The 57,004-nt window shown below is 73.2% G+C and carries 54 protein-coding genes and 1 tRNA gene (1 of these 55 cut by a window edge); 21 read left to right on the top strand and 34 right to left on the bottom strand.

What is annotated here, in order from left to right:
• Positions 1-149 precede the first annotated feature (149 nt).
• The gene (locus QSK22_RS11440) at positions 150-854 is read right to left on the bottom strand and encodes a GNAT family N-acetyltransferase (protein WP_285494065.1); all 705 of its coding nucleotides are present in this window, start codon (positions 852-854) and stop codon (positions 150-152) included.
• Positions 855-1,044: 190 nt separating this feature from the next.
• On the opposite strand from QSK22_RS11440, the gene QSK22_RS11445 reads away from it, so the two are divergent.
• Complete coding sequence (locus tag QSK22_RS11445) at positions 1,045-1,674, top strand: PadR family transcriptional regulator (RefSeq protein WP_285494066.1); 630 nt, start codon at positions 1,045-1,047, stop codon at positions 1,672-1,674.
• A 31-nt stretch (positions 1,675-1,705) separates the two neighbouring features.
• Here the strand turns inward: QSK22_RS11445 and otsB are convergent, their stop codons facing one another.
• Together otsB and QSK22_RS11455 are read right to left on the bottom strand one after the other, a co-directional pair.
• The gene (otsB, locus tag QSK22_RS11450) at positions 1,706-2,554 is read right to left on the bottom strand and encodes a trehalose-phosphatase (RefSeq protein ID WP_285494067.1); all 849 of its coding nucleotides are present in this window, start codon (positions 2,552-2,554) and stop codon (positions 1,706-1,708) included.
• Between the two features lie 18 nt (positions 2,555-2,572).
• The gene (locus QSK22_RS11455) at positions 2,573-2,887 is read right to left on the bottom strand and encodes a DUF3263 domain-containing protein (RefSeq protein ID WP_285494068.1); all 315 of its coding nucleotides are present in this window, start codon (positions 2,885-2,887) and stop codon (positions 2,573-2,575) included.
• A gap of 477 nt (positions 2,888-3,364) precedes the next feature.
• On the opposite strand from QSK22_RS11455, the gene QSK22_RS11460 reads away from it, so the two are divergent.
• Positions 3,365-3,961: a MarR family winged helix-turn-helix transcriptional regulator gene (locus QSK22_RS11460; RefSeq protein ID WP_285494069.1), complete on the top strand. Its 597-nt coding sequence runs from the start codon at positions 3,365-3,367 to the stop codon at positions 3,959-3,961.
• 160 nt (positions 3,962-4,121) lie between these two features.
• Here the strand turns inward: QSK22_RS11460 and QSK22_RS11465 are convergent, their stop codons facing one another.
• Together QSK22_RS11465 and QSK22_RS11470 are read right to left on the bottom strand one after the other, a co-directional pair.
• Positions 4,122-4,415, bottom strand: coding sequence for an SHOCT domain-containing protein (locus QSK22_RS11465; RefSeq protein WP_285494070.1), 294 nt, complete (start codon positions 4,413-4,415; stop codon positions 4,122-4,124).
• A 106-nt stretch (positions 4,416-4,521) separates the two neighbouring features.
• Positions 4,522-6,531 carry a S8 family peptidase gene (locus tag QSK22_RS11470; RefSeq protein ID WP_285494071.1) on the bottom strand — a complete coding sequence of 670 codons (2,010 nt, stop codon included), beginning with the start codon at positions 6,529-6,531 and terminating at the stop codon, positions 4,522-4,524.
• Positions 6,532-6,880: 349 nt separating this feature from the next.
• On the opposite strand from QSK22_RS11470, the gene QSK22_RS11475 reads away from it, so the two are divergent.
• The 8 genes from QSK22_RS11475 (at position 6,881) to QSK22_RS11510 (ending at position 12,635) form a co-directional block, all read left to right on the top strand.
• The gene (locus QSK22_RS11475) at positions 6,881-7,246 is read left to right on the top strand and encodes a hypothetical protein (RefSeq protein WP_285494072.1); all 366 of its coding nucleotides are present in this window, start codon (positions 6,881-6,883) and stop codon (positions 7,244-7,246) included.
• Entirely contained in the window at positions 7,243-7,548 is a 306-nt protein-coding gene (locus QSK22_RS11480) for a hypothetical protein (RefSeq protein ID WP_285494073.1), read from the top strand. The genes QSK22_RS11475 and QSK22_RS11480 overlap by 4 nt, the downstream gene beginning before the upstream one ends.
• A 205-nt stretch (positions 7,549-7,753) precedes the next feature.
• Positions 7,754-8,260 (top strand): hypothetical protein, encoded by a 507-nt coding sequence (locus tag QSK22_RS11485; RefSeq protein ID WP_285494074.1) that lies wholly within the window; start codon positions 7,754-7,756, stop codon positions 8,258-8,260.
• A gap of 236 nt (positions 8,261-8,496) precedes the next feature.
• Positions 8,497-9,078, top strand: coding sequence for a phosphotransferase (locus QSK22_RS11490; protein WP_285494075.1), 582 nt, complete (start codon positions 8,497-8,499; stop codon positions 9,076-9,078).
• 505 nt (positions 9,079-9,583) lie between these two features.
• On the top strand, positions 9,584-9,739 hold the full coding sequence (locus QSK22_RS11495; protein ID WP_285494076.1) for a hypothetical protein: 156 nt from the start codon (positions 9,584-9,586) through the stop codon (positions 9,737-9,739).
• Positions 9,736-10,875 (top strand): methyltransferase domain-containing protein, encoded by a 1,140-nt coding sequence (locus QSK22_RS11500; protein ID WP_285494077.1) that lies wholly within the window; start codon positions 9,736-9,738, stop codon positions 10,873-10,875. Before QSK22_RS11495 ends, QSK22_RS11500 begins: the two co-directional genes overlap by 4 nt.
• A 357-nt stretch (positions 10,876-11,232) precedes the next feature.
• Complete coding sequence (locus tag QSK22_RS11505) at positions 11,233-12,132, top strand: site-specific integrase (protein WP_285494078.1); 900 nt, start codon at positions 11,233-11,235, stop codon at positions 12,130-12,132.
• Positions 12,069-12,635, top strand: a complete 567-nt coding sequence (locus tag QSK22_RS11510) for a site-specific integrase (RefSeq protein ID WP_285494347.1) — start codon at positions 12,069-12,071, stop codon at positions 12,633-12,635. The genes QSK22_RS11505 and QSK22_RS11510 overlap by 64 nt, the downstream gene beginning before the upstream one ends.
• 89 nt (positions 12,636-12,724) lie before the next feature.
• Here QSK22_RS11510 and QSK22_RS11515 read toward each other — a convergent pair.
• From QSK22_RS11515 to QSK22_RS11530, 4 genes are all read right to left on the bottom strand, one after another.
• Positions 12,725-12,797 (bottom strand) — tRNA-Thr (locus tag QSK22_RS11515).
• A 66-nt stretch (positions 12,798-12,863) separates the two neighbouring features.
• Positions 12,864-13,796: a 23S rRNA (guanosine(2251)-2'-O)-methyltransferase RlmB gene (gene rlmB / locus QSK22_RS11520; RefSeq protein ID WP_285494079.1), complete on the bottom strand. Its 933-nt coding sequence runs from the start codon at positions 13,794-13,796 to the stop codon at positions 12,864-12,866.
• A 128-nt stretch (positions 13,797-13,924) separates the two neighbouring features.
• Entirely contained in the window at positions 13,925-15,322 is a 1,398-nt protein-coding gene (cysS, locus tag QSK22_RS11525; protein WP_285494080.1) for a cysteine--tRNA ligase, read from the bottom strand.
• Positions 15,323-15,455: 133 nt separating this feature from the next.
• Positions 15,456-16,625: an acyl-CoA dehydrogenase gene (locus tag QSK22_RS11530; RefSeq protein WP_285494081.1), complete on the bottom strand. Its 1,170-nt coding sequence runs from the start codon at positions 16,623-16,625 to the stop codon at positions 15,456-15,458.
• Between the two features lie 198 nt (positions 16,626-16,823).
• Between QSK22_RS11530 and QSK22_RS11535 the strand changes: the two genes are divergently transcribed.
• Positions 16,824-18,098: a UDP-glucose dehydrogenase family protein gene (locus QSK22_RS11535; protein WP_502872304.1), complete on the top strand. Its 1,275-nt coding sequence runs from the start codon at positions 16,824-16,826 to the stop codon at positions 18,096-18,098.
• 83 nt (positions 18,099-18,181) lie between these two features.
• On the top strand, positions 18,182-18,598 hold the full coding sequence (locus QSK22_RS11540) for a CoA-binding protein (protein WP_285494083.1): 417 nt from the start codon (positions 18,182-18,184) through the stop codon (positions 18,596-18,598).
• On the opposite strand, the gene purE is transcribed toward QSK22_RS11540, so the two are convergent.
• Both purE and QSK22_RS11550 read right to left on the bottom strand, forming a co-directional pair.
• On the bottom strand, positions 18,595-19,092 hold the full coding sequence (purE, locus tag QSK22_RS11545; protein WP_285494084.1) for a 5-(carboxyamino)imidazole ribonucleotide mutase: 498 nt from the start codon (positions 19,090-19,092) through the stop codon (positions 18,595-18,597). The two genes, QSK22_RS11540 and purE, sit on opposite strands and share 4 nt — an antisense overlap.
• On the bottom strand, positions 19,089-20,270 hold the full coding sequence (locus QSK22_RS11550) for a 5-(carboxyamino)imidazole ribonucleotide synthase (RefSeq protein WP_285494085.1): 1,182 nt from the start codon (positions 20,268-20,270) through the stop codon (positions 19,089-19,091). Before QSK22_RS11550 ends, purE begins: the two co-directional genes overlap by 4 nt.
• A gap of 241 nt (positions 20,271-20,511) precedes the next feature.
• Between QSK22_RS11550 and QSK22_RS11555 the strand changes: the two genes are divergently transcribed.
• Positions 20,512-21,183 carry a GtrA family protein gene (locus QSK22_RS11555; RefSeq protein WP_285494086.1) on the top strand — a complete coding sequence of 224 codons (672 nt, stop codon included), beginning with the start codon at positions 20,512-20,514 and terminating at the stop codon, positions 21,181-21,183.
• On the opposite strand, the gene QSK22_RS11560 is transcribed toward QSK22_RS11555, so the two are convergent.
• The 3 genes from QSK22_RS11560 to glgX all read right to left on the bottom strand — a co-directional run bounded on the left by QSK22_RS11560 (position 21,167) and on the right by glgX (position 26,164).
• Entirely contained in the window at positions 21,167-22,444 is a 1,278-nt protein-coding gene (locus tag QSK22_RS11560; RefSeq protein WP_285494087.1) for a sensor histidine kinase, read from the bottom strand. The two genes, QSK22_RS11555 and QSK22_RS11560, sit on opposite strands and share 17 nt — an antisense overlap.
• A 287-nt stretch (positions 22,445-22,731) precedes the next feature.
• On the bottom strand, positions 22,732-23,403 hold the full coding sequence (locus tag QSK22_RS11565; protein WP_019629095.1) for a response regulator transcription factor: 672 nt from the start codon (positions 23,401-23,403) through the stop codon (positions 22,732-22,734).
• A 607-nt stretch (positions 23,404-24,010) separates the two neighbouring features.
• Entirely contained in the window at positions 24,011-26,164 is a 2,154-nt protein-coding gene (gene glgX, locus QSK22_RS11570; protein ID WP_285494088.1) for a glycogen debranching protein GlgX, read from the bottom strand.
• A gap of 195 nt (positions 26,165-26,359) precedes the next feature.
• Here glgX and QSK22_RS11575 point away from each other — a divergent pair, with 195 nt between their 5' ends.
• Positions 26,360-26,566, top strand: coding sequence for a (2Fe-2S)-binding protein (locus QSK22_RS11575; protein ID WP_285494089.1), 207 nt, complete (start codon positions 26,360-26,362; stop codon positions 26,564-26,566).
• 93 nt (positions 26,567-26,659) lie between these two features.
• Positions 26,660-27,157 (top strand): bacterioferritin, encoded by a 498-nt coding sequence (gene bfr / locus QSK22_RS11580; RefSeq protein ID WP_285494090.1) that lies wholly within the window; start codon positions 26,660-26,662, stop codon positions 27,155-27,157.
• Positions 27,158-27,247: 90 nt separating this feature from the next.
• Here the strand turns inward: bfr and QSK22_RS11585 are convergent, their stop codons facing one another.
• Positions 27,248-28,321 (bottom strand): adenylate/guanylate cyclase domain-containing protein, encoded by a 1,074-nt coding sequence (locus tag QSK22_RS11585; RefSeq protein ID WP_285494091.1) that lies wholly within the window; start codon positions 28,319-28,321, stop codon positions 27,248-27,250.
• A 178-nt stretch (positions 28,322-28,499) separates the two neighbouring features.
• Positions 28,500-29,399 (bottom strand): biotin--[acetyl-CoA-carboxylase] ligase, encoded by a 900-nt coding sequence (locus tag QSK22_RS11590; protein WP_285494092.1) that lies wholly within the window; start codon positions 29,397-29,399, stop codon positions 28,500-28,502.
• 61 nt (positions 29,400-29,460) lie between these two features.
• On the opposite strand from QSK22_RS11590, the gene QSK22_RS11595 reads away from it, so the two are divergent.
• On the top strand, positions 29,461-30,243 hold the full coding sequence (locus tag QSK22_RS11595) for an enoyl-CoA hydratase/isomerase family protein (protein WP_285494093.1): 783 nt from the start codon (positions 29,461-29,463) through the stop codon (positions 30,241-30,243).
• A 71-nt stretch (positions 30,244-30,314) separates the two neighbouring features.
• On the opposite strand, the gene QSK22_RS11600 is transcribed toward QSK22_RS11595, so the two are convergent.
• Positions 30,315-32,903 (bottom strand): phosphoenolpyruvate carboxylase, encoded by a 2,589-nt coding sequence (locus QSK22_RS11600; protein ID WP_285494348.1) that lies wholly within the window; start codon positions 32,901-32,903, stop codon positions 30,315-30,317.
• Between the two features lie 164 nt (positions 32,904-33,067).
• Between QSK22_RS11600 and QSK22_RS11605 the strand changes: the two genes are divergently transcribed.
• The 4 genes from QSK22_RS11605 (at position 33,068) to QSK22_RS11620 (ending at position 37,497) form a co-directional block, all read left to right on the top strand.
• Entirely contained in the window at positions 33,068-34,660 is a 1,593-nt protein-coding gene (locus QSK22_RS11605) for an acyl-CoA carboxylase subunit beta (protein WP_285494094.1), read from the top strand.
• 44 nt (positions 34,661-34,704) lie between these two features.
• Positions 34,705-34,929, top strand: coding sequence for an acyl-CoA carboxylase subunit epsilon (locus QSK22_RS11610; protein WP_285494095.1), 225 nt, complete (start codon positions 34,705-34,707; stop codon positions 34,927-34,929).
• Positions 34,930-35,161: 232 nt separating this feature from the next.
• Positions 35,162-36,220 carry an NYN domain-containing protein gene (locus tag QSK22_RS11615; protein ID WP_285494096.1) on the top strand — a complete coding sequence of 353 codons (1,059 nt, stop codon included), beginning with the start codon at positions 35,162-35,164 and terminating at the stop codon, positions 36,218-36,220.
• A 92-nt stretch (positions 36,221-36,312) separates the two neighbouring features.
• Positions 36,313-37,497: a YncE family protein gene (locus tag QSK22_RS11620; protein WP_285494097.1), complete on the top strand. Its 1,185-nt coding sequence runs from the start codon at positions 36,313-36,315 to the stop codon at positions 37,495-37,497.
• Positions 37,498-37,519: 22 nt separating this feature from the next.
• On the opposite strand, the gene QSK22_RS11625 is transcribed toward QSK22_RS11620, so the two are convergent.
• From QSK22_RS11625 to QSK22_RS11670, 10 genes are all read right to left on the bottom strand, one after another.
• Positions 37,520-40,612: a BTAD domain-containing putative transcriptional regulator gene (locus tag QSK22_RS11625; RefSeq protein WP_285494098.1), complete on the bottom strand. Its 3,093-nt coding sequence runs from the start codon at positions 40,610-40,612 to the stop codon at positions 37,520-37,522.
• 115 nt (positions 40,613-40,727) lie between these two features.
• A complete protein-coding gene (locus QSK22_RS11630) occupies positions 40,728-41,162 on the bottom strand; it encodes a TadE/TadG family type IV pilus assembly protein (RefSeq protein ID WP_285494099.1) in 435 nt (144 codons plus the stop codon).
• Entirely contained in the window at positions 41,159-41,629 is a 471-nt protein-coding gene (locus QSK22_RS11635) for a TadE/TadG family type IV pilus assembly protein (RefSeq protein WP_285494100.1), read from the bottom strand. The genes QSK22_RS11630 and QSK22_RS11635 overlap by 4 nt, the downstream gene beginning before the upstream one ends.
• Complete coding sequence (locus tag QSK22_RS11640) at positions 41,626-42,063, bottom strand: TadE family protein (protein WP_285494101.1); 438 nt, start codon at positions 42,061-42,063, stop codon at positions 41,626-41,628. Before QSK22_RS11640 ends, QSK22_RS11635 begins: the two co-directional genes overlap by 4 nt.
• Before the next feature lie 65 nt (positions 42,064-42,128).
• Positions 42,129-42,350, bottom strand: a complete 222-nt coding sequence (locus tag QSK22_RS11645) for a Flp family type IVb pilin (RefSeq protein WP_285494102.1) — start codon at positions 42,348-42,350, stop codon at positions 42,129-42,131.
• 95 nt (positions 42,351-42,445) lie between these two features.
• Complete coding sequence (locus tag QSK22_RS11650) at positions 42,446-43,375, bottom strand: type II secretion system F family protein (protein WP_285494103.1); 930 nt, start codon at positions 43,373-43,375, stop codon at positions 42,446-42,448.
• Positions 43,372-44,352: a type II secretion system F family protein gene (locus tag QSK22_RS11655; protein ID WP_285494104.1), complete on the bottom strand. Its 981-nt coding sequence runs from the start codon at positions 44,350-44,352 to the stop codon at positions 43,372-43,374. The genes QSK22_RS11650 and QSK22_RS11655 overlap by 4 nt, the downstream gene beginning before the upstream one ends.
• 27 nt (positions 44,353-44,379) lie before the next feature.
• Positions 44,380-45,681 carry a TadA family conjugal transfer-associated ATPase gene (locus QSK22_RS11660; RefSeq protein WP_285494105.1) on the bottom strand — a complete coding sequence of 434 codons (1,302 nt, stop codon included), beginning with the start codon at positions 45,679-45,681 and terminating at the stop codon, positions 44,380-44,382.
• Positions 45,682-46,617 carry a hypothetical protein gene (locus QSK22_RS11665; protein WP_285494106.1) on the bottom strand — a complete coding sequence of 312 codons (936 nt, stop codon included), beginning with the start codon at positions 46,615-46,617 and terminating at the stop codon, positions 45,682-45,684.
• 2 nt (positions 46,618-46,619) lie between these two features.
• Complete coding sequence (locus QSK22_RS11670) at positions 46,620-47,540, bottom strand: hypothetical protein (protein WP_285494107.1); 921 nt, start codon at positions 47,538-47,540, stop codon at positions 46,620-46,622.
• A gap of 400 nt (positions 47,541-47,940) precedes the next feature.
• On the opposite strand from QSK22_RS11670, the gene QSK22_RS11675 reads away from it, so the two are divergent.
• Positions 47,941-52,515: an FtsK/SpoIIIE domain-containing protein gene (locus tag QSK22_RS11675; protein WP_285494108.1), complete on the top strand. Its 4,575-nt coding sequence runs from the start codon at positions 47,941-47,943 to the stop codon at positions 52,513-52,515.
• 29 nt (positions 52,516-52,544) lie between these two features.
• Here the strand turns inward: QSK22_RS11675 and QSK22_RS11680 are convergent, their stop codons facing one another.
• The 7 genes from QSK22_RS11680 to QSK22_RS11710 all read right to left on the bottom strand — a co-directional run.
• Positions 52,545-53,069, bottom strand: a complete 525-nt coding sequence (locus QSK22_RS11680; protein ID WP_285494109.1) for a hypothetical protein — start codon at positions 53,067-53,069, stop codon at positions 52,545-52,547.
• Complete coding sequence (locus QSK22_RS11685) at positions 53,066-53,596, bottom strand: hypothetical protein (protein ID WP_285494110.1); 531 nt, start codon at positions 53,594-53,596, stop codon at positions 53,066-53,068. The genes QSK22_RS11680 and QSK22_RS11685 overlap by 4 nt, the downstream gene beginning before the upstream one ends.
• Before the next feature lie 38 nt (positions 53,597-53,634).
• Positions 53,635-55,779, bottom strand: coding sequence for a hypothetical protein (locus tag QSK22_RS11690; RefSeq protein ID WP_285494111.1), 2,145 nt, complete (start codon positions 55,777-55,779; stop codon positions 53,635-53,637).
• Between the two features lie 24 nt (positions 55,780-55,803).
• Positions 55,804-56,043 (bottom strand): hypothetical protein, encoded by a 240-nt coding sequence (locus QSK22_RS11695; protein ID WP_285494112.1) that lies wholly within the window; start codon positions 56,041-56,043, stop codon positions 55,804-55,806.
• 75 nt (positions 56,044-56,118) lie between these two features.
• Entirely contained in the window at positions 56,119-56,388 is a 270-nt protein-coding gene (locus QSK22_RS11700) for a WXG100 family type VII secretion target (protein ID WP_285494113.1), read from the bottom strand.
• 224 nt (positions 56,389-56,612) lie between these two features.
• The gene (locus QSK22_RS11705) at positions 56,613-56,894 is read right to left on the bottom strand and encodes a hypothetical protein (RefSeq protein WP_285494114.1); all 282 of its coding nucleotides are present in this window, start codon (positions 56,892-56,894) and stop codon (positions 56,613-56,615) included.
• A 9-nt stretch (positions 56,895-56,903) separates the two neighbouring features.
• On the bottom strand, positions 56,904-57,004 hold the end of the coding sequence (locus QSK22_RS11710) for a hypothetical protein (RefSeq protein ID WP_285494115.1). Its footprint extends 244 nt past the window's final position; only the last 101 of its 345 coding nucleotides appear in the window; its start codon lies off the right edge, out of view; its stop codon occupies positions 56,904-56,906.

Genomic DNA, 57,004 nt, shown 5'->3' on the forward strand with positions numbered 1-57,004 from the left:
CAGCGTCACGGCGTCACAGCGTCACGGCGTCACAGCGTCACGGCGTCACAGCGTCACGGCGTCACAGCGTCACGGCGTCACAGCGTCACGGCGTCACAGCGTCACGGCGTCACAGCGTCACGGCGTCACAGCGTCACGGCGTCACGGCGTCACGGCGTTCGGAACCCGCGGAACGTCACAGGCTTGCGGATCACGAAGCCGAGCCGCTCGTAGAGCGCGAGCGCGCCGGTGTTGGCCGCGGCCACGTGGAGGAACGGGCGCTCGCTGCGGGCGGTGATGCGCGCCGCCAGCGCCCGCACCAGGCGGCCGGCGTGGCCCCGTCCGCGCGCCTCGGGGGCGGTGCAGACGGCGCTGATCTCGGTCCATCCCGGCGGCCGGAGCCGTTCGCCCGCCATGGCGACCAGCACGCCATTCTCCCGGATGCCCAGATAGGTGCCGAGTTCGCGGGTGCGGGGCCAGAACGGCCCCGGCCGGGTCCGCGCCGCAAGGTCGAGCATCTCGGGCACATCGCCGGCGCCCAGCTCGACCACTTCCGCGTCGGGTCCGGCCTCGGGGCGGCCGGGCAGACCGCCGGCGGGGGCGATCATCTGGAAGCCGTCGAGGCTGAAGACGGGCTTCCAGTCCGCTGGCGGGGTCGCCGGGTGGCTGAACAGATCGGCCGGCTCACCGCGGCCGAGCAGTCGGGCGAGGTCGGCCCACTCCGCCGGGTCCGGGTCGGCGGACACCGCGGAGAAGGTGGCGACCTGTGGAAGGTATCCGGCCGCGCGGCCGAGCCGGCGGGCCAGATGTCCGTGACGGCCGCGGAGCGACTCACCAACCGGGTCGTCGAGTACGGCGACGTCGCTGTCGAGCATGTGCTGTGCCTTTCCTGTCCTGCGCGAAGGCCGGTCATCCGGACGGCCTGTCGTGGGCCGGGAGAGGCTACCGCCGGTCCGCCCCGGTCCTCTCGCGGGGGGCCGTCCGGCCCCCGGGTGTTGTATCGCGACCGATTTCGATATATCGTTAATGCATCGCGATCAGTCAACAGTGGAAGGATGGGCAGCGATGCATCACAACGATCACTTCATCCGGCACGGCCGGTTCCCCGAGGACGGGTCACGAGGCCGGCGCGGCGCCCCGTTCGGCTGGGGCCCGGGGCCGGGCGGCCCGGGGTTCGGCCCCGGTTTCGGTCCCGGGTTCGGCCCGGGACACCCGGGCAGGCGGGGCCCCGGCGGCGGACGCGGACGCCGCATCAAGCGCGGCAACGTGCGGGCCGCCCTCCTGGCCCTCCTGGCCGAGCGGCCCATGCACGGCTACGAGATGATCCAGGAGCTCGACGAGCGCACCGGCGGCGTCTGGCGGCCGAGCCCCGGCTCGGTCTACCCGACGCTGCAGATGCTGGAGGACGAGGGCAAGCTCGTCAGCGAGCAGGACGGCGGCAAGCGCCTGTTCAGGCTGACCGAGGCGGGCCGCGAGGAGGCCGCCGCGCAGCCCGCCCCGCCGTGGGAGGAGGTGACGGGCGCCGTCGGCGAGCAGGAGCTGCGCGGCCGGCAGGCGATCGCCCAGCTGATGGGCGCGCTGCACCAGGTCGCGGCCGTCGGGAGCCCGTCCCAGAAGGAACGCGCGCTGGAGGTCGTCAACGACGCCCGCCGCCGCCTGTACAGCATCCTCGCCGACGACCCCGAGGCCGAGTAGTGACCCGGCACCCGGCACCGCGACCGCGCGCTCAGCTCCCGTCCAGGGAACCGGCGAGAGCGTCCAGGAAGCCGACCACCCCGTCGGGGCCGTCCACCACCAGGTCGGCGCGGTCGGCGAGAGCGGTCACCTCGGCCGAGCCGCTGCACACCTTCACCCCCGGAACGCCCTCGGCGCGCAGCGCGTCGATCGCATCGTAGGCGGCCAGGTCGCCGAGGTCGTCCCCGGCGAACAGCACCGCCGAGGGGAAGGGGCGGCCGCCGGGGCGGGCGGAGCGCGTCTCGTCCAGGAAACGGCGCAGGGCCATGCCCTTGTCCATGCCGGGCGGGCGCAGCTCCAGGACGAACCGTCCCGGCTCCACGGCCAGACCGGTGCGTTCGGCGAGCGCCTCCAGGACGCCGCGCAGCCGGTCGAGCGCGACCTGCGGCTCGGCGCAGCGGCGGGTGTGCACCGCCACCGCCTGCCCCTTGTCCTCGACGTAGGTCGCGTCCGGCGCGCCCGCGGCCCTGAGAATCTCGGGCAGCTTGGCGCGCGCCTCGGCGACACCGGGCGGCGGCTCGGGCGTGGTCAGCTCGCCGGCCTCCCAGCGCTCCAGGCCGTACTGCCCGAGCACCACCAGGCCGTCCACGCCGTCGAGCCCGCCGTACTCCACGGCCACGGCCGCGGGACGGCCGGTGATGATCGCCAGCGCGCCCACGCGCGGGGCGAGGCGGGCCAGCGCAGCGGCCGCCCCGGGATGGGCCCGTGCCGCCGCCGGGTCGTCGACGATGGGCGCGAGCGTGCCGTCGAAGTCGAACCCGAGCACGGCGCCGCCCGGGTCGGTGCGGATCGCGTCCAGGCCGTCCGCGCCGGCGGCCGTTGTCGGGGAGAAGACGTCCACCCGTCCAGTGTCGGGCACTCAGGGCCGGATTCCGAACCGGCGCGCGGCGCGCTGCCGCTGCCGTTGCGCGCGCATCCGGCGCAGGCGCTTGACGAGCATCGGGTCGTACTCCAGGGCTTCGGGGCGGTCGAGCAGGATGTTGAGGAGCTGGTAGTAGCGCGTCGCCGACATGTCGAACTGCTCGCGGATCGCCTGCTCCTTGGCGCCGGCGTACTTCCACCACTGCCGTTCGAAGGCGAGGATCCGGCGGTCGCGCTCGGACAGTTTGCCGGCCGGGAAGGCGGGGTCGTCCTGGCCGTCGGGCACCGGTTGCAGGGCTGGGCCGTCGTTCATGCTGCCGTCCTGTCGGGGGCCGTCGTCGGGGCCGCACGCGGGGGTCGCCGGCGGGGGCCGACGTCTCGCACATGACGTCCCCTCTGTGGTTAGTGATCCCGGGTCGTCCGGGTTCGGCCGGTGCCATGGTACGCGTCCGCGCGGCCATCGGCCGGGCGTTCCGCCGGAACGGCACGGCGGTGACCGGTGATGGCATGGGGCTGAGGGGGCCTCGTCGTCACGAACGGCTACCAGTGCACCACAAAGCGGCCTTCGGACGGGCCGTCTCGGCGCGCCTGTCGGGGCGGTTTCCTCGCGACCTTTCCCCGATATCGTCCGGTGCCGGACGTCGCGCTCCGGGCATGCCACTATCGGACGACGGCCCGCGTTGTGCCAAAAGTAGGACACGTGGGAACGCATGTAGATTGCATGCGAATTCATGTGTACGCTGCAATCGTATTTGTGGACAGACCGACACGGTGAACGGAGGCCGTGGCAATGGCGACGGAGCACGCGTCCGGGGGACCCTCCTCCTCCCAGGACTCCGCCGAGCCTCCCGACACCGTCCTGTCGGAGATCGGCCGGGCGCTGTTCCACCTGCGCCGGATCTGGATCAAGCCCGATCTGATGAAGAAGATCCGGGCGCAGACCTCCGGCGGGCCGGGCGGGCGCCCGCTGCAGTACTCCAACCTGATGGTGGTGCACGCGGTCGCCGCACTGTCCGCCGCCGCGGAGGACCCGGGCTGCCCCACGACCGAGGTCACGGTCGGCGCGGTCGCCGAACGCCTGGAGATCGACCCGTCCACCGCCAGCCGACTGGTCGGCCACGCCATCGATGCGGGCCTGGTGTCGCGCCGCCCGTCCCCGGTGGACGCCCGCCGCGCCAACCTCGGCCTCACCGAGGCGGGCCACCGCGTCCGGCAGGTCGCCGAACGCTCCCGCCGCGCCTATCTGGCCGGCCTGATGGCCGACTGGACCCCCGAGGAGCGGGCCGAGTTCGCCCGCCTGCTCACCCGCTTCGCCGAGGCCGCCGTCCAGACGCCCGCCCAACTGGAGGGCATCGAAAAGATCTTCCGCGAAGCCGGCGCCGACTGACCACCCGCCCCTCACACGCTCACCGGCGCCGCCCCCCAACCCGAACAACCACCAGGCACCGGAGCCCGGGCCCGGTTCCGGGCGGACGCGCCCGTGCGCCGGAAAGGCACGGCCCAAGAGCGGCCGGAGGCGGCCGGGGGCCAGACGGCACCCGCCGGGGTCAGCCGTTGCGGAGGGCGGACAGGCGGCTGAAGTACTCGTCCTCGTCGATCTCGCCCCGGGCGAAGCGTTCGGCCAGCGTGGCGTGCGCGCGGGCCAGCGGGTCGGCCTGGACCGCGGTCGCGGCCATGCGGCGGCGGATCAGGTAGAAGGCCGCCGCCAGCACGGCCGCCCAGAACAACCCGAAAGTGATCGGGAACACCGGCCACCAGGCGGGCGCGTCGTTCCAGCCGTTGTCGTGCCAGCCCGGGCCCGGGTGCGCGGCCAGCGCCGTGAGCGTCGCCATCATCGTCATCGACCTCCTGTCGTCGTCGGATGTTCCGATGCTCGGCGACAGGTCCGGGCCATGTCGTCGTACGTCTGGAGGCTCCACCGCTACGCCACGCGGAGTAGCCCGGGGCTCACCACCACGGCGGCCGGTAGTCGTCCTCGTCGGGCGGCCGCTGCCTGCGGGAGGGGCGCCCCAGGGAGTCGTCGTCCAGGCCGGGGGGTGAGATGAACTTGCCGGGGGGCTCGCCGGTGTCGTCCAGGCCGGGCGGGGGCGCGGACGGGAACGCCACCGCGGGCAGTTCGTCGGTCGTGCTGTCCGCAGGCGCCTCGGGCATGTCCCCCTGGCGCGGCGGAGGCACGGTGTAGTCGGGCTCACCCGTGGAGTCGGGCTCACCCGTGAAGTCGAGGGCGTCGCCCAGCACGCTGCGGCGGAACCTCTCCCACTCCTCGTCGTCGAACACCGGTTCGTCGGCCTGGCGGGCGGGCTCGTCATACGGGTCGAGGTCGTCGGCCTTGGCGTGGAAACCGTTCAGGCCGTCCAGCCTGTGCCCCTCGGGGGGTTCCGTTCCGTAGCCGTTGACACGGGTGACGCCGCCGCTGAACTCCTCCGGGACGAAGGGACGCAGCCGCCACTGCTGCTCGGGCCCCGGCCAGGATCCGGGGTCGGGCGTGGGCTCCGGCTCTTGCCGCGGCTCGGGGGCGGGCTCTGACGCCGTCTGGAAATCCGCTTCCGGCGGCGGGGGCGGCGGCGCCATGGACACCATGGGCGGGTCGCCTCCCGGGAAGACCTCGTTGCTCTGCCACAAGGGGGCGTGCACGGGGCCCACCGAGACACCGGACGGGTCGCCCGCCTGCGCTCCGACGCGCTCGGGCGGCTGCCTCGGCCGCCACACGTCGTACGGGGAGTCGTCGTCGGCGTCGTCCTCGAAGTCGTCCTCGGGCCGCCTCCGCTGCAGCCAGCCCAGCAGCACGCCCGCCGCCACCAGGACGCCGCCGCCCACCAGGATGGCGGGCAGCATGACGCCCGTCCCCTCGTCCTCCGCGGCGACGTCGGGTTCCACCGGCTCGGCCGAGGTGGCGGGGGTCGCCTCCGGACTGCGCGACGCCCGGCTGATGGAGGCGGCCACGCTCATGGCGCGCACGCCGTCCAGCGTCGTGGAGCACGTGGTGCCGCCGCCGGGCTGCTCGCGGGGCACCGACCCCTGGACGAGCGCCTGCCGCACCTGCTGCGGCGTCAGCTTCGGGTAGCGGGCGCGGATCAGCGCGGCGACCCCGGCGACGATGGCCGAGGACGGGCTCGTCCCCGTGCCGACCACGTAGCCGCTGCTGGCGTCCGCGCTGACGATGTCGACGCCGGGCGCGCACACCTCCACGTACGAGTGCCGGTTGCTGTCCTTCCAGATGCGCATCCGCCGGTCGACGGCCCCCACGGCGATGACCCCCGGATACGCCGCGGGGAAGTTCTTGCGGTTGGCGCCCGACCCGTCGTTGCCCGCCGACGCGATCAGCACCACGCCCCTGTCGAGCGCGTACCGGATCGCGTTCTCCTCGCTGGAGCTGCCGTCGTAGAACAGCTTGCCGCCGCCCAGCGACATGTTGATGATGTCGGCGCCGTGGTCGACCGCGTACCGGATGCCCTGCGCGACCGCGTCCCGGTTGCGGCCGCCGAGCTGCCCCCCGGCCTGCCGCAGCGGATCGTCGTTCTCCCACGTCACCCGGACCGACAGGATGCGGGCCTGAGGCGCCACGCCCATCACGCCCTGCGCGCCGCCGGGGCCGTGGCCGTGCCCGGCGATGATGCTCGCCATGGACGTGCCGTGCAGGCCCCAGTAGCGGCCGCCGGGGCGGCGCAGCCCGCCGGTGAGGTCGGGCCCGGTGGTCACCCGGCCGACCAGGTCGGGATGCTTCCCGTCGACCCCGGTGTCCAGCACCGCGACGGTCACGCCGCCGCCCTTGGACGTGCGCCACACGCGGGGGATGCGCAGCGCGGTCAGATGCCACTCCCGGGCCCGGATCTGGTCGGTGCGCGCGCCGACTGCGGCGTCGGCGGGGCGCACGGGGACGGCGAAGAGGGCGGTGAGGGTCAGGGCCGAGAGCGTCGCACCGAGGCGGGCGGGCAGGCGCCGACCGGCCTGGGACACGCCGCCGCACCTCCTCCCGGCAGTCGGCCCGGGGTGTGCCCCCGGCCCCCGGTGCTCCCTGGAAAGCCCCGCTTCCGCCCCGTCGCGGAAGGCGACCGTGGTCCGTGCATCCTCGACGGGGAGGCGCGCGCTCCCCCGCCATCACGAGCCCTGGCGCCTCTCCGAACGCGTGTCATTCTGCCATGGGCACACAACAAGGCCCGGGCACTCGGCACATGCAGGCACGCTTCGGGACAGCGCGCCCCGACCTGCGCACTGCGTTGCACGACTCACCCGCGCACTGGGTTGTACGACTCACCCGGCGGACCCGTCCGAACCCCCAAGGTCCGGCGACATCCCCTGGACGAGCGTGCCGCTGTGGTGGGGGCGTGCCGCCGCCAGGTGGTTCGCCGTCCTGTACGACGGCGATCGTGACTACCTGGTCGCGGCGCCCACGGCCACGGAGCTGGGGCAGCTTCTGCACGCCGCCGGGCCGTGCGCTGGCCGCCTGCAGCAGGCACCGGCCGGGCTGCCGGGCGCCGGCGGGATGACGGCGGGCCTTTGGTCGCCGCCCGCGCCCGTACGGCGTCCGACGCCGTCCTGGCCCTTCTCGTCCGTCCCCAAGACCGAGCACGCCCCCGCGCGGCGGCCGGTGCGCGGCCGTCACGAAGCCGACCGGCGTCCCGGGCCGCTGCGGCGGCTGCTCGACGCGGTGACCTGGACGGAGCCCTGGTGAGCGGGGCGGGCCCGCAGCTGGCCGGGGACGGCTACGTCGGTATCCCCCGCGCCCTGTGGGCGGCGGTCCTGGTTGCCCTGGACGGCGAGGACGCCGAACTGCGGACCGCGGTGTACGCCGAGGTCCTCGGGCTCGGCCTCCCCGCGTGGCAGGACGATCTCGACGACCCCACGGCGTTGGCGCGTCACATTCGCGAGGTGACCGGCCTCCAGGCCGACGCCGACCCGCTGCCGCCGGGATGGACGACGCCCCGCCCCACCCTGACGCCGACCCCCGCGCCCGGCCCCGAGCCGGACGCCTAGACCGGGGGTGGCCGTGCGATGGACAACCGCCCCCGATCCTCGCGCCGCCGCCCCCCACCAGACGTGGGCGCGCCGAAGCCGGTGCACCCACCTTCGCCCCCGGGACCACTGCGACCCGGTCCCGGGGGCGGCCCCACGGATCAGGGAACGACCGGCGCGCCCTGGCCGCGGGAAACCTGTCAGCGCCGGAGGCTCGGAGGAGCTGATGAGCGTCACGATCGAAAGGACGGCCCAGGCCGTCGCCGCCCGCGACCCGCACGCCCTGATCTCGGTCGAGCTGTTCGACCAGATCGTCGCGCGCGTCCAGGAGCACATGCCGGTCGCCCGCTACTACGGTGAGCTGATGGTCGAGCAGATGCTCGCGTACGTCGCGACCGTCGCCGCCTACGACCCCGAGGACCCGCCGACCTTCGTGATCGAGGGCGGGTACGAGTTCCGGTACCTCACCCCGTCGGAGGCCGTCGACCCGGCGATCCACTACTTCCTGGACTTCACCGCCGAATGGCGCGAGTTCTGCGCGATGCTGACCGGCGGGAAGTTCATCGACCACGTGCCCATCGTGAACGAGTCGATCACCTCCGGCCGGTCGCTGGACCTCACGGTCCGCGTCATGCGTCACTTCGGCTGGGAGGTCGACGACCGCATGTGGCAGCGCGGCACGAGCTGCTGCCAGACCGACAACTGCTACCTGAAGGTCACCCGGCTGAGCTGAGGACGCCATGCCACGTAGCGACTGGACCGACCTTCCCGCAGAGGTGCGGGAGGCCATAGAGACCCGGACCGGCCCGATCCTGCGCGTCACCCCGGCCCCCGCGGGCAACCACGCCGACATCGCGTCCGCGGTGGAGACGCCCGGTGGGACGACGTTCGTCAAGGCCGCGCGGAAGCTGGAGGACCGGGACGGCCCGGAGGTCCGGTCGCTGCGGCGCGAGGCACTGGTGTGCCCGCGTGTGCCCCGGTTCGCCCCCCCGGCTTCTGTGGCACGCGGAGGCCGGGGGGTGGCTGGCGCTCGGCTTCGAGTACGTCGCAGGCCGCACCGCGGACTACTCGCCAGGGTCACCCGACCTGAGCGTCCTGGCCAAGACGGTGCACGAACTGCAGGCAACGCCCCGTCCGGACGTGGTGACGATGCCCGTCGAACGACGCTGGGAGAACCTGGGCGGCGACGTCTCACCGATGGTCGGTGACGCGCTGCTGCACACCGACCTGAACCCCCACAACCTGATCATCACACCCGGCCGCCGCGCCTACGTGGTCGACTGGGCATTCGCCTCGCGCGGCGCGCCCTGGGTGGAGATCGGCCAGATCATCCCCTGGATGCTGATATCCGGGCAGTCCCCGGCACAGGCGGAGGACTGGGCGGCCCAGTTCCCCTCCTGGCTCGACGCCGACCCGGCCGACATCGACCTGTACGTGACGTTGCATGAGGAGCTGTGGCGACGCCGCTACCGACTGCGCCCGGCCCCGTGGATGCCGCCCTACCTGGCCGCGATCCGGCAGTGGGCGGCCTACCGCAGAGGACCCCGATGACCGACCGCCCCCCGCAGATTCACCCCACACGAAACCTGCGCACGCCCACCGGCGAGACCATCCAGGTCGACGTCGGCATGGCCGACTTGGTCCAGGCGCTCTGGGCCGAGGGCTACGAAACGCTGATGTGCTGCCAGGACGCCGGCGAGGCCATCCGCGGCGGCGGCACCCGGATACCGCCCGAGCGGCGGGAGCGGTACGCCGCGTTCTACGACGGCTTCGCCTGGCTGACCATGCCGGTCGGCGACATGCAGCGGCTGCTCGCGCTCACCGCGGACCTGGCCAAGGGCAACGGCTGGGCCCCCAACATCCGCCTCCGCTCTTCGGGCCCGACCGAGTTCGCCAGCCTGCACTTCCCCGCCCGGCAGATCCGCGAGGTCATACGGCGGCTCGGCACAGTCCGAGCACCGGCAGCGAGGCGAGCAACCGACCCGCTACAGGACTGGACCCTGAAGGGAGGTAGCCACCACTCAACCCCCGCGACTTCAATCAGCAGCGACACCACATGGAGGCAGAGATGGGCATGCACGGCACGGGCGGCAACACCCGGGACGGCTCCAAGCCCAAAGACCAGCACGGCACGTTCGTCGACCCCACCAAGCAGCCGAGCAAGGGCAAAAGGGCCAAGGACGACGAGGGCAAGGGCGGCAAGGGCAAGTGAGCGAGGCCGAAGCCCTGAACCAGCAGCTCATCGACAAGCTCACGGACGCCGGCATGCTTACCGACCGGTGGCGCCCGGCGTTCCTGGCCATGCCGCGGCACCGGTTCGTCCCGGACCTCATCTGGGCCGACACCGACGACGGCGGACTCACCACACGGCGCCGCGAGGACGACCCGGCGGCGTGGCTGGAGACCGCCTACGCCGACGAGCCGATCGTCACGCAGGTCGACGACGGCGCCACCCCGGACACCGGCCGAGGCCGACTCGTCACCAGCTCGATCTCCAAACCGTCCATCGTGGCCAGAATGCTCGCCTACCTGCAGGTGGAGCCGGGCATGCGGGTCCTGGAGATCGGCACCGGTACCGGGTGGAACGCGGCCCTGCTGGCGCACACGGCCGGCGAGCAGAACGTCACCACAATCGAAGTCGACCCCGTCATCGCCGACCGCGCCCGCAAGACGCTCGCAGAAGCGGGCATCACGCCCACCGTGGTGACCGGCGACGGCGCCGACGGCCATGCGCCGGGCGCGCCGTACGACCGGATCATCGCCACCGCAGCCGTCCAACACATCCCGTATGCGTGGGTGGAGCAGACCCGGCCCGGCGGGCTCATCCTCACCCCCTGGGGAACCGCCTACGACAACGGGGCACTCGTCCGACTGACGGTCGACGAGTACGGCACCGCGCACGGCCTGTTCATCGACAACACGGTGGCGTTCATGTGGCTGCGCGCCCAGCGCACCCCCCGCCCCCAACCACCGACCGACCTGACCGGCGCGGCCGAATCGTCCACGACCCTGCACCCGGACGCGGTCGCCTGGGACGACCTCGACGCCTCGTTCGCGGTCGGGCTGCGGCTGCCCGAGGTGGCCCGAAGGTTCATCGACGCCGACGACGGCACCGACGACTTCACCTTCTGGGCGTTCGCCGGCCAGTCCTGGGCATGCGTGCAGGTCGCCGAGGGCACCACCGCGCACCGGGTGCTCCAGTACGGACCGCGCCGCCTGTGGGAGGAGATCGAGGCCGCCTACCGGTGGTGGAAGAAGGTCGGGCAGCCGTCGACCCTCCAGTTCGGGCTCGCCGTCCACCCCGACCGCCAGTACGTCTACCTCGATTCGCCCGACAACCCGGTCTGAGGCCGAACCCGCGGCCGCAGGTTCCGGCCGGCAGCGGCCAGCATGACAAAGCCGCCCCCGCCCTCCGAGGAGGTGCGGGGGCGGCGCCCCGTGGATAACTTCGGACCTCCCCGCGGACGCCCCGACCCGCCGCGCGGCCGCCCGCACCCACCCGGACGCCCCGCCAGGCCGGGCCAGCCCGGCCGGTGGAAGCCCCGCGGGCTGTGCGTCGCCGGCATCGAACAGCCAGTGAAACTGCGCCTGCGCATCCTCTGCCCATAACCCCGCACGACCAGTAACCCCCGAGGGCGTGTCCCGCCGTTCCCACAACGCCGGGACACGCCCTCTCCACTCCCCCACATCCATGGAGAACCGACCATGAAGGGAACCGTCTACAAACGGTGCGGCTGCAAGGACCCGTCGACCGGCAAGCAGATTGACCTCACGTGTCCGAAGCTGTCCAACAGCCGGTACGGCACCTGGACCCTCGACGTTCGCATCAACACCACCGAACGCAAGGGACGCCGCCTCAAGCGCGGCGGCTACACCACCAAGAAGCAGGCCGAGACCGCACTCGACCACATCCACGACCTGATCAAACTCGCCGGCGCCGACGACCGGCTACGGCAGCGCATCGGCGACATGATCTTCGCCAAGTCCGCGCGCCGCGGCCCGCTGCCCACCATCGAGGAGGTGCGACGCAAACTCGGCGCCTCCGCCGACCTCACCGCCCCCGAAGTCACCGTCCGTGAAGAACTCGAAAGCTGGATTGAAACCAAGCGGCACAAGAAGCTGAACACCTGGACGTCGTACCGCAGGATCATGGATCAATACCTGATCCCGCTGCTGGGAGAGATCCCCCGCGACCAGCTGATGCCGGAACACATCCTCGGCATGATCGACACGATCGAAGAATGGAACGCCGAGATCCAGGCCGCCGAGCAGGAGGGACGCAAGCCCTACCTGCCCGACGACAAACGCACAATGCCCCGCAAAGTCGGAATCGCCTCACAGCACCGCATCCTCGCCGTCCTGCGGAACTGCTACAACCAGGCGATCAAAAGGCCCGGCACGCGCCACTGGAACCCGTGCCTGGCGGTGGAGCTGCCGCCGGAGGTGCGTGACCCCGCGCGGGTCTGGTCCCCCGAACAGGTCGCCCGTTCCTGGAGCACTCGAAGGACGACCGCCTGTCGCTGCTGTACCGCATCATCCTGCTGCGCGGCCCCCGACGCGGCGAGGCGTGCGGCATCCGCCGCGAGGACCTGGACCTGGACGTGAAGGCCGGGAAGGGATACGCCAGGATCGCCCAGACGATCCTGGAAGTCGACGGGAAGATCGTCGTGGACACCCCCAAGTCGCTGGCGAGCCGCCGCACCGTGGCGTTCGACCGCGGCACCGTCGAAATGTTCCCCGCCCACCTGAACCGGCTCCGCCGCGAACGGCTCGCCGCCGGCGAGGCGTACCAGGACCACGGCCTCGTCTTCTGCCGGGAGGACGGCCGCCCGCTCGTACCGTCATGGGTGAGCAAGCACTTCAAGGAGCTGGCCCGCGAAGCCGGACTCCCGCCGATCACGCTGCACGAGGGACGCCACACCGCCGCCAGCATCGCCCTGGAGGCCGGCGTCCCCATCAAGGTCGTGTCGGACGGGCACGGCCACTCCACGACCCGCATCACCCAGGACCTCTACACGCACGTCCGCCCCGCACTGCACGACGAAGCAGCCGCGGCGATCGCCACACTGGTGGGCAATGCCCGCGACAAGGAGCGGGCAAGCTCGTGACACCACGGTCCCATTCTGGTCCCATCAGCCCCGAATCCGGGGCCGCCCAGGGCCCCGCCCCAAGATCGGGACAGGGCCCTGACCTGCGGAGCCGGTGAGGGGACTTGAACCCCTAACCCCCTGTTTACAAGACAGGTGCTCTGCCAATTGAGCTACACCGGCAGGTTCGTCCCGCATGGTAGTCGACGCCGCGGGTGATGCGCTTGCCGGTATTCGGGAAGGCGGGGGTCAGGACGCGCGGCGGCGGGCGACCTCGTACAGGGCGATGCCGGCGGCCACGCCGGCGTTGAGGGACTCGGCGCGGCCCGGCATGGGGATGGTCGCCAGCAGGTCGCAGGTTTCGGCGACCAGGCGGCCCAAACCCTTGCCCTCGGAGCCGACGACCAGCACGAACGGCCCGTCGGCGACCTCCAGGTCGGCGACGGTGACGCCGCCGCGCGCGTCCAGGCCCGCGACGAAGCAGCCCGCCTGCTGGTACACCTTGAGCTGCCGGGCCAGGTTGGTGGCGCGGGCCACCGGCACCGTGGCCAGCGTCCCCGCCGACGCCTTCCAGGTGCCCGCGGTGACCCCGGCGGCGCGGCGTTCGGGCACCACGACCCCGGACGCGCCGAACGCGGCGGCCGACCGCACGATCGCGCCGAGGTTGCGCGGGTCGGTGATGCCGTCCACGGCCACGATCAGCGGCGCGGCGCCCTTCAGCAGGTCGTCGGGGTGGGCGTAGCGGTACGGCCGCACCTGCAGGGCGATGCCCTGGTGGACGGCGCCGTCGGTGAGGCGGTCGAGCTCGGGCTTGGCCGTCTCCAGCAGCGGAATGCCCCGATCGGCGGCCAGCTGGATCGACTCGCGGACGCGCTCGTCGGTGCTGGACGTGACGTACAGCGCGCTGCCCGGAACGCCGGCGCGCAGGGCCTCCACCACGGGATTGCGGCCGGTGACCAGCTCGAGGGCCTCGCCGTCGGCGCGGCGCGCGCCCGCGGGGCGGCCCCGGCCCGCCGCCTCGGCGGCGCGCCGGGCCTCGGCGAGCTTCTCCCGGCCGCCCGGCCCCAGGGTGGGGGTGCCGGTACGGCGGGCGTTCTTGGCGGCCCGGGCACGCTGCCGCTTGGCGTGCCAGTGGCGGTCTTCGGCCTTGGGGGTGGGCCCTCGGCCCTTGCGCTTGGCCATGGTCGTTCTGTACGCCCTTCTGCAGTTCCGCTCGCGTGAGGGCGGCACAGCGGCGAACGCCCCGAGCACGCGATTTTATGTGGCGCACCGGACGGCCGCGGCGCGACGGTCCGCCGCGTCCCGCCCGGTCAGGCCCGCTTGAGCTCCCAGCGGGGGCCGTGGGGTGTGTCCTCGACGACGATCCCGGCCCTGGCGAGCTGGTCGCGGATGGCGTCGGCGGAGGCGTAGTCCTTGCGGGCGCGGGCCGCCTGCCGCTGGTCGAGCGCGACCGCGACGAGGGCCTCCACCACGGGCAGCAGGTCCTCCTCGCCGGCGCGGGACCACTGCGGCGACAGCGGGTCCAGCCCCAGGACGTCCATCATGGCCCGCACCGAGGCCAGGTGGCGGCGGGCGGCCTCCTGGTCGCCGGACGCCAGCGCGCTGTTGCCCTCCCGCACGGTCTCGTGCACGACGGCCAGCGCCTGCGGCACGCCCAGGTCGTCGTCCAGCGCGGCGGTGAACGCCTCGGGCAGCTCGCCGTCGGCGGAGCCCGCCCCCACCTGCTCGGCGGCGCGGGTCACGAATCCCTCGACGCGCTGGTAGGCGGACACGGCCTCGGCCAGGGCCACGTCGGTGTAGTCCATGAGGGAGCGGTAGTGCGCCGACGCCAGGTAGTAGCGGATCTCGGCCGGGCGGGCCTTGCCGAGCAGGTCGTCGAGCAGCACGACGTTGCCGACCGACTTGGCCATCTTCTCGCCGTCGACGGTGAGCAGCCCGTTGTGCAGCCAGTAGCGGGCGAACCCGTCCCCGGCCGCCTGCGACTGGGCGATCTCGTTCTCGTGGTGCGGGAAGATCAGGTCGACGCCGCCGCCGTGGATGTCGAACGTGGGCCCGAGGTACTTGGTGGCCATGGCCGAGCACTCCAGGTGCCAGCCGGGGCGTCCCTCGCCCCACGGGGTCTCCCAGGACGGCTCGCCCGGCTTGACGCTCTTCCACAGCGCGAAGTCGCGCGGGTCGCGCTTGTACTCCTCGTTGGGGGTGTCCCCGGCCGAGCGCATGTTCTCCAGGCGCTGGTTGGACAGCGCCCCGTACCGGTCGGCCCACGACTTGACGTCGAAGTAGACGTCCCCGCCGACGGCGTAGGCGTGCCCGGCCTCGATCAGCCGCCGGATCAGCACGATCATCTCCGGGACGTGCCCGGTGGCGCGCGGCTCGATCGTCGGCGGCAGGCAGCCGAGCACGTCGTAGCCCCGGGTGAACACGCGCTGGTTCGCCTCGGCCACCGCGAACCACGGGCGGCCCTGGGCCTGCGACACCGCGATGATCTTGTCGTCGACGTCGGTGACGTTGCGGACGAAGGTCACCTCGTAGCCGGACCGGCGCAGCCAGCGCAGCAGCACGTCGTAGATGACGCCCGAGCGCAGATGGCCGATGTGCGGGGCGGCCTGCGGCGTGGCACCACACACGTACATCCCCACGCGCCCCTCTTCCAGGGGCTCGAACGTGCGGACGGTACGGGTTCCGGTGTCGTACAGGCGCAGACTCACGTGCCCAGGTTATTGGATCCCTCGTGCGGTCGTGCGGCCCTTCGCCCGGCGGAGCGCTCCACGCCCCCGTCCAGGGGCCCGCAGCGCGCGGTGCTCCGGGCCGCAGACGACCGCGTCACTTGAGGAACCGGCGTCACTTGAGGAGCTGGCGGGCCATGACCATGCGCTGGATCTGGTTGGTGCCCTCGTAGATCTGTGTGATCTTGGCGTCGCGCATCATCCGCTCGACCGGGTACTCGCGGGTGTAGCCGTACCCGCCCAGCAGCTGCACGGCGTCGGTGGTGATGTCCATCGCCACGTCCGAGGCCAGGCACTTGCACGCCGACGACACGAACGTCAGGTCCGGCACCTGCTCGCCGTTCATGGCCCGCTCGGACTTCACCGCCGCGTGGTAGGTGAGCTGCCGCGCCCCCTCCAGCCGCATCGCCATGTCGGCCAGCATGAACTGCACGCCCTGGAAGTCGGCGATCGCCTTGCCGAACTGCTTGCGCTCCTTGACGTAGCCCAGCGCGTAGTCCAGGGCGCCCTGCGCGATGCCGATGGCCTGGGCGGCGATGGTGATGCGGGTGTGGTCGAGGGTGGCCAGGGCGGTCTTGAACCCGGTGCCCTCGGCGCCGATGATGCGGTCGGCGGGGATCCGCACGTCCTCCAGGATCACCTGCCGCGTCGGCGACCCCTTGATGCCCAGCTTGCGCTCCTTGGCGCCGAACGACACGCCCTCGTCGTCCTTGTCCACGACGAACGCCGAGATGCCCCGCGCCCCCGCCGACGGGTCGGTGACGGCCATCACCGTGTAGTACTGCGACACCCCCGCGTTGGTGATCCACATCTTGGTGCCGTTGAGCACCCAGTGGTCGCCGTCGCGCACCGCCCGCGTCTTCATCGAGGCCGCGTCCGACCCGGCCTCGGGCTCCGACAGCGCGTAGGAGAACATGGCCTCGCCGCGCGCGACGGGGGTCAGGTACTTTTTCTTGAGCTCCTCGGAGCCGGCCAGCAGCACCGGCACCGTGCCCAGCTTGTTGACCGCCGGGATCAGCGAGGAGGACGCGCACACCCGGGCGACCTCCTCGATCACGATCACGGTGGCCAGCGCGTCCGCCCCGGCGCCCCCGTAGGCCTCGGGGATGTGCACCGCGTGCAGGTCGTTCTGCACCAGCGCGTCCAGCGCCTCCTGCGGGAACCTGGACTCCTCGTCCACCTGCGCGGCGAACGGCGCGATCTTGGCTTCGGCCAGCTCGCGGACCGTGCTGCGCAGCATCTCGTGCTCGTCCGACGGGGCATACGTGGGAAAGTCGGGACTCATACGGCTGATGCTATCCGCAGGTAAAGTCCGTCGGATGCGCGCGGGGTACCCGTCGGATGCGGTCGCGACAGGGGGCACTACAACAGGAGCCGGGGCGAGGTCCCGGTCGGGACCGGCGACGGATCGAGAGGAGTTGTCTTGGCGCACCGCCTGACGGTGATCGGAACCGGCTATCTCGGCGCCACCCACGCCGCCTGCATGGCGGACCTGGGGTACGAGGTGGTCGGCCTGGACACCGACGCCGCGAAGGTCGACCGGCTCTCCGCGGGCGACCTGCCCGTCTACGAGCCCGGCCTGGAGCCGATCCTGCGCCGCAACCTGGCCGCCGGACGGCTGCGCTTCACCACCTCCTACGACGAGGCGGCCGACTTCGGCGACGTGCACTTCCTGTGCGTGGGGACCCCGCAGAAGCACGGCGAGTACGCCGCCGACCTGAGCCATGTGGACGCGGCGATCGAGGAGCTGGGGCCGCGGCTGCACCGCCCCTGCCTGGTCGTCGGCAAGTCCACCGTCCCGGTGGGCACCGCCGCCCGGCTGGGGGCGCGGCTGGCCGAGCTGGCGCCCGCCGGCGGCGACGCCGTGCTGGCCTGGAACCCCGAGTTCCTGCGCGAGGGCTACGCCGTCGAGGACACCCTGCACCCGGACCGGATCGTCGCCGGGCTGCCGGACGACCAGGGCGCCGCCGAACGGGCCGAGAAGGTGCTGCGCGAGATCTACTCCTCCATGATCGGCGCGGGCACCCCGTTCATCACCGCCGACTACGCCACCGCCGAACTGGTCAAGGTGGCCGCCAACGCCTTCCTCGCCACCAAGATCTCCTTCATCAACGCGATGGCCGAGGTGTGCGAGGCCGCGCACGCCGACGTCACCAAGCTGTCGCTGGCGCTGTCCTACGACGACCGCATCGGCGGCAAGTTCCTCGGCCCCGGCCTCGGCTTCGGCGGCGGCTGCCTGCCCAAGGACATCCGCGCCTTCATGGCCCGCGCCGGCGAACTGGGCGTCGACCAGGCCCTGACGTTCCTGCGCGAGGTCGACCAGATCAACATCCGGCGCCGCATCCGCATGGTGGACCTGGCCCGCCAGCTGCTCGGCGGCGCGTTCGCCGGACGCACCGTGGGCGTGCTGGGCGCGGCCTTCAAACCCGACTCCGACGATGTCCGCGACTCCCCCGCCCTCGACGTGGCCGCCACCATCCACGCCCAGGGAGCCGCGGTCACCGTCTACGACCCGCAGGCCATGGACAACGCCCGCCGCGCCCACCCGGACCTGAGGTACGGCGCCTCGGCCCAGGACGCCGCCCGCGACGCCCATGTCGTCCTGCTCCTGACCGAGTGGAAGGAGTTCCGCGAGATGGACCCCGCCGCCCTGGCCGGCGTCGTCGCCGAACGCAACATCGTCGACGGCCGCAACGCCCTCGACCCCGAACGCTGGCGCACCGCCGGCTGGACCTACCGCGCCCTCGGCCGCCCCTGACCCGGACCACCGGCGGGACAGGCCGCCCTCGGGGCCGTCCCCCCGTGGGGAACGAACTTCGCGGAGGCGGTGTTGTGGGGCATATGGGATTCGCTGATGTGGACGTGATCCGGCGGCTGCTGAACGAGTCGCGGACGTGGGCGTTCGTGGGGCTGGGCGACAACCCGGCGCGTGAGGTGTACACGCAGGCGCGGCTGCTGCAGGAGCGCGGCAAGAGGATCATCCCGGTGCATCCGTCCGGGGCGACGGTGCTGGGCGAGCGCGGGTACACCTCGCTCGCGGAGATCCCCGCGGAGGAGGGGCCGCTGGACGTGGTGGGCGTCTACCGGCGGGCCGAGCACGCGGGCGCGGCGGTGGACGAGGCCATCGCGGTGGGCGCCCGCGCGGTGTGGCTGCCGCTGGACGTGGTGGACGAGGCCGCGGCGCGGCGCGCCCAGGAGGCCGGGCTCGACGTGGTGATGGACCGCTGCCCGGCCGTGGAGTGGGCGCTGCGCCGCTAGCCGAGGCTTTCGCGCAGGCGGGCCCCCTTGGCCTTGGCCTGGTCGTACAGGGTCTGCTGGAAGTCGGCCATCTCGGCGCGCAGCGCCTCGTCGGAGGCGGCGAGGATGCGGACGGCCAGCAGGCCCGCGTTGCGGGCGGCGCCGACGGCGACGGTGGCGACCGGCACGCCCGCGGGCATCTGCACGATCGACAGCAGCGAGTCCATGCCGTCCAGGTGCTTGAGCGGCACGGGCACGCCGATCACCGGCAGCGGCGTGACCGAGGCGAGCATGCCCGGCAGGTGCGCCGCGCCGCCCGCCCCCGCGATGATCACGCGCAGGCCGCGGGACGCCGCGCCGGAACCGTAGGCGATCATGTCGTGCGGCATGCGGTGGGCGGAGACCACGTCGGCCTCGTAGGGCACGCCGAACTCGTCCAGGGCCTCGGCGGCGGCCTTCATCGTGGGCCAGTCCGAGTCGCTGCCCATCACCACGCCGACCACGGGGTCTGTCATGCGCGCTCCTTGAGGGAGGGGCCCCAGCGCAGGTAGTCGGCCGCGTGCCGGGCGCGTTCGCGGACCTCGTCCAGGTCGTCGCCGAGCGCGGTCACGTGGCCGATCTTGCGTCCGGGACGGACCTGCTTGCCGTACATGTGCACCCGGACGCCCGGATCGTGCGCCATGACGTGCACGTACCGGAAGTAGACGTCCGGGTCGTCGCCGCCGAGCACGTTGACCATGACCGCGTACGGGGCGGTGGCCTCGGTGGAGCCGAGCGGCAGGTCGAGGACGGCCCGCACGTGCTGCTCGAACTGCGAGGTGCGGGCGCCCTCGATCGTCCAGTGCCCGGAGTTGTGCGGCCGCATCGCCAGCTCGTTGACGACCAGGCCGGAGTCGGTCTGGAACAGCTCGACGGCCAGCAGGCCGGTGACGCCGAGGTGCTCGGCGATGTCCAGGGCCAGGCGCTGGGCCTCGGCGGCGGTGTCCTCGTCCAGGCCGGGCGCGGGCGAGACCACCTCGTGGCAGATGCCGTCGCGCTGGACGGTCTCCACGACCGGGTAGGCGGCGCCCTGGCCGTAGGGGGACCGGGCGACCAGCGCCGCCAGCTCCCGCCGGAAGGCCACGTGCTCCTCCACGAGGAGGTCGACGCCCTCGCCCAGCAGCCGGTCCACCAGCTCGGCCGCGTCGCGGTCGAGGGCGTCCAGCACCCAGACGCCCTTGCCGTCGTAGCCGCCCCGGGTCGCCTTGAGCACCAGCGGCAGGCCGTGCTCGCGGGCGAACGCCTCCAGGAACGCCGACGGCGCGCCCGAGGGGACGCGGGCGAACGCCGGGCACGGCGCCCCGAAGGACGTCAGGCGCTCGCGCATGACCAGCTTGTCCTGGGCGTGCAGCAGGGCGGCCGAGCCGGGTCGACAGGCCGTGCCCGCCTCCTCCAGGGCCTGGACGAGCTCCTGGGGGACGTGCTCGTGGTCCCACGTCAGCACGTCGCAGTCCTTGGCGAAGGCGCGCAGGTCGTCCAGGGAGCGCTCGTCGCCGATCCGGACGTCCGCGCTGACCTGCGCCGCCGAATCGCCGGGGTCGCGGGCGAGCACCCGCAGCGGCACGCCGAGCGAGATCGCCGCCTGGTGGGTCATGCGGGCCAGCTGGCCGCCGCCCACCATGCCGACAACCGGCGTCTGAGCTGGATTCTTCACGTGGAGAAGGCTATAGGGACGCGGCGGGCGAACGAACGCGGCCGGTCCGGCGTCCAACGGTGCGTGATGTCTCTCGCCGGGGGCAGGTATCGAGCCGGGTGCCGTGATCGTCCGAGTGCAGCCGTCTCACCGGCACCATGCGTCTATTCTCGTTCTGGCCCCGGTATGAGCGCGGGGCTCCGGGCCCCCCGCCGGTGAGCCCGATCCCAGTGTCCGAGGTCCGGAAGGACGGTTTCCCTTCGTGAGCCTGGTCGCCAACCTCTACCGACGTTTCAAGCACGTCGTGCACGAGCTCGCGAAGTTCGGCAGCGTGGGCGCCGCGGCGTTCGTCATCACGTTCGCCGTGGGCAACGCGCTGCACACCGGCCTCGGCATGGGCCCGCTGTCGTCCAACGGCATCGCGACGGTGGTGGCGACCACGTTCGCGTACCTGGCCAACCGCTACTGGACGTTCCGGCACCGCGACCGCACCGGGCTGGGCCGCGAGTACGTGCTGTTCTTCGCGTTGAACGGGGTCGGCCTGGTGATCACGCAGTTGGTCATCGGGTTCACCTACTACGTGCTGAGGCTGGACGGGGCGCTGGCCTACAACGGGGCGCTGGTCATCGGCACCGCGCTGGCGACGCTGTTCCGCTTCTGGTCGTACAAGAAGTGGGTGTTCCTGCCCGCGAGCGCGCCGCAGGTGGACCCGGCCTCGGGCCTGCCGGAGGCGGGTGCGACACCCGGCCCCGGTCAGGCGGCCGCCGGTGCGGCTCCGGTCGGCGGGGCGCCCGTCAACGGCTCCGGCCACCAGGTCCAGCACCCGGTGAACGGGCACGCGGCCAATGGGCCCGTCAACGGGCACACGGCCAACGGGCTGGCCAACGGGAAGGCGGCCAACGGGCGGAAGACGACCGTCAGACAGGGCCGCTGACCACCCGTTCCTCGGCCAGCCTGGCTTCCGACGCCTGCCGCAGGAACACCCCGAACACCGCCGGACGGGCCTGGATCAGCTCCAGCCGCCCGCCGTCCACCACCGCCAGCGACCGGGCCAGGTACAGGCCCAGGCCGGTGCCCTTGCCGCTGGTGACGCTGCGTTCGAAGATGCGGGCCTCCAGTTCGGGCGGGATGCCCGGGCCCTCGTCGCCGACCTCGACCACCACCGAGTTCGCCCCCGGCTTGGTGGTGATGGTGACGGTGCCGCAGCCGTGCACCAGGGAGTTGTCCAGCAGCGTGGCGACGATCTGGGACAGCCCCTCCGGGCTGGTCATGCCGACCAGGCCGGTGTGCCCGGTGATGCGGATGTCGCGTCCGGCCCGGCGGAAGATGGGGCGCCACTCCTCCACCTGCTGGGCGATGATGTCGTCGATCCGGGTGGGCACGGCCGCTCCGGTGCGGTCGTGCCGGGAGCGCGCCAGCAGCTGCTCGACCACCGCGACCAGCCGTTCGGCCTGCGCGACGGCGGCCGCGCCCTCCTCGCGCACCACGTCGGGGTAGTCGGCGGCCTCGATCATCTCCTCCAGCCGCATGGACAGCGCGGTCAGCGGGGTGCGCAGCTGGTGGCTGGCGTCGGAGGCGAACTCCCGGCTGGCCGCCAGCAGGTCGGCGATCCGCACCGCGCTGCGGTCCAGGACCTCGGCGACGCGGTCGACCTCGGGGATGCCGTACCTGCGGCGGCGCGGCCGGGCGTTGCCGCTGCCCAGCCGGTCGGCGGTCTCGGCCAGGTCGATCAGCGGCAGGGTGAGCTTGCGGGCCTGGACCATGGCCAGCCCCACGGTGACGGCGACGCCGAGCGCGGCCAGGCCGCCGATCAGCGCCAGCTGGCGCAGCGCGGCGTCGCGCACCTCGCGGGCCTCCTGGGAGACCTGCACGTGCGTGCCGCCGGCGTCGGCCGAGGCGGTCAGCAACCCGGCGTCGCTCGGCGGCCGCGCCCCCGCCGTCACCACCTGGTTGCCCGGCAGGGTTATGGTGATGTACCGCCCCGGATACTCCTGGGCGATCTTCTGCGTGGTGATCGGCTGCTTGGACTCCAAGCTGAAGCCGACGCCGCCGAGGATGGACGCGGCCTCGCGCTCCAGCGACTGCCGGGCCTCCTCATAGATCAGTTTGTGCGTGGCGTAGGCGAGGGGTATGCCGAGCAGCAGGATCGCGACGATCGCCACCGCGAGCGTCGACAGGAGCAGCCGGCGCCTCATCAGGGCTCCTTAGGGGACGAAGCCAAGATCACGCGGTCCCTCCTCCGCACGGACTGTCGCGGGGCCGCCTCGCCCCGGGCGAGGGCGGCGCGCATCGCGGGCGTGCCGGACCGGCGGCGCACGGGAGCGCCGGGCGGCTCGGGGCCGGCCGACCGCAGAGCACGGCCGTAGGCGGCCGCTCCCTCCGGCGAGGCCGCGCACCCGGACACCGGCTGCGGGCCCGCCGGGCATGGTCCGACCGGCGGGCCCGGCGCGGACGACAGAACCGCATGCCCATGGCGGCCGGTCTAGTCGCCGCGTTCGAACCGGAAACCGACCCCCCGCACCGTGGTGATGTAGCGGGGGCTGCCGGCGTCGTCCCCCAGCTTGCGGCGCAGCCAGGAGATGTGCATGTCGAGCGTCTTGGTGGACCCCCACCAGTTCGTGTCCCATACCTCCCGCATGATCTGTTCGCGGGTCACCACCTTGCCCGCGTCGCGCACCAGCACGCGCAGCAGGTCGAACTCCTTGGTGGTGAGCTGGAGCTCCTGGTCGCCCATCCATGCGCGACGCGACTCGGCGTCGATCCGCACTCCCTGCACTATCGGCGTCTCGGTGCTGCCGCGGCGCAGCAGTGCGCGCACCCGCGCCAGCAGTTCGGCCAGCCGGAACGGCTTGGTGACGTAGTCGTCGGCGCCCGCGTCGAGGCCGACGACGGTGTCCACCTCGTCGGCGCGGGCGGTGAGGATCAGGATGGGCACGCCGTGGCCCTCGGCGCGGACGCGGCGCGCCACCTCCAGGCCGTCGAGCTCGGGCAGGCCGAGATCGAGCACGATGAGGTCCACGCCTCCCCCGAGCGCCCGCTCCAGCGCCTGCGGACCGTCCGGGCTGACTTCCACGGTGTACCCCTCGCGCCGCAGCGCGCGGGCCAGGGGCTCGGAGATGGACGTGTCGTCCTCGGCGAGCAGTACTGAGGTCATGAGTCGATCGTATGACCATTCATGAACGTTTCCCGGCACCCGCCACGCTCTTGACCTGCGGTTTGCCACACGTAGTACATCCTCGAACACGGATGAAGCACAACCAACCCGGAGGTATTCCGACGTAACGACTCGTGACGAGAGTGTCACCGGGCGCTTCCGTCACTCCGGGTCGCGCGCGCGGACGCGTGGGGCGGCCGCCGTGGGGCAGGCGGGGTCGGGGTGACTCGCGGGACGGGATGAGGCGTCATGTCGGTGGCCCGCCCGGGACACCGGCCCGCCGGGACGCCGCAACGCCGGATGGCGGTGACCGTTTCACCCCATCTGCCATAAATTGCCAGGTCAACGGACGGTCGAGGCGCCGGCGTGAGGCGCCTCACGCCGCCGGGAGGCCCGCCGGAAGCCACTGAAAGCGCCGGAGCCGCACGGAAAGGCCTCGGCGCATGCTGCGGTCGCACCGATGCCGCGAGCGGGCCTGTACGAGGCGCTGAGACGCTCGAGGTGGTCGCGACACTCGAAATGATCAGCGGTTTCGCGTCGTCCGGATCGCGCGGCGCGCCGCCCGGCCGGGGTCCGCCGCTCGCCGAGAAGGCTCCGCCCCTCTCCGTCAGACGCGGCGGAGCACCTGGACCGACCGGGCCTCCACCGCCACGTTCTCGCCGGCCTTCACCACGGGGGCGTCCTCCTCCGCCAGCATGGGGTCGGCCGTGTCCAGCACCTTGGACCACTCTTCTCCGTAGCGGACGGGCGGGATCCTGAACGCCAGGTCGCCGCCGCGGGCGTTGAACAGCAGCAGGAACGAGTCGTCCGCGATCCGCCGACCGCTCCGGTCGGGCCCGCCGGCGGTCGCGCCGTTCAGGAAGGCCTGCAGCGCCGCGGCGTCGTCGGTGTGCCAGTCCTCGCCGGTCATCTCACGTCCGCCCGGGGTGAACCACAGCAGGTCGGGCAGGGCCGCACCGCCCGGCGCGCCGTGCTCCCGCGCCGCCGAGGCGTCGCGGCCCTCGGGGAGGCGAAGCCGCCGGAACACCGGGTGGCGCGCCCGCAGCGCCGACAGCCGCCGGGCGAAGTCCAGCAGCGGGAACTGGTCGAGCAGCGCGTCCCAGTCGATCCAGGTCAGCTCGTTGTCCTGGCAGCAGGCGTGGTTGTTGCCGTACTGGGTGCGGCCCAGCTCATCGCCGTGCGACAGCATCGGCACTCCCTGCGACAAGAACAGCGTGGCGAGCAGGTTGCGCTTCTGGCGTTCGCGCAGGGCGAGGACCTCCAGGTCGCCGGTGGGTCCCTCCTCGCCGCAGTTCCACGAGCGGTTGTCGCCGGTGCCGTCCCGGTTGTCCTCGCCGTTGGCCTCGTTGTGCTTGCGGTCGTAGGAGACCAGGTCGTGCAGGGTGAAGCCGTCGTGGCAGGTGATGAAGTTGATGGAGGCGAAGGGCCTGCGGCCGTCGTCGGCGTACAGGTCGCCGGAGCCGGCCAGGCGGGAGGCGAATGCGGGCAGGCTGCCGGGCCGTCCGCGCCAGAAGTCGCGCATCGTGTCGCGGTACTCGCCGTTCCGCTCGGTCCACAGCGGGGGGAAGCCGCCGATCTGGTAGCCGCCCTCGCCCACGTCCCACGGCTCGGTGATCAGTTTGACCTGGGAGACCACCGGGTCCTGCCGCACCAAGTCGAGGAACGCCGCCAGCCGTTCCGCGTCGTGCAGCTCGCGGGCCAGCGCCGGGGCTCGGGCGAAGCGGAACCCGTCGACATGCATCTCCGCCACCCAGTACCTCAGCGAATCCATGATCAGCTGGAGTACGTGGGGGCTGCGCATCAGCAGGGCGTTTCCGGCCTCGGTGGCGTTCGCGTAGTACCGGGGGTCGCCGTCCGCCAGGCGGTAGTAGGAGGCGTTGTCGATGCCGCGGAACGACAGGGTCGGCCCCAGGTGGTCGCCCTCGCCGGTGTGGTCGTAGGCCACGTCGAGGATGACCTCGATGCCCGCCTCGTGCAGCGCCCGCACCATCGCCTTGAACTCCAGCACCTGCTCGCCGCGCGAGCCCTCGGAGGAGTACTCGTTGTGCGGGGCGAAGAACCCGATGGCGTTGTAGCCCCAGTAGTCGCGCAGCCCCCGCCTGAGCAGGCGCCCGTCGTGCACGAACTGGTGGACGGGCAGCAGCTCCACCGCGTTCACCCCAAGGTCGGTGAGGTGCTCGATCATCGCGGGGTGGCCCAGCCCGGCGTAGGTGCCGCGCAACTCGGCCGGGATGCCGGGGTGGCGCGCGGTCAGGCCCTTGACATGCGCCTCGTAGACGACCGTCTCGTCGTACGGGATGCGCGGCGGACGGTCGTCACCCCAGTCGAAGCGCGGGCAGACGACCACCGAACGCATCATGTACGGGGCGGAGTCCAGGTCGTTGCGCGACCACGGGTCGCCGAAGCGGTAGCCGAACAGCGCCTCCGGGCCCTGACCCTCGCCCCAGGCGACGGAGCCCTCCACCGCCAACGCGTAGGGGTCGAGCAGCAGCTTGCGGGGGTTGCAGCGGTGGCCGCGCTCGGGTTCGTACGGCCCGTGCACCCGGAACCCGTACCGCTGCCCGGGCATGACGCCCGACAGGTATTCCTGCCAGACGAACGCGTCGCCCCGCGGCAGCTCCCAGCGGATCTCTTCGTCGTCCTCGTCGAACAGGCACAGCTCCACCCGTTCGGCCGCGCCGGAGAACACCGCGAAGTTGGTTCCTACACCGTCGAAGTGGGCGCCGAGCGGGTACCCGTCGCCTGGCCGCAGGCTGTCCACTGCCCCTGCCCTCCCGTGGTCGCCGTCGGGATGCTTCCCGCTGGGGGATGGGTCACACCGGCCGGGACGGCCCTGGTCAGACCGGACATCTTTCCGCTACCTTAGGCATGCCTTACCTTATTGAGGGCAGCCTTACCGCGGGCACCGCCCGGTGCCGCGCGGATCGGAGAGGTCAGCGAGGAAGGTCCCCGCCCCATGTACGTCTGCATCTGCCACGCCGTCACCGAAGACGACGTGCGCGGCTGCCTGGCGCAGGGGGCCTGCACGGCACGCGAGGTCCGCGCCGCCTGCGGCATGAAGCCCGGCTGCGGCGCCTGCACCAAGCGGCTCTACGGCCTCATCCGGCAGCACGGCACCGAGACCGACGACGAAAGGAGGACGGCCCGGCCGACAGCAGCCTGAGCGAGCCTTCCACGTCACCCCGTACGGCCCGGATGTCCCGTATGGGGGTTCAGTGCTGTCCAAGATGAGGCAGATCGTGCGACCATGGTCCCCATGGAAGGCGACAAGGACATCATCGGCCTGCTCAACGAGCAGCTCACCGCGGAGCTCACCGCCATCAATCAGTACTTCCTGCATGCCAAGATGCAGGAGAACTGGGGCTATACCCGGCTCGCCCGGCACACCCGGGAGGAGTCGATCGACGAGATGCGGCACGCCGAGCGGCTGACCGACCGCATCCTGTTCCTGGAGGGCCTGCCCAACTACCAGAAGCTCAACACGCTGCGCATCGGCCAGACGGTCGTCGAGCAGCTGCGCGCCGACCTGCAGATCGAGCTGGAGGCCGTGGCGCGGCTGCGGCCCGGCATCGAGCTGATGCGCTCGCGCGGCGATGTGACCTCCGCCCGTATCTTCGAGGAGATCCTCGCCGACGAGGAGGAGCACATCGACTACCTGGAGACCGAATTGGCCCTCGTCGAGTCGCTCGGCGAGCAGAACTACCTGCTGCGGCTGACCGACGCGCCCGGCGAGAACACGACCAGCCCGAATTGATGCCCGCTTCCACGCCGCCCAGGGGACCGCTTCGGCACCGTCCCCGGGCGCCCCGCAGCGGACCCCTCCGGCGATCGTGCCGTGTCGCGATCAGGTGTGCGGGCGAGACGGGCGGGAGCCGTTGGCGGACATGCGGCGCAGCACGTAGGGCTGGATGATGCCCAGGCCGCGGACGGGGCGGCGGACGATCCGGGTGGTCTGGAAGGCCGGCACGTCCCGCAGCTCGGCCGCCAACTCGGCGTCGATCACCACGGTGCCGGGGCGCGCCAGCGAGGTCAGTCGGGCGGCGCGGTTGACGGTGGTGCCGAACACGTCGCCCATCAGCGGCAGCACCGGTCCGAAGGCCACGCCCACCCGCACGTCCGGAACCTCGGTCTCGTCCTTGACGGCGGCGGCGATGCTGAGCGCGATCTCCGCCCCGACGGCCGGGTCCTCGGCGCAGAACAGCACCTCGTCGCCCAGCGTCTTGACCAGCCGCCCGCCGCAGGAGGCGACGATGTCGGAGGCGGTCTCCTCGAACCGCTCGACCACCCGCGCCAGCTCCAGCTCCTCCAGCTCCCGGCTGACCTGGGTGAAGGACACCATGTCGGCGAAGCCGACCGTGATGGGGCTGCGGGCGGCGGGCGCGTCCGGGTCGGACTCGCGGCCGTCGCGGGTGGCGGCCGACGCCAGCGCCCGGGTGCCGGCGGCGGCCAGCTGCCGCCGCCAGGCGTGCACGACCAGAGGTTCGAAGTCGTCGAGGTACTTGTCGGCGATGTCGACGATCGACCGGATCGCCTCGGCCGACGGCGCCTCGCCGGGGTCGGCCCCCCGCATCATGCTGGTCAGCAGGTTGATCTGCCATTCGGCCAGGCGCGCCATGGTCTGCCCGAAGGCGCGCACCATGCGCACGACCGAATCCTCGTCCAGCACCCCCTCGTCCATCAGCCGCCGCAGCCTGGTCAGCGCGGCGACGTCGCCCTCGGTGTAGGCCACGGCCTCGTCCGGCATCGAGGGGTAGCCGAAGGCCTTCCACACCCGTCCGGAGAACTCGCGGGTGACGCCGGACAGCCGCACGGCGTCGACGCGGGTGTAGCGCAGCTGCCCGCCGAGCAGGAGTTCCTCGACCTCCTTGGGGTCGGGCAGCCCGGGGTCGGGCAGCTCATCCGGCAACCCAGCAGACATCTCCCTAGCCCTCCGCCTGCCGGCGACGTCGCGGGACGTCAGCGGCGGTTCGTGGTGCGCTTACGGTACGCCTCCTCCGCGCAATATCGTGGCAGACGGGTTCCGGGAAGGGGCCATCGGTCCGGCAAAGACCTGGCTTGTCCGCTTCATTGCCATTCCTGGGAAGTCGGGGGAATTGTCACCGAACGTGGACCACGTCCCCGGCGCTGACCACCCGGTCCCCGCCGTCGGCGGCGACCACCAGGCACCCGGCGGCGTCCACGTCCCGGACGGTTCCGGTCAGCACCTCATCGCCCGGCAGCATGACCCGGACCGGCCGGCCGAGCGTGGCGCACAGCCGCTTGTAGGCGGTGCGCAGGCCGCTGCGCTCGGGGTCGCCGTCCAGCGCGTGCCAGTCGCGGTACCAGCCCTCGAACTCGCGCAGGATCGCGCGCAGCAGCGGCGCCCGGTCGCTGAACGAAGCCCCCTCGATCAGCAGCGACGTCGCGGTGGGCACCGGCAGCTCGTCCTCGCGCAGGCCGACGTTCAGCCCGACGCCGACGATCAGCGCGTCGTCCACCTTCTCCACCAGGATCCCGGCCAGCTTGCGCTCCCCGACCAGCAGGTCGTTGGGCCACTTCAACCGCACGTCCACCGGCTGCTCGGCGTCCGCGCCCGACCCGCCGCCCGACCCGCCGCCCGACTCGCCGTCGCCGATCCGCTGCGCGGCGGGGGGCGTCCAGGCGGTCATGTGCCGCACCGCCGTCGCCACCGCCACTCCCGTCAGCAGCGGCACCCAGCCCAGCCGCGCCGCCCCGACCTGCGGGCGCAGCAGCAGCGAGAACATCAGCCCCGAACGCGGCGGCGCCGACCACGGCCGGCCCAGCCTGCCGCGCCCGGCCGTCTGCATCTCGGTGACCAGCACGGTCCCCTCCGGCGCGCCCTCCCGCGCCAGCGCGGCCAGATCGGCGTTGGTGGACCCCGTCTCGGGGACGACACGCACGCCCGTCCACAGCGCGCCCGGCCGCACCAGCAGCCGGCGCAACGCCCCCTCGTGCAGCGGCGGCCTGCCGAGGTCGCTGTACGGTGACTCGCTCACCACTCCATCCAACCGCAACCCTGCGATCGCCAGGAGGAGCCGGGGGTTTTAGAGTGCTCGCGTGGACGGAGTGACGTTGCGGCAGGATGAGGCGAACCCGCACGTGGCCGAGATCGTGCTCGACCGGCCGGAGGCCCTGAACGCCATCTCCACGGCGCTGGCGCGGCGCCTGGCCCAGGTGTGCGCCGAGGTGGCGGCCGACTCGTCGGTGCGCGCGGTGGTGCTGAGCGCGGCGGGCGACAAGGCGTTCTGCGTGGGCGCCGACCTCAAGGAGCGCAACGGCATGACCGACGACCAGCTGCTGGCGCAGCGGCCGGTGCTGCGCGCCGCCTTCCGCGGCGTGCTCGACATGCCGCAACCGGTGGTGGCGGCCGTGCACGGGTACGCGCTCGGCGGCGGCTGCGAGTTCGTCCTGTCGTGCGACCTGATCGTGGCCGACGAGACCGCGGTGTTCGGGCTGCCCGAGGTGACCGTCGGGCTGGTCCCCGGGGGCGGCGGCACCCAGCTGGCGGTGCGCCGGCTGGGGGCGGGACGCGCCGCCGACCTGGTGCTGACCGGGCGCCGCCTGGGCATCGACGAGGCCGAGGCCTACGGCCTGGTGGACCGGCGCGTCCCCGCGGGCTCGGCCCGGCAGGAGGCGCTGGCGATCGCGGCGACGATCGCGGCGAACTCCCCGACGGCGGTGCGGGCGGCCAAGCGCGCCATGCGGCTCGGCAGCGGCGTCGGCCTGGACGCCGGGCTGGACATCGAGGAGAACGCCTGGCGGTCGGTGGCCTTCTCCCCCGACCGCCGCGAGGGCATCGCCGCGTTCAACGAGAAGCGCAAGCCGAACTGGCCCAGCTGACCCCCCGGGGGCGACGCCTCTGAAGGCCCTGGCCTCAGCCGGTGTTCTGACGCCCCCGAAGGCCCCTGGCCTCAGCCGGTGTTCTGCAGGCCCGCGGCCACGCCGTTGACCGACAGCAGCAGCAGCTCCTCCAGGCGGGTGCGCTCGGCGTCGTCCTCAACGCCGTCGCGCAACGCCTTGAGGGCGCGCAACTGCAGGTGGGACAGCGCGTCCACGTACGGGTTGCGCAGCTCGACCGCGCGCGACAGCACACGCCGGTTCGCCAGCAGCCGCTCGTGCTCGGTGACCGCCAGCACCAGCGACCGGGTCCGGTCGTACTCGGCCAGCACCGTCTCGGTCAGGTCGGGCCGTCCGCCCAGCGCCAGGTAGCGCTCGGCGATGGCGCGATCGGTCTTGGCCAGGCTCATCTCGGCGTTGTCGATGAGCGAGGCGAACAGCGGCCAGGACCGGTACGCCTCCCGCAGCTCGTCCAGGTGCCGCCCGTTGTCGGACACGGCCGCCAGCCCGCTGCCCAGGCCGTACCAGCCGGGCAGGTTGACGCGGGTCTGCGTCCAGGCGAACACCCACGGGATGGCCCGCAGGTCCTCCAGGCCCCGGGCCGCCTTGCGGCGCGCCGGACGCGACCCGATGCGCAGCTCGGCGATCTCCTCCAGCGGGCTGACCCGGCCGAACCACGCGGCGAACCCGTCGGTCTCGATCAGCCCCCGGAACGCCGCGCGCGCCGCGTCGCTGATCTTGTCGGCCAGCGGGCGGAACCGGGCGGCGGCGGCGCGGGCCCGCTCCTGCACCGCGTCGGTGGACGCCAGCAGCACCGCGTTGGTGACCTGCTCGATGTGCCGGCGGGCGATCTGCGGATGCCCGTACCGGGCGAAGATCACCTCGCCCTGCTCGGTGACCTTGAAGCCGCCGGCGACCGACCCGGGGGCCTGCGCCAGGATCGCGCGTCCGGCCGGGCCGCCGCCGCGGCCCAGCGACCCGCCGCGGCCGTGGAACAGCGTCAGCCGCACGTCGTTGCGGGCCGCCCACGCCACCAGGGCCTCCTGCGCGTCGTACAGCCGCAGCGTGGCGGTGGTGGGGCCGAGCTGCTTGGCCGAGTCGGAGTAGCCGAGCATCACCTCCAGGCGGCGGCCGGTCTGCTCCAGCCGGGCCCGGACGGCGGGGATCTCCAGCATCCCGTCCAGCACGGCCGGGGCGCGCTCCAGGTCCTCGCCGGTCTCGAACAGCGGAATGACGTCCAGCACCGGCGGGGCGTCCAGGGACGCGGCCAGCTCGTGCACGGCGGCGATGTCGGCCGCCGAACGGGTGAACGACACGATGTAGCGGTGGCAGGCCCGCACCCCGAAGCGGCTCTGGATCCACGCCACGACCCGCAGCGTGTCGAGCACCTCCTCGGTCATCTCGCTCAGCGGGCCGCCCGCGCGGACCTCGGCCAGCGCCCGCTCGTGCACCTCCGAGTGCTGGCGGATCTCCAGCTCGGCCAGGTGGAAGCCGAACGTCTCGACCTGCCACACCAGATCCTGGACGCGGCCGTAGGCCTGGCGCACCGCGCCCGCCGCGGCCAGGGAGTCCTGCACGACGCGCAGGTCGTCCAGCAGCTCCTCGGGCGACCCGTAGGCCAGGTCGGCGTCGCGTTCGCGGGTGGCGGCCAGGCGTTCGGCCGCGTACAGCAAAAGCTGCCGGTGCGGCTCGTCCGGCGACCGCTTGGCGATCTCGGCGAACCTGCCGGGGTGGGCGGTGCGCGCGGCGGCCAGCCGGTCGCGCAGCGCCGCCGACGGCGGGGTGGTGGACGTGTGGACGGTCAGTTCGCGGCCGATCCGGGCGCAGGTGTTCTCCAGCGCCCGCAGCACGTGCTCGGACTGGATCGCGATCGCGTCCCGGGTGACCCGCGCCGTCACGTACGGGTTTCCGTCGCGGTCGCCGCCGATCCAGCTGCCGAAGCGCAGGTAGGGGCGGGCCAGCGGGGGGCGGGCGCCGGTCGCGGGGTCGAGCGCGGCGTCCAGCGTGCGGTAGACGCGCGGCAGCACCCGGTAGATCGTCTCGTCGAACGCGGCCATCGCGGTGCGGACCTCGTCCAGCGGGTCCATCTGGGTGCGGCGGCGCAGCGCGGTGCGCCACAGCAGGTCCACCTCCTCGCGCAGCCGCCGCTCCAGGTCGGCGCGGTCGCTTGCGCCCGGGTCGGCGTTCAGCGCGGTCAGCAGGTCGCTGATCCGCTGGATCGCGGTGACCACGGCGCGGCGGCGCGCCTCGGTCGGGTGGGCGGTGAAGACCGGCCGGAACTCCAGGTCGTCCAGCACGGACGGCCGTCGGCCGTCCGGGCCGCCGGCGATTTCCTCGACCGCCGCGGCGATCGAGCCGGGCACCGGGGCGTCCCCGCCGGTGTCGCGCTCGCGCAGCGTGCGGATGCGATGGTGCTCCTCGGCCAGATTGGTCAGGTGGAAGTAGACGGTGAACGCGCGGGCGACCTGCTCGGCCCGTTCCAGGGACCAGCCGTCGACCAGCGCGGCCACCTCGTCGATGCCGACCTCGCCGCGGCGCGCGCCGATCACCGCGTGCCGCAGCCGCTCGACGTCGTCCAGCAGCTCCCGGCCGCCGTACTCGACCAGGCTGTCGCCCAGCATGGAGCCGAGCAGCCGCACGTCCCGGCGCAGCGGCTCGGGCATGTCCTGACGGAGGGTGTCCCGCGTGTTCGTAGCCACGTCGCCCAGCGTAATGAGCGGCCCGCGGCCCGCTCGCCACCAGGGCGTTCGTTACCCGCCGGGGCGGCGTGCGGCGGGCGGGCGCCCCGCCCGAATCCGGGATCCGGCGGCCGGTTAGTCTGACCCGCATGGCGATGGAAGCTCCGGAACCAGCGGTCGACATCGACGTCCACACGACCGCCGGGAAGATCGCGGACCTGGAACGCCGCCGTTACGAGGCGGTGCACGCGGGGTCGCAGCGTGCGGTCGAGAAGCAGCACGCCAAGGGCAAGATGACCGCGCGCGAGCGGATCGACGCGCTGCTGGACCCGGGCTCGTTCGTGGAGTTCGACGAGCTGGCCCGGCACCGCTCCACCAACTTCGGGATGGAGAAGAACCGCCCCTACGGCGACGGCGTGGTCACCGGCTACGGCACCATCGACGGCCGGCATGTGGCGGTCTTCAGCCAGGACTTCACCGTCGCGGGCGGCTCCCTGGGCGAGGTGTTCGGCGAGAAGATCACCAAGGTGATGGACCACGCGCTGAAGACCGGCTGCCCGGTGATCGGCATCAACGACTCCGGCGGGGCGCGCATCCAGGAGGGCGTGGTCGCGCTCGGCCTGTACGCCGAAATCTTCAAGCGCAACGTGCACGCCTCCGGGGTGATCCCGCAGATTTCGCTGGTCATGGGGCCGTGCGCGGGCGGCGCGGTGTACTCCCCGGCGATCACCGACTTCATCGTCATGGTCGACAAGACCTCGCACATGTTCATCACCGGGCCGGACGTCATCAAGACGGTCACCGGCGAGGAGGTGACGTTCGAGGAGCTCGGCGGCGCGCACACGCACAACACCCGCTCGGGCGTGGCGCACTACCAGGCGTCCGACGAGGAGGACGCCTTCGAGTACGTCAAGGCGCTGCTGTCGTACCTGCCGTCCAACAACCTGTCGGACCCGCCGGTGTTCGAGGCGCCGGACGACGCCGACGAGACCGACCCCGAGCTGGACGCGCTGATCCCCGACTCGCCCAACCAGCCCTACGACATGCACACCGTCATCGAGCACGTGCTCGACGACGGCGCCTTCCTGGAGGTGCACGCCCAGTTCGCGCCCAACATCATCGTCGGGTTCGGGCGCGTGGAGGGCCGCGCGGTGGGCGTGGTGGCCAACCAGCCGATGCAGTTCGCCGGGACGCTGGACATCCACGCCTCGGAGAAGGCGGCCCGGTTCGTGCGCACCTGCGACGCGTTCAACGTGCCGGTGCTGACGTTCGTGGACGTGCCCGGCTTCCTGCCCGGCACCGACCAGGAGTGGAACGGCATCATCCGGCGCGGCGCCAAGCTGCTGTACGCCTACGCCGAGGCCACCGTCCCGCTGGTCACCGTGATCACGCGCAAGGCGTACGGCGGCGCCTACGACGTCATGGGCTCCAAGCACCTGGGCGCCGACATCAACCTGGCCTGGCCGACCGCGCAGATCGCGGTGATGGGCGCGCAGGGCGCGGTGAACATCCTGTACCGGCGCGAGCTGGCCGCCGCAGAGGACCCGGAGGCGCGCCGCGCCGAGCTGATCACCGAGTACGAGGACACGCTGGCCAACCCCTACATCGCCGCCGAGCGCGGCTATGTGGACGCGGTGATCAAGCCGTCGGAGACCCGGCCGTACGTGATCAAGGCGCTGCGGGCGCTGCGCGACAAGCGCCGGACGCTGCCGCCGAAGAAGCACGGCAACATCCCGCTGTGATCTCATTGGGCTGAACGGGGGTCCTTCGGAGAAAGGTGCGGCCGATGGCCGAGAACAAGCCGTTCCTTCAGGTGGTGCGGGGGGACGCGACGCCCGAGGAGGTCGCGGCCCTGGTCGCCGTGCTCACCGCGCGGGCCCGCGCCGCGGCCGCGGCGGCCCCGGCGGGGCGGCAACGCGCGTCGCGCTGGGCCGACCGGTCGCGGATGATGCGCGCACCGCTGCCGCCCAGCGGGCCGGGGGCGTGGCGGGCCAGCGGACTGCCGAGGTGACGGTTACCGGGACGACACGACCCTTCACGGACTGAAACGGCGCTTCACGGGCCGAGGTGGTGGCGCCGCGGACGCTCCGCCGGTAGCGTCGCGCGGGCTTGCCAGGGCGGGCCGGGCACGGCGCAAGCGTGTGCGGCACCCGTCCGGGGAAAAGTTGTGCCTAGAAGGAGCAGGCAGATGTAACCGTGGTTCACGCACGGGAACGGGGCCTGCACGAATAAGGTGAAAGGCCATGGCCACCTCGGAGTTCGTCCCACAGCCCGCGCGATACGCCGTGTTCGTCGACGCGGGGTACCTCTACGCGGCCTCCGGTGCCCTGCTCCTCGGCTGCAGCTCCCGCCGCGAGTACCGGGTGGCGGCCGAGAAGCTCATCAAAGCGCTGACCGACCACGCCGACGACAAGCTGCTCGGCGAGCTGCTGCGCGTCTACTGGTACGACGCGGCGCCCAAGAAGCAGCCCACCGTCGACCAGCGCGTCATCGCCAACCTGCCGCTGGTGAAGCTGCGCCTGGGCAACCTGAACGCGCAGGGCCAGCAGAAGGGCGTGGACGCCCAGCTCCGCAACGACCTGGAGGCGCTGGCCCGGCACCGCGCGATCACCGACGCGGTGCTGCTGGCGGGCGACGAGGACATGCTGCCCGCCGTGGAGGCCGCGCAGCGCTACGGGGTGCGCGTCCACCTGTGGGGCGTGGAGCCCACGCACGGCTCCAACCAGGCCGAGTGGCTGGTGTGGGAGTCCGACACCGTCGAGGTGCTGCCGGCCGACTTCCTGCGCCCGTACTTCACCAAGGCCAAGGCGCTTCCGGTGCCCGCCACCCCGCCGGACGCGGCGGCGGTGCGCGACGGGGGCGGGGCGCGCGCGCCCGTGCCGTCGCCGTCCCAGGTGTTCGCCGGGCGCACCCCGGCGGTCAAGCAGCCGGCCGCGCCGCTCGGCGCCAACCCGGCCGTGCGGCAGGGCGCGCCCGCGGCCGGCGGCGCGCACGTCAACAACCACACCGCGCCCGCGTCCGCCCCGGGCGAGAACAAGCTCGGCCCGGACCGCGACCACATGCTGGAGATCGGCGAGCACGTCGCCCAGAAGTGGATCTTCGAGCGGGGCCGGGACAACATCCGCGACCTGCTGCCCGGCCCGATCCTGCCGCCGGTTATCGACAAGGAGCTGCTGATCGAGGCCGAGAAGGAGCTGGGCGGGTCGCTGCGCCCCTACCAGGAGGCGCGCACCTGGCTGCGCGACGGATTCTGGGAGCGGGTCTACCGCGAGTTCGGAATCGGCATCGGTAAGTCCACCTAGCCGTCCCGCCGTCCCTCGTCTGCCCCGCGGTTTGAAAAACCTTGCGTGATGGCTCGGGCACGCGCAGTGCGTTCGCCGCTACAGTTCCGGCCGTGTTGGGGGGATACGCGCGAGATCACCGGCGACGTGCGGCCGCCACGGCGGTGGTGTGCGGCCTGCTGTCGGCGTGCGAGTCGCCCGTGCCGTTCTACCCGCCCGGGAAGGGCGCGCCGGACGACCCGGTGATCGGGCTGGGCGGTCCCGCCCCGGTCGTGGTCGCGTCGCGTCCCCGAGCCACCGCGAGCCCGGCGGCGGCCGACGTCTACGCGGCCACCCGCACCGGCATGCTGAGCCCCGCGACGCGTGCGCTGCCGCCCCGCCTGTACGTGCCGAACGCGGTGACGGGGGCCGTGGACGTCCTGGCGTTGCCCGGTGGACGGCTCGTCGGCCGCATCCCCGTGCCCGGGGGCGGTCGTAATGCGCGTGTCGTCCCGTCCTGGAATTTGAAGTGGCTGTGGGTCGTGGGGCGCGACGGTCTGCTCCCGGTCCATGCGCGCAGCGGACGCCGCGGGCGGGTGCGTCCCGTCCCCGGGGTGAGGGGTTTGTACTTCACCTCCCGTGGACGCGAGGCGGTGACCGTCTCCGCGCGCAGGATCGTCTTCCGCGACCCGGTCACCATGCGGGCGCGTGCGGCGCTGCGCCTGCCCTGCACCGGCACCCCGCACGCCGACCTCACCGCCGACGAGGGCACGCTCGTGCTCGCCTGCGTCCGCCCGGGCATGCTCGTCAGCGTCGACCTGGCCCGCCGCGTCACCGCCGGCACGCTGACGTTGCCGATCGGCGCCTCCCCGCAGCAAGTGCGGCTGTCCCCCGACGGCTCGCTGTTCTACGTGGCCGACGCCGTGCGAGGCGGCGTCTGGCTGGTGGACGCGGCGCGCCTGCAGGCGACCGGCTTCATCGTCACCGCACCAGGCGCGTCCGGCCTGCTGCCCAGCCGGGACGCCCGCACCCTGTACGTCCTGGGCCGCGGCGACGGCTCGTTGACCGCTGTCGATTTCGCCGCCCGCCGCGTGACCGGCCGCCGGCGCCTGCCCCGCACCGGGGCGGCGCTGGGCGGTGTCACCGCCGACGGCGCCGCGCTGTGGCTCACCGCCCCGGCCGCCGGCGCGGTGTACGCCGTCTCCCCGGACGACGGCGGCGTCACCGGCATGGTGCGGCTGGGCGGCCGTCCGGTGAACGCGCTGCTCTACCCCCAGCCGGCCCGCTACAGCCTGGGCGGCACCGCCCACTTCCGCTGACGGCCGCGCCGGAGGGGGAGGGTCAGCTGGCCTGGAGGCGCTGGGCGTAGGGCAGCAGCTCCTCGATCAGGGCCTCGGTCTCGGGCTGCAGTTCGTCGTAGGCGCTGCGGTCGAGCAGGCGGGAGCGCATCTCGTCGACGACCACGTGCACCTGGTGCTCGTCGCCGGTGGCGTGGGTGGCGCGCAGCAGGTCGCGCCACAGCCCCTCGTCGTCGTAGGCCAGACGCAGGCCGGCGCGGGCCGCGCTGACGGCGCCGCGGGCGTCGCCCTCGTCCAGGCGCAGCACGACCAGGCGGTGCGCGACGTCGATGACGCGGGCGGTCACCTCGTACTCCAGGTCGTCGGCGGCCAGCCAGGCGTACCGGCCGCGCGGCCGGTCGGCCAGCACGGGGCCGCGCACCAGGTCCAGCGCGTACGACATGTAGGCGGTCTCGGACTCCGGCTCGGCCGCCGACCGCCACACCAGCCAGCGGAACACCGCCCAGTCCACCCGCACCTCCGAGCCGAGCCGGATGCGGCCCCGCTCGTCGTAGTACAGGTTGGGGCGGCCGCGGGCGTCGCGGCCCAGCCAGTCCGACACCCGGGCGATGGACGCGTCGCGCACCCCGGCGCTGACGCCGCGCGGCCAGACCGCCCCGCCCAGCACCGTGGGGTGCACGCCGCCGGGGTGCGTGGCCAGGTAGATGAGGATCTCGGTGCACAGCTCGCGGCGGCTCTCGTCGATCGGGCCGGGCGCGTCGATCTCGATCGGGCCGAGCAGCCGGATGTCCACCGAGAACTGGCCCGTGCCGGGCGGCTCGGCCAGGCCAGGCTGGTCGGCGGAGGTCAGCAGCCGGATGTCGTCGGCCACGTCCGGCAGCGGCACCGACTCCAGCCGCGACGCGGTGTGGAACAGGTCGATCACGGCGCGGTATTGATCCTCGGGGACGAGCTGGGCGTCCACCTCGAAGCCGAGCACCCCGGCGTGCAGCCGCCCGGACGCGTCCAGCTCCCAGGTCCAGGTGGCGCCCTGCACCTCGCCCGCCACCAGGTAGCCCGCGGCCATCCGGGTGCCGGTGCGGGCCAGCGCGACCAGCCGGTCGGCCTCCCGCTCGGTCGGCTGCTCGGCCATGATCAGGTAGTGCGGCATCCACGCCTCGCCGAACACGCCGCGGCAGCGTCCGGTCAGCACCGAGTCGACGCCGGAGGCGGCCAGCGCCTGCCGCACCTCCTCGCTGCGGCCCTCCAGCTCGGGCAGCGCCTCGTCCAGGGTGTCGACGACGCGGATGCGGTCGGGTGCGATGCCGGCCAGGCCCTCGCCGAGGTCGCGGCCGAACCCGACCAGTGTGATGCGCATGTGGTCGGACCAGCGGTTGGTGGCCAGCTCCAGCGCGATCGCGGCCAGCGCGGAGCGGCGCGCGTCCGGCGGGCCGTTCAGCGCGATCAGGCCGTGCGCGGCCTCCAGGTCGACCAGGATGCGACCGGTGGGGTTGGTGCCGATCGACACCAGCCCGGGGTAGGGGGCGAGCACGTCGCCGAGGTCGGACGCCTCCAGGGCGGGCAGCGCGTCGGCGCGCAGCCGCCACACCTGCCCCTCGTCGTAGGCCTGCCAGGGGGCGGGCGGGTTGCGGTCGGCGGGCGCGATCCACAGGTCGAGGCTGGCCGGGCCCAGGTGCACGCCGTAGACGGTGGGCAGGGCGCGCCCCTCGGCGGCCATCGACCGCGACAGGTGCCGCAGCCCCAGATCCAAAAAGCGCGCGGCGTTCTCGTCGGCGCCGAACCGCAGCGCCTGCTCGGCCTGCGCGGCGGCGCCCACCGGCCGCTTGATCATGTGGCCGAACGCGCGGTGCCACATCTGCGCGCGCCGCCGCCTGCCCAGCGCGCCGAGCAGCCCGGCGGCCAGCAGCGACGCCGCGGCCAGCCCGTGCGGCCAGTCCAGGTCGAACGGCAGGACCGCGCCATCGCGGTGGCCCGGCACCTCGGCGCCGCCGGTGTCGGCGCGGCCGCCCATCTCGTTGGACGGCTGCGGCGCGGGGGTGCTCGACGCGTGCGGCGTCTCGGGCGCCTTGGTCTGGGACGGCTGCGGGGCGGGTGTCGTGGGGGTCTGGGCGGGCTTGGACGCCGAGGGCGCCGGAGCCGGTGCCTGGGGCGCGGGCGTCTGCGACGCGGACGCGTGGGGAGCCGGCGTCTGCGGGGCCTGCGTGTGAGGGGCCGACGTTTGCGGGGCGGGTGTCTGCGGGGCCGGCGTGTGCGGCGCGGGAGTCTGCGGGGCGGGCTTCTGCGGTGCGGGCTTGGACGGCGTGCCCTGCTCGGGGGCCGGGCGCGGCTTCTCCTTGGGCTTGTCGGGGACGGCGTGGCCGTGCCGGAAGTAGTCGTCCAGCTCCTCGACCGGGATGACCTTCGCGTGCTTGGCGTCCGCGGGCATCTCCAGGATCCAGCCGGGGCGGATCAGGCTGGCGATCGTCAGGCGGCTGCCGTCCGGCTGGGTGCGGCCCTTGTTGAGCGCGTAGATCTCCTTGTAGCGGCGGCCGTCGCCCAGGCACTTGTCGGCGATCTCCCACAGGCTCTCGTGGTGGCGGCCCTCCGGCGGCTGCACCCGGTAGATCTTGGTGGTGCGGGCCGAGTGCTCCGCGCCGGCGGCCTGCCCCGGGGCGGCGTGCTCGGCCGTGGCGGCGGGCGGGACGGCGGCGACCGCGGCCACCGGGCGGAACTCCTGCGTCTGCACCTGAGCGGGACGCTGCTGGTGCAGCTCCCGGCCGGAGAACGCCGGCATGATCGCCGTGGTGGCGGTGAACAGCAGCAGCGCCGTCGCCACCAGCCGGTGCACCAGCGACTGGGTGCCGCCCGCCAGCGGCACCCGCGCGGGCACGCCGATGCCGCGCACCCCCGCGTACACCTCGACGACCACGCACAGCGCGAATTGCAGCCATGCCAGCCAGACCAGATCGACCAGCACGGTGATCAGGGCGCTCTCGCCCATCCGCCCGGTGAGGTCGCCGACGCTCGGCAGCCGGTCGGGGATCGGCGAGCCGAACACCGACAGCAGCGCGTAGGGCACGCCGACCAGCAGCACGGCCAGCGCGGCGATCGCGCCCAGCGCGGCGAGCACGTCGCGCGGGCCGCGGCGCCCGCCCACCCGCACGGGTGTGCGCGTCGCCTGCCCGAGCCGCGGCGCCCGGCCGAGGCCCGGCGCTGCGCCGGTGGGGGGATCGCCTGGGAGGTTGCCTGTCCGCCGTACCGTCATCTGACCCCTATTGATCGTCTCCGCTGGTGACCGGATGGGCAGACGCCGTCGAGCTCATCGTAAACGCCCCGAACCCCGGCACGATGGACAGCAATTGCGGCCGGACCGTCAGCTGGACGGTCACCTGCACCTGCTCGGTGTCGGCAACGCAGCTGCGGCCGGTGACGTCCTCGCCGTAGGCGTCCAGCAGGTCGCAGGCGGCCACCCGCGCCCGGCCGGGATCGATGACCGGCTTCCCGGTGCGGCGCAGCGCATCGGTGTCGATCTCGTTGGCGCCCGCCCGCGCGGCCTGCTCGGCCATGTCGGCGGCGCGCTGCCGGGCGTGGATGGCCAGACCGCCGTCCACCAGCAGCCCGGCCAGCAGGAACACCGCCGGGGTGAACAGCACGACGTAGGTGGCGATCGTGCCGCGATCGCCCCGGGCTGGATGACGGCGGCTCATCCGGTGCCCCCCAGTGCGCCTCCGACGGCGTCGGTCCCCCGGTAGGTGTAGGTGTCGATCGGCGCGACCGCCCTGCCCCGCAGCTCCTTGGTGCCGGGCAGGCCGATGAACGTCAGGTCGCCCAGGTCGACGTCGCACACGATCGTGACGGCGACGCGCCCGCCCGGACGCCAGTCGCTGGTGTCGGTGTCGACGCGCGGCCCGCCGGCGCACCAGTCGTAGCCGTTCAGGTTGGCGCGGGCGGCGTCGTCGGCGAGCCGGACGGCGGCGCCCGCGCTGCGCCCCACGGACGCGGCGCGCACCGCGTCGCGTGCGGCGCCGTCCACCTGGCTCTGCGCGTCCACGATCCGGCCCGCTCCGGCCAGCAGCATGAGGAACGCCACGAAAAGCGGCGCGACCAGCACCATCTCCAGCGACATGGACCCCGCGTCGCGTGTGGCCGGATGTGGCCGCGGCTTGCTCGTCACCGGGCGCCTCCCTCGCAGGCCGTGCCCTCCCCCACGTCCGGGCGGAAGCACTCGATCGGCCCCTGCGACCGCTGCGCCACGCGGAAGGTCAGGAACGGGATGACCCGCACCGCCTCCCCGCTGACCTCCACCCAGCGCTGATCGCCGGTCTCGCCCGTCCGCACCCGCAGCCCGCTGATCAGCTGCGGGCCGATCTGGCGGACGTCGCCGGTCGCCTTGGCCACCGCCGCATCCTGCCAGCCTCCGCCGACGGGCTGGGTGCGCGCCACCCGGGCGCCCGCCTGCGCCGCCGCCAGCGCGACGTGCCGGGCGTGGTACACCATCGCGAACTGCACCACGCACAGCATGACCAGGATCAGGACGGGCGTCAGCAGCGCCCACTCCAGGGTGGACGCGCCGCCGTCGCCGCGCCCGCCGCCCGTGCGCGGCGGCACGGCCCGTGACCGGATGCGCCGTGACCGGATGCGGACGAGGGCCGGAGCGGGCATGACCGGGCGCCTCAGCCCGTCCTGATGTTGCCGGCGGCCTGCTCGACCTTCTGCTTGATCAGCACGCCGACGCCGAGCGCGATCGCGGCCAGCAGCGCCGTGATGATCGCCCATTCGATGGCCGAGGCGCCGCGGTCGCGGCCGTCGCCGGCGCGCAGCCGGTGCAGCCGGTCGCCGAGCAGCGCGCGCAGATACAGGATCGCCGGATCGTTCAGCGGATTGGTCGGTGGCATCGCTTCTCCTCGCCGGAGTCTGGGTCGGGCAGGGACGGTGGGTCGTCGGAAATCGTCGGGCGGTCATCTTCGGGCGGCATCGTCGGGCGGCATCGTCAGGCGGCCATGACCCGCATCACCGCGGGATAGGCCAGGAAGATCAGGAACGCGGCGCACAGCAGGAGCTGGGCGACGAGCATCGACTGGGACCGCTCCCCGGCCTTGCCCTCCAGCTCCGACAGCTCCCGGCTGCGCATGGACGCGGCGCGCGCCGCCAGCGACTTGCGGACCTGCGCCCCGTCGTCGGCGACCAGCGCCAGCGCGCCCGACAGGTCGCGCAGCTCGTCGATGTCCAGCTCGTCGCCGAGGCGGCCGAGCGCCTGCCAAGGCGTCTGCCCGGTGATGCGGGCGGCGGCCACCGCGTCGCGGATGCGCAGCATCGCCCAGCCCTCGCCGACGTTGGAGGCGGTCACCAGCGCCTCGGGCACGCCGCGCCCGCCCGCCAGGTTCATCGACACCAGGTCCAGGAACGCGCCGACGACGTGCCGGAAGTCCTGCCGCCGCGCCCGCGCCTCCTCCTTGAGCTGCATGTCGGGGAAGAAGAAGAACAGCACCGCGAACAGCACGCAGATCCACACCGGGACCTGGAACGACACCCCGGCGCCCAGCAGCGCGAAGTACCCCGCGACCACCGGGATGAACAGCAGCGCCGCGGCGGGCAGCAGGAACTTGGTGGCCAGGAACGCCTCCAGGGAGCGCCCCGTGATGGCCAGGTCGGCGCGCACCGACTGCAGCCGCCAGCCGCGCGCCTCGCACAGCCGCACCAGCTCGCGGCCGATGCGGGCGCGCAGCCCGCCGACCCTCTCCAGGGTCGGCGACATGCGCCGGGCGGCGTCCTCTTGGTCGCGGCGGCGGGCCGCGTCGAAGGCGGCCAGCCGCACCGCCAGCCCGGGACGCGGCGGGAACAGCGCCCGCACCAGCAGGTACAGCCCGACGCCGACCACGGCCCCCGCGAGCAGCGGGCCCGTCATGCCGTCTCCCGTCATGCCGATCCCCCTCCGCCGGCGTCCATCGCGTGCCGTCCGCGCAGCACCGCGCCGTCACCGGACGAGCCGCCCGCCCGCCACGCCGCCACCGTGGTCGGCACCTCGCCGGGGACGCCCGGCTGCGCCGTGCGGGACCTGGTCAGGAACCGTTCGGGCATCTCGTGCCGGGACAGCCGCCGCAGCCACACGAACCCCACCCCGTACAGGCCGATCACCAGCGTCAGCACCAGCTGCCCGAGGAAGTCGTCGTAGGGCCGCACGTAGTCGTGGTTGAAGACGGCCAGGCCGAGGGCCGTGCCGACGGACACGCCGACGACGATGCGGACGCTGCGGCGGGTGGAGCGCCGGTCGGCCTCGACGCGGCGGCGCATGTCCAGCTCGGCGCGGGCGGACGCGGCCAGCGCGGTGAGCATGTCGCGCAGCCCGGGGCCGCGCAGCCGCGCGTTGAGGATCAGCGCGGCGATCACCAGGTCGGCGGACGGGTCGTCCAGGTCGTCGGCGAAGCGGCGCAGCGCCTCGGGCATGGGGACGCGGGTGTGCAGCCGGTCCACCAGCGTCTCCAGCGGCCGGCGCAGCACCGGGGACGCCACCCGCAGCGACGCGGGGATGGCCTGCTCCAGGCCGACCGCCCCGGCGATCGTGTCGCGCAGCGACTCGGTCCAGGCGGCCAGCGCCTCCAGCCGCGCGATGCCGCGCCGCTCCTCCGCGGCCCCGCCCGCCAGGCTGTTCCACGCCAGCACCAGCGCGGCGGCGCCCACCGCGCCGATCGGCCAGCGTGTCACCACCAGCACGCCCGCGCCCGCGACGGCCGCCGCGGCGCCCCGCGTGGTCAGCGTGCGGACCAGTTCCTCGCGGCGCCCGCCGCGCGCCGGCCCCGGCCGGGCAGGCAGCCCGCGGATCGCGGCGACGAGCAGCAGCAGCCCGCCGCCGACCGCCGCGCCCGCGAGGACGGCGAGCAGGACGTCCGGCGAGTACACCTCACCCACCTCCCCTCGGCGCGGGGGTCACCACTGGCCTCCCAGGGAAGTGTCGTAGCCGTGCCGGGCCAGGTCGTCGGCGCAGGCGATGGGGGCGGCGGGGACGGCGACGCCGTCGCGGCCCAGCGCGAACACCTCCGACGACAGCACCCGCTGGTCGACGCCGGTGACCTCGCGGACGCTGGAGACGAACCGGCGCAGCCGCCCGCCGTTGGCGTAGTCGTTGCGCTTTTCGATGAACACCACGAAGTCGATGGCGCCCGCGATCAGCATGTGGGTGGCCTCCACCGGCAGGCGCTCCTCCGCCTGGATGGCGTAGGTGGCGATGCGGTTGAAGACCTCCATCGAGGAGTTGGCGTGGATGGTCGACAGCGACCCGTCGTTGCCCTGCGTCATCGCGTTCAGCATGGTCACGATCTCGTCGCCGAGCACCTCGCCGACGATGACCCGCGAGGGGTTCATGCGCAGCGACCGGCGCACCAGCTCGGCCATGGAGATCGCGCCCTGCCCCTCGGAGTTGGGCAGCCGCTGCTCGAACGCCACGACGTTGGGGTGCAGCTCGGGGAAGGCGTCCAGGCCGAGCTCCAGGGCGCGTTCGACGGTGATGAGCCGTTCGTGCGGCGGGATCTCGTTGGCCAGGGCGCGCAGCAGCGTGGTCTTGCCCGCATTGGTCGCCCCGGCGATCATGATGTTCTTGCGGGCGGCCACGGCGGCGCTGAAGAACCGGGCCAGCTCCTCGCTCAGCGTGCCGTTGCCGACCAGGTCGGACAGGAACACCTTGGCGAGGCGGGCGCGGCGGATCGACAGCGCGGGCCGCACCGTGACGTCCATCACCGCCGACAGCCGCGAGCCGTCGGGCAGCCGCAGGTCCAGCTGCGGGTTGGCGGTGTCGAACGGGCGCGACGACAGCCCGCTGTAGGCGGCCAGGATCTGGATCAGCTCGATCAGTTCCTCGTCGGAGTCGGCCACCGGCTCGCCCATGACCTCGCGGCCGTCGGCGTACCCGATGAACACCCGGTCGCAGCCGTTGATGTCGATGTTCTCGATCTCGGGGTCCTCCAGCAGCGGCTGCAGGCGGCCCACGCCGAACAGCGCGGCGTGCACGCCCGCCGCCAGCGCCTCCTCCTCTTCGGCGTTGGGCGGACGGCGGCCCGCGGTGATCTCGCCGCGCGCGTACTCCTCCAGCACCTGGCCGATCAGCGCCCGCGCGAACTGCCGCTCGTCCTCGCCGGACATGGGGGGCAGCCCGGCGGCCGCGTCGAGCCGGCGCTGCTGGGCGAGCCGGTCGCCCACTTCCTGGCGCAGCCGTTTGACCAGTGCGTGATCCACCTAGAGCCTCCCCTCCTGAAGCTGCGGGTCGATCGGGGCCGCCGGGCCCCGGCCGCCGGGCGGGGCCGGCTGGGCGGCGCCTGCGGGACCGTGGGCGTAGGGGGCGTCGGAGCCCGGCGCGGTGACGCGGGCGGCGAGCGTGCCGGCGATCTCGCGGGCCGAGCGGATCAGCAGGGACCGGCCGAGCCGGCCGCCCCACCGGCCCGCCAGCAGCTCGGCGCCCTTGGGGTCGAGCGCGAGGCCGCCCAGCACCGACACCGGCGGGGGCGGCGGGGCGCCGCCCTCGGCCGCCTCGGCGCGCAGCCGCCGATGGGCGCTGGTGACGATCCGGTCGACCTCGTTGATGGAGGCGCGGAAGTCGCGCGGGTCGGCCAGCACGACGACGCCGATCGGCGGGCCGCCGCCGCGCAGTTCGCCCGCCAGCGCCGCGATGCGTTCGCGCAGGTGGGCGACCTGTTCGAGGGTGGCGCGGGTGAACAGCACGAGCATGTCGGACGCGCGGATCAAATCGAGCAGCGGGGTGCCGGCGCCGAGCCGTCCGCAGTCGGCGAGCACGTCGACGGGGGCGAGCCCGGCGAACGCCCGGGCCAGCGGGCCCCACAGCCAGGTCATGCCCCGGGCCTGCTCGGCGTTGGTGATGCCGACCAGCACGTCCAGGCCGCCGACCAGCCGCTGGCAGTGCTCGGCGATCTGGTCGGGGCGCAGGCCGCGGCGGGCGGTGGCGGCCAGGCTGAGCAGGCCGCGCGACGGGTTGAGCATGCCGGTGCGGGAGTCGTCGCCGTCGCCGGACGCCGCGGGCAGCCGGTACACCAGGTCGCCGCCGGCCTGGTCGCATTCGGCGACGAGCACCGGCCGGGGCCACACGGCGCCGAGGGCGACGGCGGAGGTGGTGACCCCCGGCGCCCCCTTGTCGGCCGCGAGCGCGATGAGTGCCACGGTCAGTTCCCGCCCGTGCCGGACGACCGCTGCTGCCCGCCCGACTGCCGGCCGCCCGACTGCCCGCCCTGCCGGCTGTCGGCCGGGTCGGGCAGCGGGCTCTGCCCGCCGTCGCCGGCCGCGGGGGACTGCGTGCCTCCCGTGTTCGGCGAGGACTGGCTGGTGCGTTCGGGTGCGGCCGCCGGCGCGGACCCCACCTGCGTGCCGTCCGGGACGAGGCCGACGGCGACGGTGCCCGCTGAGGCGGCCTGGGTGACCAGCGCGGCCTCGCCCGGCGCGACCGCCACGTCCACCGACGTCAAATCGTCGCGCAGCCGGTCGGAGGTGCCGCCGCCCACGCCGAGGACGATCGCGTTGGTGGACAGCACCGTGCCCGCGCGCGGCCCGCCGTCGGCGCCGCCGACCGCGTACAGCGCCACGCGTTTGCCGGATTCCAGGCCCCGGGCGGGGAACTGGCCGGGTTTGAGCGCCAGCCCCACCACCACGCGGCCGCGCGCGGCGTCGTCGCCCCGGCTGACCATCTCGTTGGTGAGCAGGGCGCCCTTGACCAGCGGCACGGCCGCGTACGCCTGCGTCACCCGCAGCCGCTCGGACCAGGCGATGTACGCCACGCCGGTGTCGCCGATCTGCACCTCCTCCAGCGCGGCGGCCGGGATGCGCTGCCCGGCCGCGACCGGCTGGGCGATCCGGATGGCCGACACCCGCTGGCCGCTGGCCATCACCAGATACGCGCTGGTCAGCGCACCGCCGAGGATCAGGAGCACGGCCAGGGCGGCCAGCGCGGGCTTGCGTTCGCGCGGCGCGGACGGAAGGCGCTGCCCGCCGGACGCGCCGAGACCGGACCGGCCGAGCCCGGCCGCGGCGCCGGCGCCGGTCGTCCCGCTCGCGACGGCCGACTGGTTGCTCTTCATCGCACTCGCCACGTGCTCCTTCCCGCCCCGGCGGGCGCCCGCCCCCTCGGGTCCCGCCCGCGATTCGGTGCCCCGTCCTGCGCATGGATTCCGCCGCTCTCGCCCTGGCGGATCGCCCGGCACGGCATGCCCGAGCGATCCATGCTTGCGGGACGGGCGAGGTCACGTCAATGGATTCTGCTAGGTGAAGCCGCTCCGTAACCGCACGCACCGTGATGACCAGCCGATTCTCCGGCCACTTGGGCACTTACCCGAAGTCACCAAGATCGCTGACTGCGTTCGGGAAATCGCAGGTCGGGCCGGGCGAAATGGCGCATGCTGGGATCCGGCGCCACCGCGCGGCCGCCGAAACCCGGCGGAACGCGGGTGGGTAATCTCTGACCGGCGGCGGGGCACGACGGAGGGGCTCTGTATGCGGATCTCGTTCACGGCGCTGACCGGCCGGGGCTCCCGCGACGTGATCGTCGACGTCGATTCGGACGCGACGGTCGACAGCGTCGCCCGCTCCCTTTCCGCGGCCCTGGACGCCGGCCCGGACGCCAAGCCGGACGCCAATACGACGGCGAATGAGCAGCCGATTCCCATGGTGCCGCGTTTTTCGAAAGCCGCCCGTGCCGCGGCCGCCGCGACGCCGACCGTTCCGGCGGCGGGTGTTCCGGCGGCGGGTGTTCCGGCGGCGGGCGCGGCGGCGGGCGCGGCGTCGGGCGGCGGCACGCGGCCCGCGCTATGGCTGGACGGCCGCATGCTCGATCCCAAGGCGCAGGCCGTGCGGGAGCTGCGCGAGGGCGCCGTCGTTGCCGTCGAGCAGCGCACGGCCGCCGCGACCGTGCTGGCCGAGCCGACCGGCACGGTGGAGGTCCGCGTGGTGGGCGGACCCGCCGCGGGCTCGGTGCACCGGCTCGGGCCGGGCGTGGCCACCCTGGGCTCGGGCGACGACGTGGACGTCCGCGTGGACGACCCCGCCGTGCCCGCCGTCGCGCTGCGGGTGACCGTCGACCGCCAGACCGTCCGCGTGGCCGCGTCGGCGACCGCGGTGCTCGACGGCGCGCCGCTCGACCAGGACGGCGAGTCCGCGGTGTGGGAGCCCGGCGCGCTGCTGGCCGTCGGCGCCACCGTGCTGTCGCTCGCCCCGGCCGCCGCGCCCGACACCCACCTGGAGCGGATGCCGGGCGGCGGGCTGGCGTTCAACCGCCCGCCCCGCCTGCACCCGGCCCCGCCGCCCCGGCGGCTGGAGGTGCCCAAGCGTCCCGAACGCAACCCGCGCGAGCGGCTGCGGCTGTTCGGCGCGCTGCTGTTCTCGGCGTTCGGCCTTGTCATGGCGGTGGCGCTGCGCCAGTGGTGGTGGGCGCTGTTCGCGCTGGCCTGGCCGGTGATGACGGTCGGGGAGTGGATCGGCGACCGCATGCACGGCCGCAAGTCGTACAAGAAGGCGCTGCGCGAGTACCAGCGCAAGGCCGCCGAGTTCGACGGCGAGCTGGACCGGCTGTGCCGCGCCGACCAGCAGGAGCGCCGCGCCCTGCACCCCGACCCGGCCGAGGTGCTGCTCACCGCGACCGGTCCGCGCCGCCGTCTGTGGGAGCGGCGCGTCACCGACGCCGACACGCTGCACCTGCGCGTCGGCCTGGCGGACCTGCCCGCCCGCGTGGAGCTGGTCGGCGAGACCGACGGCATCGACGTCCCCGCGGCGCGGCTGGTGCCGGTCGCGCTGCCGCTGCCCGACCTCGGCGTGATCGGCCTGACCGGCCCGCGGACGGCCTCGCGCGGCCTGGCCCGCTGGCTGGTGGCGCAGGCCGCCGCCCTGCACAGCCCCCGCGACCTGGCCATCGTCGTGCTGTGCGCCGACGAGGCCGAACGCGCCGCGGAGAACTGGAACTGGGTGCGCTGGCTGCCGCACTGCGCGCCGCGCGAGGGCGAGGAGTGCGTGGCGCTGGTGGGCAGCGACCCCGAGTCGGTGGCGCACCGCGTCACCGAGCTGGCCATCCGCGTCACCGAACGCCGCCGCGCCGCGCAGGCGTCGTCCTCGTTCTTCGGCCAGGACCGGCCGCCCGGCGACGCCGTCCCGTACAACATCCTCGTCGTGCTGGACGGGGCGCGGGCGCTGCGCCGCGTCCCCGGCATGCCGATGCTGCTGTCCCGCGGCGCCGAGTACGGCCTGTACGCGATCTGCGTGGACGACGAGGAGCGGCTGCTGCCGGAGGAGTGCACCGCCGTGGCGGCCTGGGACGGGCCCCACACCCTGCGGCTGCGCGGGCAGGGGCTGGACGCGCTCGGCCCGGTCCTGGCGGACCAGGTGTCTGCCGCGTGGGCCGACCGCGTCGGGCGCGCCCTCGCCCCCGTGCGGGACGTGTCGCGCGAGGACGCCGAAGACGCCATCCCCGCCTCGGCCCGGCTGCTGGACCTGATCGACATGCCGGACCCGTCCGCCAAGCACGTGCTCGAGGCCTGGCACCGCACCGGCGGCCGCACCACGCGCGTGCCCATAGGCATCGGCCCGGACGGGCCGTACGAACTCGACCTGCGCACGGACGGCCCCCACGGGCTGATCGCCGGAACCACGGGTGCGGGCAAGTCGGAGCTCCTGCAGACGCTCATCGCGTCTTTGGCGGTGGCCAACCGCCCGGACGAGATGACGTTCGTGCTCATCGACTACAAGGGCGGGGCCGCGTTCAAGGACTGCGCCCGGCTCCCCCACACCGTCGGCATGGTCACGGACCTGGACGGGCACGCCACCGAGCGCGCACTCGAGTCGCTGTCGGCGGAGTTGCGCCGCCGCGAGGAGATCCTGCTGGGCGCCGGGGCGAAGGACATCGACGACTACCACGAGGGCGGCGGCGGCACGCTGCCCCGGCTCGTCCTGGTCATCGACGAGTTCGCCGCGTTGGTGACGGAACTGCCCGACTTCGTGGCGGGCCTGGTCGACATCGGGCGCAGGGGGCGCTCCCTGGGCGTGCACCTGATCCTGGCCACGCAGCGGCCCGCGGGGGTGGTCACGGCCGACATCCGCGCCAACACCAACCTGCGCATTGCGCTGCGCGTCACCGACCCGGACGAGTCCACCGACGTGCTGGACGCCCCCGACGCCGCCACCATCCCCAAGTCGATCCCGGGGCGCTGCTATGTGCGCTCCGGCGCGTCCGAGCCGTACCCCGTGCAGACCGCCCGTATCGGGGGGCGCCGCCCCGGGAGCGTCGCCGCGTCCGCCCCGACCGTCGTTCCGGTCCCCTGGCAGGGGCTGGGCCGCCCCCTGCCCGAGCCCCGCGAACCCCTGGACGATGCACCCGGCGTCACGGATCTGGCCGCACTCGTCGAAGCCGTGGACGAGGCCGCGCGCCGCGCCGGTATCGACCGGCAGCCGTCGCCCTGGCTGAACCCGCTGCCGGACAAGGTCAAGCTCACGCCCCGCACGGCCGCCGGCGGCTCCGTGGTGGACGTGCCGCCCCTCCCGTTCGGCATCACCGACCTGCCCGCGGTCCAGTCGCGCGAGGCGCTCACGCTGGACCTGACGTCCGGCGGCCACCTGTACATCGCCGGGTCCGCCCGGTCGGGCCGGTCCACCGCGCTGCGCACCATCGCGGGCTCCCTGGCCGGGGCGTGCTCCCCCTACGACGCGCACCTGTACGCCATCGACTGCGGCGCCAACGCGCTGCTCCCGCTCGTCTCACTGCCGCACTGCGGGGCCGTGGTGGGCCGCGACCAGCTCGACCGCGTCGAACGCCTCATCGCGGCGCTCTCCGCGGAGGTGTCCCGCCGCCAGCAGCTGCTGGCCGAGGCGGGTTTCGCGTCCCTGTCCGAGCAGCGCGCCGCCGTGGCCGCCGCCGACCGCCTGCCCTGGATGCTGCTCCTGCTGGACCGCTGGGAGGGGTTCGTCGCCGCGTTCGAGAACTACGACTACGGCCGCCTGGTGGACGCCCTGATCCGCCTGCTGCGCGAGGGCGCCTCGGTCGGCCTGCGCGCGGTGTTCACCGGCGACCGCTCCGGGCTGTCCGGGCAGGTCGCCACCGTCTTCGACCGCCGCCTCGTCCTGCGCATGGCCGACCCCAACGACTACGGGTACGCGGGCCTGCAGGAGAGGCAGATCCCCGCCGCCATGCCGCCCGGCCGCGCCCTGGAGGCCGTCGGCCCCGGGCTGCCCGTGCGCGAGTCGCAGATCGGCCTGCTCGGCGACGACCCGTCCGGCACCGCCCAAGTGGCCGCGCTCCAGGACATCGCACGCGCCTGCGTCACCCGCTACGGCCGGCTGCCCCGCAAACAGCGCCCCATCCACGTGGACGAGCTGCCCGTCCGCGTCACCTACCGCGAGGCGATGGCCCTCGACCCCGAGTTCCTGGCGCCGTCCGCGCTGTGGGCCCTGGTCGGCGTGGGCGGCGACACGCTGTCGCCCGTCGGCATCGACCTGCTCAACGAGGGCCCCGGCTTCGTCGTGGCGGGCCCGCCCCGCTCCGGCCGCTCCACCACGCTGCGGACGATCGTCCACTCGCTGCTGGACCCGTCGGTGGGCGGCGGTTTGACCCCGGTCGTGCTCATCGCCCCCCGCCGCTCGCCTTTGCGGCAGCTGGCGGGCCGCCCGGGCGTCCTCGGCGTCCTGTCGGCCGACGCCGACTCCGACGACCTCGCCGAGGCCATCGGCGAGGAGCACCGCTACGTCGTGGTGGTGGACGACGCCGAACTGCTCGACGAAACGGACCTCGACGACGCCCTGTGCGGCGTCCTGCGCACCGCCCGCGACGGCGAGCACGCCGTCGTCATCGGCGGCACCACCGAAGACCTGGGCCGCGGCTACCGCGGCTTCCTCTCCGACACCCGCCGCTCCCGCTCCGGCGTCCTGCTGTCGGTGGACTCCCCCGACAGCGGCGAGCTGTTCGGCCTGCGCCTGCCCCGCAACGCCCCCTTGGGCGGCCTCACCGGCCGCGGCCTGTTCGTGGCCACCGGCGTCACCACCCAAATCCAGGTGGCCCTGCCGCCCCCGTTGACCGGCGACGAACGCTGACCCGCGGGGCCGGGGGCAGACCCGCGCGGCTACGGGCGGAAGCGTCTGTCGACCGTCCCGAAGTCCTTGTCCATCCAGCTCTGCTGCCGCGCGAGCTTCTTGCGTTCCTTCGGCTCGGGCCTGCCCGCCGCCACGGTGAGGAACACCACCACGTAGGCGATGAGGATCGGCACGCCGAGCGCGGCGCCGGGGCGTTCGTAGACCTCCTCGACGGTGAACAGCAGCCATGTGTACGCCACCAGGGCGAACAGGCCGAATGCCACCGCCGGCCGTGAGATGTTGCGCGTTCCTTCGGCGCTGGCGACCAACCCGAGCACCAGGCACGCCACAGTGGCGGCGGCGAAGCCGGACGCGAAAACGAGGGTGACCACATCGCCGACATCAAGCTTTTCGACGTCCGCCCATTTCCGGCTGTGGTCGACGGCCTTCTCCGCCGGGAAATAGTTCCACACGCCCAGCGCCCCGGTGGCTGCCGTGCCCCATACCGCCCCTCTGATGCGCTGCCCCAGTTCGGCAGTGTCGACCGGACGGAAACCGTCCTGCTGCTGTGTCATGACGGCCTCGGCTCGCACTTGTGGATCTGTCCGAACCGCTTCTGCGCGATCCGCATGAAGGCGAACATGTCCTGCACCGCATCCCGCCCCCGCACCACCGGCGCGAAGTCGAGCCGCAACCACGGCCGCTTATCTCCACACCGGAACAAACTGATCACGTAGTTGGGGCGAGGCGTGATGCTGTCCCGCCTGGCGAATCCTATACCCATATCCGCGGGCAGCCTGTGCGCACTACCGGGATTCGACGGTTCGTTCCGTCGCAGCACTTCGTCCCCGTCTTCAAAGTCCCATTGGACGCCCAGGGGAGGCTGCCTTCCTGCCGCATGCGCGACGCAGGTGCCCGTGCTGGTCTGCGGACCTTCCCGCTGGTCGTCCAGCGGCATGGTCAGACCCGTGACCCGCCGGAACTCCGTCTCCGGCACGAGGTCGCACAGATACGGCGCGACGTCGTGGACTGGCCGCAGGTCGGGCTGTGCCGTCGGTTGCGTCTCCGGCTCACCCGTACACGCCGTCAGAGCCACCGCCATGCAGGAAAGCAGTGCAATGGAATGCCGGGACGTGGCCATCATCGCTGTCCACTCGGAAGAACGTTGAACCGTCCGTCGTCAGTGCGGTAATGACCGGACAACTGTTTGGCGCCGCGGTCGGCGGCTCCGCCCGCACGCTCCTGCAGGTCGTAGATACCGAATCGATCGCTCATCCAGTTGAGCAGCTCGTCGTATTGCCTCGGCGTCAGCGACTCCAACGGACGAATCCGCGGCGGATCGTCGTCGGTGGCGAAGGATCTCCCTTTGATCTCTTCGAGATCGATGCGGCGCTGCGTGACGACGGCCGACACGAGCATTTGGCCGAAGAGGCGTTCGATGGCCTCGGCGTTGGTGGTGGGGCGGTCTACCGCGTCGTCGGGTTTCTGCTCGAACGGCTTGGCGAGCGGGCCGGACAGCTTCTGCAGCTGCTTGGTCACCAGGGCGTTGTAGGCGATTCCCGCGAGAGGGCCGCCGCGGGTGCTCGTGGCGGTGGCGCCTATGTCTCCCATGAGTCCGATCAGGCCGGCGACCTTGTCCTGGAGGGCCTTGTTGACCGCCTCGACGCGGCCGTGCTCAGCGGCGACGGCGTGGTTGCGGGCTTCGATCAGGTGGCCGAAGATCTGGGCGTTGGCGACGACGGCCTCGGTGAGGCGGGTCCTGTCGCCGGTCGCGGCGGCCTTCTGGATGTCCACCTGGGCATGCGCGATCTGGGCGGTGAGGAGCTTGTCGAAGGCGTTGGCGTCCCGCGACAGCTCCAGCAGGAGGTAGTCCAGGTCGGCGTCGCTCATCGGCGTCGTGCCGTGCTTCGCGCCGAGGATGTACAGGCCGTACTCGTCGTTGACCTTGGTGATGTGCGCGGCGAGCACGTCCGCCATGTGCGCCCGCAGCGCCGACAGCCCGTCGGCTTCGGCCCTCTTGCCGTCGTCCAGCTTGACCTGCCAGCGTCCCTCCTGCTTGACGACCTTGTAGTACTCGCGGGCGTCGTCGGCGAGAAGCTTGCCGGCCTCGAAGGCGATGCGTTCGGAGTCCTTGTCGGTGCCGGAGGCGGCGGTCTTAATGACCTTGCCGAGGGCGTCGCCGTGGTCGGTCAGGCCCCAGACCGCCCGGCGCTGGTGCAGCAGGTACTCCAGGTTGGAGGCGGCGTTCTGGCGGTCCTTGTCGTTGATCCAGACCCCGAAGAGGCGCTGGCCGAGCAGTCGCTGAGCGCCTTCCCGTCCGGACGCGGCGGCCGCGTTGAGGAGGGGGACGAGATAGTCGGTCTTGCGCTCGCCGCCGACGACCTCGGTCGTCCCGGGGTCGAGGGCGTTGCCGAGGCCGTAGCGGCCGGCGAGGTCGGGCAGCGGCCAGGTGTGGCGGCCCTTGTGCGTGCGGTCGTAGGCGATCATGCTGCCGCCGACCGTGGAGAGGAACTCGGAGGAGAAGCGGGCGTCTCCGGCGGCGGCCAGCAGCGTGGACAGCGACTGGTAGCCCACCATGCCGTACGGCGGTTTGCTCAGGGGTGGGAAGTGCGCCCGGCCCATCTCGTTCAGCCGCAGCAGGTACTCCTGGCCGACGTAGCCGCTGCGCTTGGCGGGGTCGGTGCCGAGGGCGAGACTGCGGGCGAGGATGGCCAGGGCGTGCCTGGCTTCGCGGGCCCGAGCGTCCACACCGTCGCGCTGCTGTTTGATGTCGCCGCCCAGCTTGGAGGCCAAGTCCATCGGCAGCCGGACCACTTCTTCGGGGCCGAGTGCCTCCAGCAGCGCCTTGGCGAAGACAGGCGTGATGTCCTCGGGGTTCATGCGGGCGAGTGCGGCGATGGCGGCGGCGTCGCGGTCGGCGGCCTTGCGCAGCAGGTCCGCCACGCGCCGTCCGTCGGCGTAGGCGACCTGGTCGGTGTAGCGGTCGGGCAGGGTGAGGTAGGTCCCGTCCGGGCGGCTGAACAAGAGGGCGAGCCTCTGCCGGTCCAGGTTGTGCGCCAGGGTGTTGCGGCGGCGCAGGTCGGCCGCGGCCTTGCCCGCCCAGGCGGCGATGCGTTTGATCTCCATCGCCGGGGCGGTGCTGACCCCGGCTCCGTGCAGCGACTGCCAGAGCTGGTCGGCCAGTGCCTCAAGCTTCGGGGCCGCCTCCGTCATCTGCCGCGTCAACTGCTCGAACTGTGCGAGCTTGACCCCGCAGGTGTCCGGCCCGAGCCAGTTGTCCCCCATCGCCCCGTGCCACTCCCGTCGCCATCACAGCGGCGGCCGCCGCAGTTCGGCCTGCACCAGTTCCAGTGCCTTGCGCAGCTGCGCGTGCAGCTCCCGGTCGCTGCGTTCCAGTTCGCGCTCGAAACGCTTGGCGGACGCCCCGCCGACCCAGGCGTGGTCGCCCATCGCCCGCAGCGGCCCGGTGAAGGCGTGCCAGTGCTCGTCCGACAGCGCCTGGATCCGGTTCAGCACGAGCTGCAAGCGCAGACGTTCGGCCTCGTTCACTGGACCTCCTTTCGGGCATGGCGCGGGCCCCGGCCTCGGGGGGTTGGGCCGGGGCCCGCGCGTCCTTGGGCGCGGTCAGCGCGTGGCGGCCTCGATGTTCTGCTGGGCGCGCTTGATGTCCTGGCTGCCCTGCTCGAGCGCGACGGCCATCTTGTCGAACGCGGCCTTGGCCTCGGCCCAGGCGCTGCGGAAGCGGTCGGCGCCGGGGCCCCACCAGACCTCCGTGCTGCTCACGGTGCGGCCGTTGAGGTCCTTGATCAGGGCGTCGAGGTTCCTGGAGTGCTTGCTGAACATCCGGGAGAGCTCTTCGAGGGCTCCGATGCTCGCGCCCCGCTTGTCGCTCATGCCCGACCCCTTTCGTCGCATACCCCGTATTTGCGAGAGCGCCGACAGTTTACGGCTCAAGGATCACAGGAAGCCACCCGCACATCGACCGGGACGCACGGTTTCGCTGCTTTCTCGGCGCACCCGCTTGGCCGGTTCCGGCCAACGATTGCCCTGCTGCACGCCCCTTCAGAGCCGCGATCGACTACACAGCGCGATGTCGTGACGGGAAAGATGACTGAGCGTCAAGAATCCCGCAGGCCGAGCAGCCGCACGACGTACGCGACCGCCTCCGCGATATTTTCCGCCGCGCAGATGACGCTGCCCCATTCCGACAGAAAGCACACCTGTCCGTTGATCGATTGGAGATGGACGTCCGTGCTGAGAGGCGCCCGCGGATGAGACGCCCGCAGTATGTGTTCTCCCTGGTCACCGACGCGCAGCCACACGGGCACCCCGTACTTCCCGAGCGCCTCGCCCAGCCGACACAACGGCTGCGCGGTGTCGTCGTCCGTACCCGGCTCCATTTGCCGAGATCACCTCCTCGTCTGACATGCCGTACCGAGCACCTGTTCGTCCCGGGCGGTCTCCGCGGCGAGCAACTCGCACAGCCGCGCCGGAGTGTCGGCGTCCAACG

This window comes from Actinomadura sp. NBRC 104425 (assembly GCF_030269545.1).
GTDB classification, from domain to species: Bacteria; Actinomycetota; Actinomycetes; order Streptosporangiales; family Streptosporangiaceae; genus Spirillospora; species Spirillospora keratinilytica.

Coding starts and splice junctions, on each gene's coding strand:
- QSK22_RS11680 (WP_285494109.1), bottom strand. CDS start 53,069: ATGACACAGCAGCAGGACGGTTTCCGTCCGGTCGACACTGCCGAACTG.
- QSK22_RS11485 (WP_285494074.1), top strand. CDS start 7,754: ATGAGCGTCACGATCGAAAGGACGGCCCAGGCCGTCGCCGCCCGCGAC.
- QSK22_RS11455 (WP_285494068.1), bottom strand. CDS start 2,887: ATGAACGACGGCCCAGCCCTGCAACCGGTGCCCGACGGCCAGGACGAC.
- QSK22_RS11630 (WP_285494099.1), bottom strand. CDS start 41,162: ATGAGCCGCCGTCATCCAGCCCGGGGCGATCGCGGCACGATCGCCACC.
- QSK22_RS11615 (WP_285494096.1), top strand. CDS start 35,162: ATGGCCACCTCGGAGTTCGTCCCACAGCCCGCGCGATACGCCGTGTTC.
- QSK22_RS11460 (WP_285494069.1), top strand. CDS start 3,365: ATGGCGACGGAGCACGCGTCCGGGGGACCCTCCTCCTCCCAGGACTCC.
- bfr (WP_285494090.1), top strand. CDS start 26,660: ATGGAAGGCGACAAGGACATCATCGGCCTGCTCAACGAGCAGCTCACC.
- QSK22_RS11700 (WP_285494113.1), bottom strand. CDS start 56,388: ATGAGCGACAAGCGGGGCGCGAGCATCGGAGCCCTCGAAGAGCTCTCC.
- QSK22_RS11650 (WP_285494103.1), bottom strand. CDS start 43,375: ATGACGGGAGACGGCATGACGGGCCCGCTGCTCGCGGGGGCCGTGGTC.
- rlmB (WP_285494079.1), bottom strand. CDS start 13,796: ATGGCCAAGCGCAAGGGCCGAGGGCCCACCCCCAAGGCCGAAGACCGC.
- QSK22_RS11535 (WP_502872304.1), top strand. CDS start 16,824: ATGGCGGACCTGGGGTACGAGGTGGTCGGCCTGGACACCGACGCCGCG.
- QSK22_RS11685 (WP_285494110.1), bottom strand. CDS start 53,596: ATGGCGGTGGCTCTGACGGCGTGTACGGGTGAGCCGGAGACGCAACCG.
- QSK22_RS11445 (WP_285494066.1), top strand. CDS start 1,045: ATGCATCACAACGATCACTTCATCCGGCACGGCCGGTTCCCCGAGGAC.
- QSK22_RS11465 (WP_285494070.1), bottom strand. CDS start 4,415: ATGACGATGATGGCGACGCTCACGGCGCTGGCCGCGCACCCGGGCCCG.
- QSK22_RS11675 (WP_285494108.1), top strand. CDS start 47,941: ATGCGGATCTCGTTCACGGCGCTGACCGGCCGGGGCTCCCGCGACGTG.
- QSK22_RS11600 (WP_285494348.1), bottom strand. CDS start 32,903: ATGCCCGAGCCGCTGCGCCGGGACGTGCGGCTGCTCGGCTCCATGCTG.
- QSK22_RS11585 (WP_285494091.1), bottom strand. CDS start 28,321: ATGTCTGCTGGGTTGCCGGATGAGCTGCCCGACCCCGGGCTGCCCGAC.
- QSK22_RS11605 (WP_285494094.1), top strand. CDS start 33,068: ATGGCGATGGAAGCTCCGGAACCAGCGGTCGACATCGACGTCCACACG.
- QSK22_RS11540 (WP_285494083.1), top strand. CDS start 18,182: ATGGGATTCGCTGATGTGGACGTGATCCGGCGGCTGCTGAACGAGTCG.
- QSK22_RS11575 (WP_285494089.1), top strand. CDS start 26,360: ATGTACGTCTGCATCTGCCACGCCGTCACCGAAGACGACGTGCGCGGC.
- QSK22_RS11495 (WP_285494076.1), top strand. CDS start 9,584: ATGGAGGCAGAGATGGGCATGCACGGCACGGGCGGCAACACCCGGGAC.
- QSK22_RS11560 (WP_285494087.1), bottom strand. CDS start 22,444: ATGAGGCGCCGGCTGCTCCTGTCGACGCTCGCGGTGGCGATCGTCGCG.
- QSK22_RS11610 (WP_285494095.1), top strand. CDS start 34,705: ATGGCCGAGAACAAGCCGTTCCTTCAGGTGGTGCGGGGGGACGCGACG.
- QSK22_RS11705 (WP_285494114.1), bottom strand. CDS start 56,894: ATGGAGCCGGGTACGGACGACGACACCGCGCAGCCGTTGTGTCGGCTG.
- QSK22_RS11440 (WP_285494065.1), bottom strand. CDS start 854: ATGCTCGACAGCGACGTCGCCGTACTCGACGACCCGGTTGGTGAGTCG.
- purE (WP_285494084.1), bottom strand. CDS start 19,092: ATGACAGACCCCGTGGTCGGCGTGGTGATGGGCAGCGACTCGGACTGG.
- QSK22_RS11565 (WP_019629095.1), bottom strand. CDS start 23,403: ATGACCTCAGTACTGCTCGCCGAGGACGACACGTCCATCTCCGAGCCC.
- QSK22_RS11690 (WP_285494111.1), bottom strand. CDS start 55,779: ATGGGGGACAACTGGCTCGGGCCGGACACCTGCGGGGTCAAGCTCGCA.
- QSK22_RS11505 (WP_285494078.1), top strand. CDS start 11,233: ATGAAGGGAACCGTCTACAAACGGTGCGGCTGCAAGGACCCGTCGACC.
- QSK22_RS11645 (WP_285494102.1), bottom strand. CDS start 42,350: ATGCCACCGACCAATCCGCTGAACGATCCGGCGATCCTGTATCTGCGC.
- QSK22_RS11530 (WP_285494081.1), bottom strand. CDS start 16,625: ATGAGTCCCGACTTTCCCACGTATGCCCCGTCGGACGAGCACGAGATG.